The organism is Pseudomonas sp. HMSC057H01, assembly GCF_001836405.1.
Classification (GTDB): domain Bacteria; phylum Pseudomonadota; class Gammaproteobacteria; order Pseudomonadales; family Pseudomonadaceae; genus Pseudomonas; species Pseudomonas aeruginosa.
The window spans coordinates 1-56,099 of record NZ_KV828490.1 but is presented as its reverse complement, the minus strand read 5'-3'; the positions used below and the strand labels follow the sequence as shown (position 1 = coordinate 56,099).

Sequence of the window (56,099 nt, the reverse complement as noted above, 5' to 3'; positions counted from 1 at the left end):
GCGGATAACCCTTAGAAGCTGTCAGTGGAGGTGAACAGGCCGACGCGGAGGCCTTCGGCACTGTAGATTTCGCGGCCATCGACGCTGACGGTGCCGTCGGCGATGGCCAGGACCAGCGAACGATTGATCGTGCGCTTGATATGAATGTTATACGTGACCTTCTTCGCTGTCGGCAGAACCTGACCGAAGAACTTCACTTCGCCCGAACCCAGGGCGCGGCCGCGGCCGGGGTTGCCCTGCCAGCCGAGGTAGAAACCGACCAACTGCCACATGGCATCCAGGCCCAGGCAACCGGGCATGACCGGATCGCCTTCGAAGTGACAGGCGAAGAACCACAGGTCCGGGTTGATATCCAGCTCGGCGACCAGCTCGCCCTTGCCATACTTGCCGCCGACATCGCTGATGTGAACGATGCGATCGATCATCAGCATGTTGGGGGCGGGAAGTTGCGCGTTACCCGGGCCGAACAGCTCGCCGCGACTGCAGCGCAGCAGGTCTTCTCGGGTGAAGGCGTGTTGTTTGGTCATGCGAGCTCCTCAAAAATCCCTGAACTGCAGGGTTGTGGCGGTTCGTCCAGCGGCCGTCGCGCCGGGTTATTGTATCGGCGTCGCAGCGGCAGCCTAGTCATAGACTGTTGCGTTGCGGTGAAAGTCACAGTGTCCGGCGAACAGATGTTCACTTTATTCCCGCGTCCGCTTGCCGCCCTTGTCGTAGATCATTCCGGCTCCCCTCGTCCGGTTTCGTTCGACGTCACGGGGCGTTCCGGCTGCGAGCCGATCCAGCGTTGCAGTATGCGTTGCAATTCCGCCCGTTTGAATGGCTTGGCCAGGTAATCGTTCATTCCCGCCTGCAGGCAGTTCTCCCGATCGCCCTGCAGGGCGTTGGCGGTCAGGGCGATGATCGGTACCCGCCGGCCGTTCTCCTGGGCCCTGATTTCCCGTGTCGCCGAGTAGCCGTCGAGCACCGGCAGGCGGCAGTCCATCAGGATCGCGTCGTAGCGCTGGCGCTCGGCGCTGCGTACCGCCTGGATACCGTCGGCGACCAGGGTGACGCGATAGCCGAGGCTGCGCAACATGGCTTCTATGACTGTCTGGTTCACCGGATTGTCCTCGACCAGGAGGATTTCCTGACCGGCGGCAATCGGGGCGGCGTCGCCAGCGGCCTGCTGCCGGTGCGCCGGCGACTGCTGGAAGGGCAGCGGAATCTCCAGGGTGAAGGTCGATCCCGAGCCTTCCTTGCTCTCTGCCTGCAGGGTGCCGCCCATCCGTTCCGCCAGGGTCCTGGCGATCGCCAGGCCGAGCCCGGTGCCGCCGTAGCGCCGGGAAATCGACGAATCCGCCTGCTGGAAGGCGTCGAACATATGTTCCAGGCGTTCCGGCGAGATGCCGATGCCGCTGTCGTGCACCGCGCAGGTCAGCCACAGTACGTCGTGATCGAGCGCCTGCCACTCCAGGCTGAGATGGATGGCGCCTTCCTCGGTGAATTTCAGCGCATTACCCAGCAGATTCACCAGGATCTGTCGGATACGCGTCGGATCGCCGCAGACCTCGATATTCTCCAGGCCGGCCTGGATCTGCAATTCCAGCGCCAGTCCGCGTTGCTGGGCGCTGTGCTGGAACACCAGGGCGGAGCCTTGCACCAGTTCCAGCAGGTTGAAGGGAATGCACTCCAGTTCCAGCGCGCCGCGTTCGATCCTTGAGAAATCGAGAATGTCGTTGATGACCTTCAGCAGGTGTTCGGTGGACTCGGTGGCCAGCGCCGTGTACTCGGCCTGTTCGCGGGTCTGCTCGGTGGTTTCCAGCAGTTGCAGCATGCCCAGCACGCCGTTCATCGGGGTGCGAAGCTCGTGGCTCATCATCGCCAGGAAGTCGGACTTCGCCCGGTTCGCCTGCTCCGCTTCCTCGCGGGCGCTGATCAATTGGCCGATCGCCTGTTCCTGTTCCCGGCTCGCGCGGTCCAGCCCGCTGGCGAGATTGTTGATGTGACGGGCCAGGTCGCCGATCTCGCCGTCGTCGAGGATCGGCAGGCTGGTCTTGTAGTCGCCGCTCTGGATCGCCTCGACCGCCTGGCCCATGGTACTGATCGGCGCCGACAGGCGCTGCGCCAGGCGGCGCGCGACGAGGAAGGTGAGGATCAGGGCGAAGGCGGCCAGCAGGGCGGCCTTCAGGAGGATTTCCTGTTGCCGCTGGCTGAAGGCGTCGTTGGACATGCCGACCACCACCCGGCCGAGGTAGTCCTCGCCGGACTGGCCGTCGCCTTCGCTGGCGCCGTCCAGCAGCGGGTCGCTGGCCAGGGCGATGCGCTGGCGCTGGATGGTGGAGTGGAAGATGTCGATCGGCGCGGCGTTCTGCAACGCGCCGGACAACTGTTCGACGTACACCAGGATATTGTCGTTGCGGTCGCGTACCTCGATGAAGCGCACATGCGGGGTGTCGAGGGTGGCCTGCAGCAGCTTCTGCAGCACGGGCGTGTTGCCGGCGATCACGCCGTATTCGGCGGCCGGCGCCAACTGGTCGGCGATCAACTGGCCGGTATGGGTCAGTTCCTGGCGCAGGTCCTGCAGGCGCGAGTAGGTGAAGTAGGCGGTGAGCAACAGGGTCAGCAGCAGCGCCGGGCCCAGGCTAATCGCCAGCATGCGGGTACGGATGTCCCAGCCGTGGCGCTGGCTCATGGTTCTTCTCCTTCGGCGAGGCGCCGGCCGAGGTCGGCGTCGCTGGCCAGGTCGATACCCAGGGAACGGGCTACCTGCCGATTGCCGAGCACCTTGAAATGCCCTGGATAGAGGCTGAGGGGCCAGTGCCTGGGCGCCTGGCCGAGCAGTTCGTCGAGGGTGTCCAGCCAGTCCTCCTGGTCGCTGTAGCTGCTCGCCAGGCTGCCGGCCTTGACGAAGGCTGCGGTGGGTCCGAGCAGCGCGCGGTTCTTGGCGTAGCTGCCGAGCAGCAGGCTCTTGATGCTCTGCGAGTTGTACAGCTGTTTGTCGTCGATGCCGAGCAGCAGGTCACTATTGCCGAGCAGGAACTGCAGCGGGCGCGGGTCGTCGTTGCCGCTGCTGCTGGCGACGAACAGCTCGAGCCCCTGGCTGCGGGCCTCGCGGCGAAGCTCGTCGAGGAGGAATTCGCTGTCCTTGCCGTAGAGCACGCCGATGCGCTGGATGCCCGGCAGGATCAGGCGCGCCAGGCGGAGCTGGCGGGCCGCCGGCGGGTCGCTCCAGAGTACGCAGAGCCCTCCGACGCCGTGTCCGCCATGCCCGTTGGCGCCTGGCAGCAGGCGCTGGCCATCGACCCGGTTGAGCAGCAGCGCCAGGGTCGGTGGCGCCCGGTGCTGGCGCAGGCGCCAGGCCAGGGCCTCGGGGCCGAGCAGGAGCAGGCGGGTGTCGTCGGTGAAGACCATCCCCTCCGCCAGGGCCGCGGGCGTGCGCAGTTCCACCTGGTCCTGCGGCCGTCGCTGCGACAGGGCGTCGCGAAAGGCGTTCACCGCGGCCCCCTGGTTGGCGCTGACCAGGACCAGTTGCGCGGCCTCGCCGACATGCGCGAGACAGCAGACGACCAGCGCGAGCAGCGCCTGGAAAGCCCGACGGGCGGGGCGCAAGCGACGCATCTAGAACGTCACCTCGGCGCTGAAGTAGAGCAGGTGGCGGCTGTCGTAGCGGTTGTCGGGAAAAGTCAGCGGTTGGTCGTCGAGACGCTGTTGGAGCACGCCGGCCAATTCCAGGGCGGCCTTGCCCAGGGGAATGCGCTTGGCCAGGCGCAGGTCGACGCGTTCGAAACGATGTCCATTGAGCGAATCGTCGCCGTAATAGAAGAGGGCGCTGGACCAGCCTTGGCCCCAGTCGCGCATCCAGCCGGCCGAGCCGCCGTGGCGGGCGGTCAGGCGCCGGTCGTAGCGACTGGTGGCGTCGTAGTCGAGATAGGCGTAGGTGGCGCGCAGGCGGTCGCGCAGGCCCAGGCGCCAGTCGAGCTGGCCTTCCGCGCCGGAGAAGCGGATGCGATCGCCGTTGTCCGGGCTGAAGTCGACGACGCTGAGCGGATCGCTGATCAGTCCGGTGATTTCCTCGTGGAACAGGCGCACATCCATGGCCAGCCCGGTCTCGCGGAAAAAACCGTTGTAGCCGATCTCGCGCGAACGGGTGTGTTCCTTGCCCAGGTCGCCGGGGCCGTGGGCGCTGGCGAAGTAGTAGGCTTCGCTCTGCCCGTAGGGCGCCGGTGTCAGGTGGCGGACCCGGTAGCGCCAGTCGACGTCGTTTTCGTACATGCCCGGCGACCGCACCGCCTCCGAATAGACCGCGCGCAGACTGTGCTGGGGGTTGAACAGGTAGTTCACCGCCAGCCGCGGGCTGAACGAGCTGCCGGAGCCCTCGACGTCTTCGAGCATCCCGCCGCCCTGCAGCAGCCAGTGTTCGCCGGCATGCCACTCCAACTGGCTGAACAGCCGCCAGATCTGGCTGCTGACCCTGCCGCCGTAGAAGGTCTCGGAGTTTGCCTGGTCGTAGCGGTAGCTCAGGCCGTTCAGCAGGCGCAGGTTGTCGCCCAGGCTGAGGGTGTCCTGCATCTCCAGGTCGTAGCGGCTTTCCCGGATGTTGCGGTCGACCCGTCCGCAGACCGGGCGCAGTCCGCCGTTGCGTAGCTGGTCGAGGACCTGGGTCGCCAGTTGCAGCTCCTGGGCGCTGCCGGGCGGCAGCCGGGTAGGGTCGTCGGCGAACCTGCGCAGGTAGTCCGGGTTCAGTTCCCAGAGTTGCGCCAGTTGCGGGCTGAAGGCGATGCCCGCCTCGCAGGCGTTCCATTCCTGCCGGCGCTCCCAGTGCTGCGCGTAGCCTTGTATATAGAAGCTGTGGCGTGGGTCGAGGTCGACGTTCCAGCGCAGCGAACCGGCATAGTCGTGGGCGAGCGTATCGGAGTTGTCGACGTCGTCGGGAACCTGGGGAAACGGCGAGCGGTAGGCGTAGGGGTGCTGGTTCGAGCCTTCCTTGGCCGCCAGTTGCCACTCCAGGCTCTGGTTCGGCGCCAGGCTGTGGCTGGCGTTGAGGTTGAAGCGGCTGAGCCGGCGGCCGTCGCGCAGGGCGTGACCGTCGAGGTCGTGGTCGAAGCCGTCGTCTTCCTGGCCGGACAGCGACAGGCGGAAGTCGCTGTCTTCCAGGGCGATGCTCTGGCTGGCGTACCAGTCGCGGATGCCGCGCTGGCCTGCGGTGTATTTCAGGCGCGTGCCGGGCGACTCGCCGGGGGCCCGGGTGATGATGTTGATCACCCCCATCAATGCGTTGGCGCCGTAGCTGACGGTATTCGGACCGCGGAACACTTCGATCCGCTCGACATCCTCGAGGGCCAGCGGCAGGTCGCTCCAGTCGACGCTGGCGAGGCCCGGGCGGTACACCGAGCGACCGTCGATCAGTACTTGCAGGCGCCGCGCCCCCGACATGCTGGTGCCGTGGTAGTTGACCGTGGGCTGGTTGCCGGACAGGTAGCCGACCATCATGCCCGGGACCAGGCGCATCAGTTCGGGAATGTCGCGGGCGCCGCTGGCGACGATCAGCTCGCGGTCGAGCACGCTGATGCTGCCGGGAACTTCCGCCGGGGATTGTTTCAGGCGTGTCGCGGTCAATACTTCGGGAACGCCGCTGGGATCGTTGAACAGGTCGGCGGCCGCGAGCTTGCTGCCGAACAGCAGGGCCAGCAGGGCCAGCAGGGTCAGGGAGACGGGAGCACGCGAAGCGATGGGCACGGAACGACCTTGTTCTCGATAGGTATTGTCTGGCCCGGGCATGGTAAACGAGGCGCGGGCTTTTGCCAGCGCCGGCGTCAAGACTGGTCGGCCGGCTGGCCGACCGTATAATGGCGTGATTGCCGCGTGGCGGCCAGAAATGGATGAATCATGACAGAGCAGCAACCGATTGCCGTGCTCGGCGGCGGCAGTTTCGGCACCGCCATCGCCAACCTGCTGGCCGAGAACGGCCAGGCGGTCCGCCAGTGGATGCGCGACCCGGAACAGGCCGAGGCGATCCGCACACGACGCGAGAACCCGCGCTACCTGAAAGGGGTCAAGGTGCATCCCGGAGTCGACCCGGTCACCGACCTGGAGCGCACCCTGGCCGATTGCCAACTGATCTTCGTCGCCTTGCCCTCCAGCGCCCTGCGCAAGGTGCTGCAACCACACCAGGCGGCATTGACGGACAAGCTGCTGGTGAGCCTGACCAAGGGCATCGAGGCGCACACCTTCAAGCTGATGAGTGAGATCCTCGAGGAAATCGCCCCGCAAGCCCGCATCGGGGTGATTTCCGGCCCGAACCTGGCGCGCGAGATCGCAGAGCACGAGCTGACCGCCACGGTGGTCGCCAGCGAGGACGACGAGCTGTGCGCCCGCGTCCAGGCGGCCCTGCACGGCCGCACCTTCCGCGTCTACGCCAGCCGCGACCGCTTCGGCGTGGAACTCGGCGGTGCGCTGAAGAACGTCTACGCGATCATGGCCGGCCTGGCCGCGGCGATGGACATGGGCGAGAACACCCGCAGCATGCTGATCACCCGCGCGCTGGCGGAAATGACCCGGTTCGCCGTCAAGCTCGGTGCCAACCCGATGACCTTTCTCGGCCTCGCCGGCGTCGGCGACCTGATCGTCACCTGTTCCTCGCCGAAGAGCCGCAACTACCAGGTCGGCCACGCCCTCGGCGAGGGGCTCAGCCTGGAGGAGGCGGTATCGCGCATGGGCGAGACCGCGGAGGGTGTGAACACTCTCAAGGTACTCAAGGAAAAGTCCGACGAGATGCAGGTGTACATGCCGCTGGTCGCCGGTCTCCATGCGATCCTCTTCGAAGGCCGCACCCTGGCGCAGGTCATCCAGCTGCTGATGCGCGGCGAGCCGAAGACCGACGTCGATTTCATTCCCACCACCGGCTTCTGACGAGGAGACCGCCATGTCCGCAGACCCGCAAGCACGCGAATCGATCGCCATCCGCATCCTCTGGATGCTGCTGTTCGTCCTGGTCTGGCAGGTCGCCGAACTGCTCCTCGGGGCGGTGGTGGTGATCCAGCTGGTCTACCGACTGATCTACGGCGCGCCGAACGGCAGCCTGATGGCTTTCGGCGATAGCCTCAGCCAATACCTGGCGCAGATCGGCCGTTTTGGTACCTTCCACAGCGACGAGAAACCCTGGCCGTTCGCCGACTGGCCGAGCGCCCGCGCCGCCGAGGGCGAGGCCGCCCACAGCGTGCCGCCCGCCGCGCACCCGGCGCGCGACGAAGAGCCGAAGTTGTGAAGCTCTGGCTGTTGCGCCACGGCGAGGCCGAACCGCACGCCAGCCGGGACTCCGAGCGGCGCCTGACCGCCCATGGACGCAAGGAAGTGCTGCAGAGCGCCGCGCGGCTGGCCGGGTTGCCGCTGGACGGGATTCTCGCCAGCCCCTACGTGCGCGCCCAGCAGACCGCCGAGCTGGTGCGCGAGGCACTGGGCCTGGTCGAGCCGGTCGGCACCGCCCCCTGGTTGACCCCCGACGACGATCCGCGCGAGGTGCTCGGTTTCCTCGACGAGCGCAGCGAGCGCAATCTCCTGCTGGTCAGCCACCAGCCCCTGGTCGGAGCGCTGGGCGGTCTGCTGGTGCATGGCAACCGGCGTGATCCGTTGCCGATGAGCACTGCCTCGCTGGCCGAGCTGGAAGGCGACTTCGCCGCCGCCGGGCTGATGACCCTGGTCTCGCTGCATCACCCGCGGCACGGCTAGGAAGCGCCTGGCGCAATGACTACAAACCGAAACATTTCCCGGCTTGCCTGCGGTTGGCTGTGATGGAATATTCGACCAAGCAAGTGCTTGGTCGATCTCCCAGAACAACAACAACGGAGGCGGTACGTGGTCACTGCAAATCGTCTGCCGCTCGAAGTCTTCTTCGAGCGCGAAAAGCGTCATCCGCAACGGCGTTACCTGGTGCAGCCCATCGGTGGCGGCCGGGTCGAGGAGCTGAGCTGGGGCGAGGTGGGCGACCAGGCGCGGCGTGCAGCCGCCTGGTTGCGCAGCCTGGATCTCCCCGCCGGCAGCCGTATCGCGATCATCTCGAAGAACTGTGCGCACTGGATCGTCACTGACCTGGCGATCTGGATGGCCGGGCACGTTTCCGTCCCCCTCTATCCCAATCTCACCGCCGAGTCGGCGCGCCAGGTGCTGGAGCATTCCGAGTCGGCGGTGGTCTTCGTCGGCAAGCTCGACGACTGGCCGGCGATGGCGCCCGGAGTCCCCGAGGGCATACCGACCGTGGCCATGCCGTTGCACCCGGAAGGGCGTTTCGACCGCCAGTGGAGCGACCTGCAGGCCTGCGCGCCGCTCGAAGGCGACACGCCGACCGCCGCCGAGCAACTCGCCACCCTGATCTACACCTCTGGAACCACCGGCGTGCCCAAGGGGGTGATGCACAACTTCAGCAGTTTCGCCTTCGCCGCCAGCCGCGGCGTGGAACTGTTCGGCACTCGCGAAGACGACCGGATGCTCTCCTACCTGCCGCTGTGCCACGTGGCGGAGCGGATGTTCGTCGAGATGGGGTCGCTCTACGGGGGAACCACGGTGTTCTTCGCCGAAAGCCTGGACACCTTCCTCGAGGACATGAAGCGTGCGCGGCCGACCCTGCTGTTCGGCGTGCCGCGCATCTGGACCAAGTTCCAGATGGGGGTGTATTCGAAGATGCCGGCGCAGAAGCTCGACCGCCTGCTGAAGCTGCCGATCCTCGGCCGCATCGTCGGTCGCAAGGTGCTCGCCGGGCTAGGCCTGGACGCGGTGCGCTACGCGCTCTGCGGCGCGGCGCCGGTACCCGAGGCGCTGCTGCTCTGGTATCGCCGCCTGGGCCTGGACGTGCTCGAGGTCTACGGGATGACCGAGAACAGCGGCTACTCCCACGTCTGCCGGCCCGGCCGGCAGAAGACCGGCTGGATCGGCCAGAACAGCCCCGGCGTCGAGGTACGCATCAGCGACGAGGGCGAGGTGCAGGTGCGTAGCGGCGCAACCATGGTCGGCTACTACAAGGAGCCGGAGAAGACCGCCGAGGTGCTCACCTCCGACGGTTTCCTGCGCACCGGCGACAAGGGCGAGCAGGACGCCGACGGCAACCTGCGCCTGACCGGGCGGATGAAGGAAATCTTCAAGACCAGCAAGGGCAAGTACGTGGCGCCGGCGCCGATCGAGAATCGCCTGGCGGTGCACGATCGCATCGAGCAGGTCTGCGTGGTCGGCGAGGGCCTCAGCGCGCCGCTGGGGCTCTGCGTGCTCTCCGAGGTCGGTCGCCGGGAGGCCCTCAACGGTACCCGCGGGGCGCTGGAAAGCAGCCTGCGGGCGCACCTGGAACAGGTCAACGGTGCGCTCGACAAGCACGAGCGCCTGGTCGGCCTGGTTCTGGTGCAGGAAACCTGGGCGGTGGACAACGGTTTCCTCACGCCGACCTTGAAGATCAAGCGCAATATGGTGGAAGGTGCCTATGGCTCGCGCTTCCACGAATGGGTGGAACGCCGCGAGGCCGTGCTCTGGCACGAATGACTCCCACCGACGGGAAGCCCTTCCGGGCTTCCCCCTTGCGCAAGGAATTCCCATGAGCCTCTGGCGACAAACGCCCGACCTGGAGCAACTGAACGCCTCGCAGAAGAACAGCATCGGCGACCTGCTTGGCATCCGCTTCGAAGCCTTCGACGACGAGTCGCTGACCGCCAGCATGCCGGTCGACTCGCGTACCCACCAGCCGTTCGGCCTGCTGCACGGCGGCGCCTCGGTGGTCCTCGCGGAAAGCCTGGGCTCGATGGCCAGCTACCTGTGCGTCGACACCAGCCAGTACTACTGCGTCGGCCTGGAAGTGAACGCCAACCACCTGCGCGGCCTGCGCAGCGGCCGGGTCACTGCGGTGGCCAGGGCGATCCACCTGGGGCGTACCACCCATGTCTGGGACATCCGCCTCAGTGGCGACGACGGCAAGCCGAGCTGCATCGCCCGCCTGACCATGGCGGTGGTGCCGCTGGCGGGCAGGGCGGGCTGAGCGCGGTCCGCAATTTTGTCCAAGATCGTTCCGTCCCGCTGGCGGTAGAGTAGCGGGATGGAGCAGATCACCCATCTCAGCAGCGGGATTCCCGGCGTACGCCTGATCGACGCCGAGCACAACCGCTTTTCCTTTCCCCGGCACTTCCACCTGGAGTACCACATCGGCTTGCTGCTGCAGGGCCGGCATCGCTATGCCGCCGGCGGCGAACGGCGCCTGGCCGGGGCCGGCGACGCGTTGCTGATGGCGCCGGAAAGCATCCACGACGGCAGCAGCGCCGGCGAGGAGGGCTACCGTATCCGCGTCCTGGCGCTCGATGCCGACTGGCTGGAGCGCGCCAGCCGCGACTTCAGCGACGGCCGCCGGGGGGCGCCGCGCCTGACCAGCAGCCTGGTCCGCGACGAGCGTCTGCAGCAGCGCCTGCGTCAGTTGCACCTGGGCATGCTCGGCGGAGCGGCGGCGCTGGAGAACCGTCTGGCCCTGGAAGAGCACCTCTGGCAGGCGCTGGCCTGCCTGCTCAGCCTGGGCAGCAGCCTGCGCCTGGAGGAGGGCGACCGGGAAGGCTTCGGCCAGCGCGACTGGACGCGGCTGCGCGACTGGCTGGAGTCGCGCCTGGAGTACCCGCCGAACCTGGAGGAACTGGCCGCCTTCTGCGGCCTGAGCCCCTGGCAGGCGCTGCGGCGCTTCCGCCGTCACTGTGGCCTGCCGCCCCACCAGTGGCTGACCCAACTGCGTCTGGAGCGCGCCTTGCCGCTGGTACTGCGCGGCGAGCAGCCGTTGAGCCAGGTGGCCCAGCAGTTCGGTTTCTACGACCAGGCGCACTTCAGCCGTCTGTTCCGTCGCACCTACGGGTTACCGCCGGCGCGCCTGCGCCAGCGCTGAATCGCGTTTTCCTTTCCGATCCCTTTTTCGTGGAGTAGCCATGCAGGAATTGTCTGTCTTGCTGACCCTGGCGGCGGTGTTCGCCGTCGCCCTGGTCAGCCCCGGTCCCGATGTCGCCCTGGTGGTGCGCACGTCCCTGCACCAGGGGCGGCGGGCCGGCCTGGCCAGCGCGCTGGGGCTGGCCTGCGGGATTCTCCTGCATACCACCCTGGTGCTGACCGGCGTGTCGCTGCTGCTCAGCCGTACGCCTGTGCTGTTCGCCATCCTGCAGGCGCTCGGCGCGCTGTACCTGGCCTGGCTCGGCGTCGGCGCGCTGCGCGCCTGGCTGCGGCGCGGCGACGGCCAGCCGGGCCGGCTCGACGGGGCGCTGCCGCCGTCGCCCCTGGGGCCCTGGCTGCGTGGGGTGGCGACCAATCTGTTCAATCCCAAGGCGCTGGTGTTCTTCATCGCCTTGCTCGGCAGCCTGATTCCTGCGCAGATGTCGCTCGGCGGCAAGCTGGCGGTGGCGGCGCTGCTGTTCGGCATGGGCGCCTGCTGGTTCGGCCTGCTCAGCCTGACCCTTACCCGCCCGGCCCTGCAGGCCCGCCTGTTGCGCGCGGTGCCCTGGCTGGACGCGGCCTGCGGGGTGGTGTTCCTGCTGGTGGCGGCGGCGATCCTCGAGCATCTCGTCCGCTCTGCCTGAGGTTTTGGCCGCTTCGCCGTGCAAGGCAGCCGGCAAAGCCATTGCCGCCTCGGCGAGGCTGCCGGAGAATCCCTGGCATCAGCCCTGTCGAGACGTCGCGCATGTCGCAATCGGTTTTCTTCGCCCACGCCAACGGCTTCCCGTCGGCTACCTACGCCAAGCTGTTCGAGGCGTTGGCGCCGGAGTACCGGGTGGATCACCTGGAAATGCACGGGCACGACCCGCGTTTCCCGGTGAACGACAACTGGGACAACCTGGTGGACGAACTGCTGCACCATCTCGCCAGCCTGGAACAGCCGGTCTGGGGCGTCGGCCATTCCCTCGGCGGCGTGCTGCACTACCACGCGGCGCTGCGCCGGCCGGAACTCTACCGCGGCGTGGTGATGCTCGATTCGCCGGTGCTGACCCTCGCCGACCGCCTGGTGATCCGTGCCGCCAAGCGCTTCGGCTTCATCGACCGGATCACTCCGGCCGGGCGCACCCTGGGGCGTCGCGAGGCGTTCCCCGACCTGGAAGAGGCGCGGGCCTACTTCTCCGGCAAGGCGCTGTTCCGCCGTTTCGACCCCGATTGCCTGGAGGCCTACGTACGCCACGGGCTGGCCGACAGCGGCGGCGGTTCCGGCCTGCGCCTGCGCTTCGATCCGGCCACCGAGATCAGCATCTACCGCAGCGTGCCGCACAGCAGTCCGGGGCGTGCGCGGCAGTTGCAGGTGCCGCTGGCGATGGTGCGCGGGCGGCACAGCAAGGTGGTGTTGCCGCACCACACCCGGCTGATCCGGGCGATGCCGCGCGGCGAGTTCATGTCGCTGCCCGGCGGCCACATGTTCCCGCTGGAGCGCCCGCGGGAAACCGCCGAACTGCTGAAAGGCGTGTTCGATCGCTGGTCGCGGGCGACCGAGGAGCGTTCGGCATGAGCCTGCAGGTCGAGGAAGTACGCATCAGCCTGCCGCACATCGAACTGGCCGCGCATCTGTTCGGTCCGCCGGACGGCAAGCCGGTGATCGCCCTGCATGGCTGGCTGGACAACGCCATGAGCTTCTCGCGCCTGGCGCCGAAGCTCGCTGGGCTGCGTATCGTCGCCCTCGACTTCGCCGGCCACGGGCATTCTGCGCATCGTGCCGAGGGTGCCAGCTACCTGCTCTGGGACTACGCGCTGGACGTGCTGATGGTGGCCGAGCAACTGGGCTGGGAGCGGTTTTCCCTGTTGGGGCACTCGATGGGCGCCATCGTCTCGGTGCTGCTCGCCGGGGCCTTGCCCGAGCGCATCGAGCGGCTGGCGTTGATCGATGGCCTGATTCCCTACACTGGCGAAGCCGACAAGGCGCCGCAGAAGCTCGGCGAAGCGCTGAAGGCGCAACTGGCGCTACGCCACAAGCGCAAGCCGGTCTATGCCGAGCTGGAAAAAGCCGTGGAAGCGCGGATGCGCGGGGTCGGCGAGATCTCCCGGGAGGCCGCCGAACTGCTCGCCCAGCGCGGCCTGGAACCGGTGCCCGGTGGCTATACCTGGCGCACCGACGCGCGCCTGACCCTACCGTCGCCGCTGCGCCTGACCCAGGCCCACGCGCTGAACTTCGTGCGCAGCGTGGAATGCCCGGTCAGCCTGGTACTGGCCGAACAGGGCATGCTGGCGGTGGAGCCGCGCATGCGGGCGCTGCTGGAGACCCTGCCGTTCGAGCGGCACCACCTGCCGGGCGGGCATCACCTGCATCTGGACGATGAGGCCGGGGCGCAGGCGGTGGCCAGAGTCTTCGCGGCCTTCTTCGCGCGCTGAAACACCGGCTTGCCGTTGTTTCCTTGACTATTCCGGGTCCAGCCGTAAGGCTGGACGGATCGTTACGGAGAGTCACCGCATGATCGATCTCTACACCGCCGCCACGCCGAACGGCCACAAGGTTTCCATCGCCCTCGAGGAAATGGGCCTGCCCTACAGGGTGCACGCGCTGTCGTTCGACAAGAAGGAGCAGAAGGCTCCGGAATTCCTCAGGATCAATCCCAACGGCCGCATCCCGGCCATCGTCGACCGCGACAACGACGACTTCGCCGTCTTCGAGTCGGGCGCGATCCTCATCTACCTCGCCGAGAAGACCGGGCAACTGATGCCCGCCGACGTCAAGGGTCGCTCGCGGGTGATCCAGTGGCTGATGTTCCAGATGGGTGGGGTCGGCCCGATGCAGGGGCAGGCCAACGTGTTCTTCCGTTATTTCCCGGAGAAGTTGCAGGGCGCCATCGACCGCTACCAGCATGAGACCCGGCGCCTCTACGAAGTTCTCGACGGTCGCCTGGGCGAGGCCGAGTACCTCGCCGGCGACTACAGCATTGCCGATATCGCCACCTATCCCTGGGTGCGCATCCACGACTGGTCCGGTGTCGCCGTCGACGGGCTGGACAACCTGCAACGCTGGATCGCCGCCATCGAGGCGCGTCCCGCGGTGCAGCGCGGACTGCTGGTGCCGCGGCGGGAGAAGGAGGGCGACGACGCCATCCGTACCGCCCAGTCGATGCTGACCCGTTGAGGGCCGGTATGCGAGGGTTCCTGTTGCTATCCCTGGGCGTTTTCAGCTTTTCGGCGCTGGCCGCCGACCTTCCCGGCAGCCATGACCTGGACGTCCTGCCGCGCTTCCCGCGCGCCGAGATCGTCGACTTCCGCCAGGCGCCGAGCGAGGAGCGGATCTACCCGCTAGGGGCGATCAGCCGCATCAGCGGTCGCCTGCGCATGGAGGGCGAGGTGCGCGCCGAAGGCGAGCTGACCGCGCTGACCTACCGCTTGCCGCCCGAGCACAGCAGTCAGGAGGCGTTCGCCGCGGCGCGCACTGCGCTGCTCAAGGCCGACGCCACGCCGTTGTTCTGGTGCGAGCGGCGCGACTGCGGCTCCAGCAGCCTGCTGGCCAACGCCGTGTTCGGCAATGCCAAGCTGTACGGCCCGGACGAGCAGCAGGCCTACCTGCTGGTGCGCCTGGCGGCGCCACAGGAGAACAGCCTGGTGGCGGTCTACTCGATCACCCGCGGCAATCGCCGCGCCTACCTGCAGGCCGAGGAACTCAAGGCCGATGCGCCGCTGGGGGAACTGCTGCCGAGCCCGGCGACCCTGCTGCGCCTGCTCAAGGCCAACGGCGAACTGACCCTCAGCCATGTGCCGGCGGAGCCGGCCGGCTCCTGGCTGGAGTTGCTGGTGCGGACCCTGCGCCTGGATACCGGTGTGCGGGTCGAGCTGTCCGGCAAGCACGCCCAGGAGTGGCGCGACGCCCTGCGCGGGCAGGGCGTGCTGAACAGCCGCATGGAGCTGGGCCAGTCGGAGGTCGAGGGCCTGCACCTCAACTGGCTGCGTTGAACGCGTTCGCCCGGGCCTGCGGGCCCGGGCGATGGCGAAAATGCCTTCGGCAAGGCCGCCCGCCAGAGTAGACTGCCTTTCCCCCGCGCCCCACGCTCCGGCTGGAAACGGCGCACGCCGAGCGCTGTCTATCGGTGTATCCCCCTTTGAGGAAGGCCTGCCTTGATGTTCGATAACGATCGGCTGTTGCTTCGCGTGCTGTTGTTCGGCCTGCTCGGTGCCAGTCTCTGGGTGCTGGCGCCATTCTGGTCGGCGCTGTTCTGGGCCGCGGTGCTGGCTTTCGCCAGTTGGCCGCTGATGCGTATGCTCACGCGCCTGCTCGGTGGCCGCGAGTCGCTGGCGGCGGGCCTGCTGACCCTGGGCTGGATCGTCCTGGTGGCGTTGCCGCTGATCTGGCTCGGCTTCGGCCTGGCGGACAACGTTCGTTCGCTGATGGAGCTATTGAAGAATCTCCAGGTCGAGGGCCTGCCGCCGCCGCCTTCGTGGATGGCCGGCGTTCCGCTGATCGGCGACCGCCTGATCGGCTGGTGGAACTCCATCGACCAACAGGGCGTGGCGTTCTTCTACGTGCTCAAGCCCTATGTCGGCGAGGTCGGCAACTGGCTGCTGGCGCGCAGCGCGAAGATCGGTGGAGGGATCCTGGAACTGGTCCTCAGTCTGATCCTGATCTTCTTCTTCTACCGCGACGGGCCGCGCCTGGAGTCCATCGTCCACCGTGCCCTGGAACGCCTGATCGGCAACCGCGCGGAGCACTATCGCGACCTTGTCGCCGGCACCGTACAGCGGGTGGTCAACGGGGTGATCGGCACCGCCGCGGCGCAAGCCCTGCTGGCCTGGATCGGCTTCACGATCGCCGGCGTACCGGGAGCCATGCTGCTCGGCCTGCTGACCTTCGCCTGCAGCCTGCTGATGGTCCCGCCGCTGGTCTGGGGCCCGGCCACCGCCTGGCTGTTCTTCAAGGGCGACTATGGCCACGGGGTGTTCCTCGGCCTGTGGGGCTTCTTCATCATCAGCGGGGTGGACAACATCCTCAAACCCTACCTGATCAGCCGTGGCGGCAACCTGCCGCTGGTGGTGGTGCTGCTCGGGGTGTTCGGCGGCCTGCTGGCGTTCGGCTTCATGGGCCTGTTCCTCGGCCCGATCCTGCTGGCAGTGGCCTACAACCTGCTCAGCGACTGGATCGCCAGCACGCCGCGGACGCCGCCCGGCGAAGGGCGCGGCCCGGATGCCTGAGTGACGAAGGAGAAAAAGCCCCGCGATGCGGGGCTTTTTGCGTCTGCGGGGCTACAGGTGTTCGCTGCGGGCCCCCACGTACTGGCTGCGCCCGGCGCCGAGGCCGAACAGGGTGGCGGCGATGGCGACGCCGATGAAGATATAGCCGACCGCGTTCCAGCCGCCGGTCAGGTCGTGGACCACGCCGACCATGAACGGCCCCATGGCCGCCAGGGTGTAGCCGACGCCCTGGGCCATGCCCGACAGATGCGAGGCGACGTGGGCGTCGCGCGAGCGCAGGACGATCAGCGCCAGGGCGATGCTGAAGGTGCCGCCCTGGCCGAGGCCGAGCAGGACCGCCCAGCCCCAGATGGTCGGCAGCGGTGCATAGAGGAAGCCGAGCAGGCCGGCGAGGGTGGTAGCCATCACCAGCACCACCGCCAGGCGCTGGTCCCTGGCGCGAGCGGCGAGCCAGGGCGCGAGCAGGGCGGTGATCAGTTGCAGCATCACCGAGCCGGACAGCACCAGGCCGGCTTCCACCGCAGTCATGCCGCGGTCGATCAGGATCGACGGCAGCCAACCGAAGACGATGTAGGCCAGGGACGACTGCAGGCCCATGTACAGCGTGACCTGCCAGGCCAGCGGGTCGCGCCACAGGCCGACGACACGGAAGGCCTGGCGATGGGCGTGCTGGCCCTGGCGGGTCTGCGGCAGCCAGAAGGCGGCGGCGAGGATCGCCGGCAGCGACCAGAACGCCAGCGCCAGTTCCCAGTTGCCGAAGAGCTTCTCCAGCGGCGCGGTGGCGCCGGCGGCGAGCGCTGCGCCCAGGCACAGGGCCATGGTGTAGACCCCGGTCATCACCCCGGCCTGGCGCGGGAAGTCGCGTTTGACGATGCCCGGCAGGAGCACGCCGATGATGCCGATGCTGGCGCCGGCCAGGACGCTGCCGGCGAACAGGCCGAACACCGGGAACAGGCTGCGCAGGACGATGCCGCCGGCCAGGCAGAAGAGGATCAGCAGCACGCTGCGTTCGGCGCCGATACGCCGGGCCAGGCGCGGCGCGAGCGGCGCGAACAACCCCAGGCAGAGTACCGGCGCGGTGGTCAGCAGGCCGGCGGCGGCGGCCGAGAGGCCGGTATCGTCGCGTACCTGGTTGAGCAGGGGGGCGAGGCTGGACAGCGCCGGGCGCAGGTTCAGCGCCACCAGCACCAGGCCCAGCAGGAGCAGCCAGGGGCGTAGCGGCGGCGCCGGCGGGGCTGGTTCGTCGTCGACTTCGGCATCGATCAGCAGTTCTTCCGGAGGATGGCCGGGGTGCGCTCCCGGCCGGGCATTCAAGGCGTGAGTCATGGGTCTGTCCCGGGTTCAGATCAGCAGTGCGCGGTTGGCCGCGGCGGCAGCGTCCGGGTCTCCGCGTTCTATGGCATCGAGCAGTTGCTGGTGCAGCTCGAAGCAGGGCTGGGCCCTTTGTGGGTCGGCCATGGTGCGTTCCAGCGAGGTCCGGATGACCTGCGAGAAGTAGCGGTAGAGTTCGCTGAGCACCGGATTGTGGGCGGCATCGACCATCCGTTGGTGGAAGCGGACGTCGTGCTCGATGTAGTCCTGCAGGTCGTCGCTGCCGTAGCGCTGGCGCGAAGCGTCGAGATGCTCGCGCAATGCGCTCAGGTCGCTGTCGTCGCGGCGAACGGCAGCCAGGCGCGCCGCCTCGATCTCGATCATCCCGCGTGCCTCCAGGGAGTGCTGCACCGCGCTGCGCGCCAGCACCAGCATGGTTTCCAGCGGATCGGCGCAGGCGCGCACGTAGGTGCCGTCGCCCTGGCGGACTTCCAGCACGCCGGAGAAGGTCAGCACGCGCACCGCTTCGCGCACGGTGTTGCGGCTCATGCCGAGCAGCTCGGCGAGTTCCGGCTCCGGCGGCAGGCGTTGGCCGAGCGGCCAATGGCCGGCGTCGATGCGCTGGCGGATCTGCTCCAGGGCGATGTCCACCAGGGAGCGCTTGAGGGGAATGGTCACGGAAGAAACATCCAATCATCGGATGAATTTGCGCGCAGGATACCTCGGCAACTGCAAGCCCGGAAAGCGTCGCTCGGGGAAAAAGCGTTGGCCTGGCGGCGAGACGCATGGCGCTGCGCCGCCAGGTCGCCGATGCGTCAGCCTACGGCGGCGGTTTCGCCGGCGCGCAGGGACATGCCCAGTTGTGCTCGTCGGCGCAGCCATGGACTGGGCCGGTAGCGCGGGTCACCGGTAAGCGCCTGCAGGCGCTGGAGAATGCTCAGCAGGCGCCGCGGGCCGAGGCGGTCGCCCCATTCCAGCGGGCCGTGGGGATAGCCGAGGCCGAGGTGCACCGCCTGGTCGATATCCTCGACGCTGGCAATGCCCTGCTGGGCGATGTCGCAGGCGAGGTTGACGATCATCGCCAGTACCCGCTGGACGACGAAGCCGGGACTGTCGCGCAGCACCGTGACCCCGACGCCGTCGCCAGCCAGTAGCGCGTGTGCCGCGTCGCGCATGGCCGGGGCGGTCAGCGGCGAGAGCATCAGGCAGCGCCGGCGCTCGAGGTCGCAGAGCAGGTCGATGCCGACGCTGCGCTCGGCGGGACAGGCGAAGCGCTGCACGGCGCTGCTCAGGTCCTCGCCCCAGGCGGCCAGCAGGCAGAGTGCTGCGGCGGAAGGGCGTTCGCCGGTTTCCGGCTCGACGCCGAGGCGATGCAGCAGTTCGGCGAGCGTGCGGCGGTCGTCCTCGTTTTCGCAGCCCAGCCACACCGGGGGCCGGATGGCGGCCTGCGGCACCGGTTGCGGACCGGGCTTGTCCTGCGGCTGGCCGTCGACGTAGCGATAGAAGCCCTGGCCGCTCTTGCGCCCGAGACGGCCGGCGGCGAGCAACTGGCGGGTCAGCGGGTGCGGGCGGTAGCGCGGTTCCTGGTAGTACTGCTGGTAGATCGATTCCATTACCGGGTGCGACACGTCGAGGCCGGTGAGATCGAGCAGTTCGAACGGCCCCATGCGGAAGCCGGCGCACTCGCGCAGCACACGGTCGATCTCGGCGCATTCGGCGACGCCTTCGCCGAGGATGCGCAGGGCCTCGGTGCCATAGGCGCGGCCGGCATGGTTGACGATGAAGCCGGGGCTGTCCTTGGTCCGTACACCGCGGTGGCCCAGGCGCGCGGCGAGGGCGAGCAGGGCGTCGCCGACTTCCGGAGCGCTGGCCAGGCCGTCGACCACCTCGACCACGCGCATCAGCGGCACCGGGTTGAAGAAGTGAAAGCCGGCGATCCGCTGCGGCCGCTCGCAGGCGGCGGCGATGGCGGTGATCGACAACGACGAGGTATTGCTGGCGAGGATGGTCTCCGGCGCGACTATGGCTTCCAGCCGGCGCAGCAATTCCTGCTTGGCCTCCAGGCGCTCGACGATGGCCTCCACCACCAGTTCGCAGTCGCCCAGTTGTTCCAGGCGTTCCGCCACCCGCAGCCGGTTTTGCGCGGCCTCGGCGTCGGCGGCGCTCAGCTTGCCTTTGCCGCATAGACTCTCGAAGGTCTGCCGCAGGCGCTGGCGTGCCTCGGCGGCGGCCTCGGCGCGGCTGTCGAACAGCCACACGGTCAGGCCGGCCTGGGCGGCGATCTGGGCGATCCCGGTGCCCATCGCACCGGTACCGACCACGGCGATACAACGAATATCGGGCATCGTCTATTTCCCCTGGTAGTTCGGCGGGCGTTTCTCCAGGAAGGCGTGCATGCCTTCCTTCTGGTCCTGCGAGTCGAACAGCAACTGGAACGCCTTGCGTTCCAGGGCCAGGGCACTGTCCAGCGGCAGGTCGGCACCGGCCAGGACCACCTCCTTGATCTGCGCCAGCGCCAGAGGGGGCAGGCGGGCGATCTCCGTGGCCAGTTCCAGGGCGCGCGCCAGCGTCGACTCGTCCGCCACCACTTCGCTGACCAGGCCCATGGCCAGCGCTTGCGGAGCCTTCACCAGGCAGCCGGTGAACAGCATGCGCAGCGCCTGGAACTTGCCCACCGCCCGTACCAGGCGCTGGGTGCCGCCGGCACCCGGCATCACCCCGACCTTGATCTCCGGCTGGGCGAACTGTGCCGACTCGCCGGCGACGATCAGGTCGCAATGCATCGCCAGTTCGCAGCCGCCGCCCAGGGCGAAGCCGTTGACCGCGGCGATCACCGGCTTCGGGCAGCGCGCGATGGCTTCCCAGTAGCGCTCGCTGTGGCGGCCGTACAGGCCGATCGCCGTGCTCGTCGAGAGATCGCGGAGATCGGCGCCAGCTGCAAAGCAGCGCGAGTCGCCGGTGAGCACGATGACGCGGATCGCCGGATCCGCGCCGAGCGTCTGGAAGTGGCTGGCGAGGCGCTGGCGCACTTCGTCGTTCAGCGCGTTCCTGGCTTGCGGACGATTGAGGCGAAGCAGGGCGATATCGGCTGCGGGAAATTCGAGCAGAACCACGGGCGAAGGATCGGCGGACATGGAAGCTCCGATGAATTGATATTTCGCTATGCGAAATATAGTTTCATGATTTATCGAAAATAATCAGCGCCAGCCGGGGCGTTGTAAATACTCGCGTCGGATTTCGGACGATCTACTTATACAATTTACTGTTTTAAAAGGATTTTATTTTCGTTGTTGAAAGTGCATGGATTCTTCTATTAGTTTCGCTATGCGAAATATAATTTTGTTTTATTGATTTTTTGAAAAAGAGGTCCCTACTATGCGCGGCAACGACGAGCGCCGGAGTCCGGCGGAAGGTGCCAGTACGGAAGCGGAAGTGTCCGCCTTCGAAGCTGTGCTGATCGACCCGATGCAGGAGAAAGACGAGGAACTCAAGGACCGCCAGTTCGTCACCGCGCTGGCCCGCGGGTTGGAATTGCTGCGCTGTTTCACACCACGGGAAAGCCTGCTGGGCAACCAGGAACTGGCGAAGAAGACCGGCCTGCCGAAGCCGACGGTGTCGCGTCTGACCCACACCCTGACCCGGCTGGGCTATCTGCGTCACCTGCCGCATAGCGGCAAGTACCAGTTGGAAGTGGGCGTGATGTCGTTCGGCTACGCGATGCTCTCGAACCTGTCGATTCGCGCGCTCGCTCGCCCTTTGATGGAAGAGATGGCCGGCTACGCCAAGGCCGCGGTGGCCATGGCGGCCCGTGACCGGCTGAGCATGGTCTACCTCGACGTGGTGCATGGCGAGGCCAACCTGACCATGCGTCGCCAGGTCGGCAGCCACCTCTCGCTGCACCGCAGCGCGATCGGTCGGGCCTGCCTGGCGGCGATGCCGGAGGACGAGCGGGAGTTCATCCTCGGGCACATCCGCAAGCGCCACCCGGAAGACTGGCCGGAAGTGCGCAAGGGGCTGGAGCGGGCCTTCCGCGACTATGCCGACTACGGCTTCTGCCTGTCGCTCGGCGAGTGGCAACGCGACGTCAACGCGGTGGGCGTGGCCTTGCACCACGAGAGCCATGGGCTGCTGGCGTTCAACTGCGGCGGGCCGAGTTTCCACCTCAAGCGCGAGAAACTGGAGGACGACATCGGCCCGCGCCTGCTGCACATGGTCCACAACATCGAGGCCGCCACCCGCTGACCGAGGCCGGTGACGGAATCATGGCAACCGGCCTAAGGGCCTATTGGAGTGAGCATGATTCGTGATCCGGAAACCCTGAACCTGCTGCTGGACAGCATCCGCCAGTTCGTCCGCGAAAGCCTGGTGCCTCATGAGCAGGAGGTGGCGGAAACCGACCGCATCCCCGAGGCGATCATCGCCCGCATGCGCGAGATGGGCCTGTTCGGCCTGTCGATCCCGGAGGCCTACGGCGGCCTCGGGGTGACCATGGAGGAAGAGGTGAGCATCGCCTTCGAACTGGGGCGGACCTCGCCGGCGTTCCGTTCGCTGCTGGGCACCAACAATGGCATCGGCTCCCAGGGCATCGTCATCGACGGCACCGAAGAACAGAAGCGGCGCTACCTGCCGCGCCTGGCGTCGGGCGAACTGCTCAGTTCGTTCTGCCTCACCGAACCGGACTCCGGTTCCGACGCCGCCTCGCTGAAGACCACGGCGGTGCGTGACGGCCAGCACTACGTGCTCAACGGTACCAAGCGCTTCATCACCAACGCCCCGCAGGCCGGCATCTACACCGTGATGGCACGCACCGACCCGGCGATCCGTGGCGCCGGCGGAATCTCCGCTTTCGTCGTCGAGCGCGGTACGCCCGGGCTGTCCCTGGGCAAGCCGGATCGCAAGATGGGACAGAAGGGCGCGCATACCTGTGACGTGATCTTCGACGACTGCCGGGTGCCTGCCAGCCAGTTGATCGGCGGGGTCGAGGGCGTCGGCTTCAAGACCGCGATGAAGGTGCTCGACAAGGGCCGCCTGCACATCGCCGCGGTCTGCGTGGGGGTCGCCGAGCGGATGCTCGAGGATGCGTTGCGCTATGCTCTGGAACGCAAGCAGTTCGGCCAGCCGATCGCCGAGTTCCAGTTGATCCAGGCAATGCTCGCCGACAGCAAGGCCGAGGCCTACGCGGCGCGCTGCATGGTCATCGACGCCGCGCGGCAGCGCGACGAAGGCCGCGATGTCGGTACCGAGGCGTCCTGCGCCAAGCTGTTCGCCTCGGAAATGTGCGGCCGCGTCGCCGACCGCGCGGTGCAGATCTTCGGCGGCGCCGGCTATATCGGCGACTATGGGATCGAGCGCTTCTATCGCGACGTGCGACTGTTCCGCATCTACGAGGGCACCACGCAGATCCAGCAACTACTGATCGCCCGCAACATGATCCGCGCCGCCCAGGGCTAGCGTCGATCCTTCGCCTTGTCACCGGCCGTGGCGCAGTCCCCGGCCGGTTGCTCTCCCAGGCGCTGTCCGCGCCACTCTTTACGCTTTCTTTATGCCGTCCGGCGCGGCCCGGAATCGCTTCTTTACGCCCCCTTTGCGGAGACTTTCCCTCAAGCGGCAGAGGCCGTTCGAAGGAGAGATCGCACACATGACCGTTCTGGATTGGTTGTCCCTGGCCCTGGCCACGGGACTGTTCGTCTATTTGCTGGTGGCGCTGCTACGCGCCGACCGTGCCTAGGGGAGGGCACATGAACAGCCACGAGATTCTCTTGATCCTGGCCTTTTTCGCCCTGGTCCTGGTGCCTGCACCGTTCCTCGGGCGCTACTGCTTCAAGGTGATGGAAGGCCAACGCAATCTCCTCAGCGCGCCGCTGGCGCCACTGGAGCGCGTCTGCTATCGCCTGTTCGGCGTCGATCCGGCGAGCGAGCAGGACTGGAAGACCTACACCCTGGCGCTGCTGGCATTCAACCTGGCCGGCCTGGTCCTGCTGTTCTCGATCCTCATGCTGCAGGGCAGCCTGCCGCTGAACCCGCAGCACCTGCCGGGCCTGGAATGGACCCTGGCGTTCAACACCGCGGTCAGTTTCGTCACCAACACCAACTGGCAGGCCTACAGCGGCGAGGCCTCGCTGAGCTACTTCAGCCAGATGGTCGGCCTCACGGTGCAGAACTTCGTCAGCGCGGCGGTCGGCCTCTGCGTGCTGGTGGCCCTGGCGCGCGGCATCAGCCGCCGCTCCACACGACAGCTGGGCAACTTCTGGGTCGACCTGACCCGCGGCACCCTCTACGTGCTGCTGCCGCTGTGCCTGCTGCTGGCGCTGCTGCTGGTCTGGCAGGGCGTGCCGCAGACCTTCTTCGACTACGTCCATGCCACCACCTTGCAAGGCGCCGAGCAGACCATCCCGCTCGGCCCGGCGGCCAGCCAGATCGCCATCAAGCAACTGGGCACCAACGGCGGCGGCTTCTTCGGCGTCAACTCGACTCATCCGTTCGAGAACCCGAGTGCCTGGAGCAACCTGTTCGAAGTGGCCTCGATCATCCTGATCCCGGCGGCGCTGGTATTCACCTTCGGCCATTACGTGAAGGACCTGCGCCAGAGCCGCGCGATCCTCGGCTGCATGCTGCTGCTGTTCTGCCTCGGCCTGAGCCTGTCGCTGTGGGCCGAATACCAGCCGAACCCGGCGCTGGCGCAGTTGCCGGTCGAGCAGGGCGCACCGATGGAGGGCAAGGAGAGTCGCTTCGGCACCGCCGCCAGCATGCTCTGGGCGATCACCACCACCGCCGCCTCGAACGGCTCGGTGAACGCCATGCACGACAGCCTGAGCCCCCTGGGCGGCATGCTGCCGCTGCTGAACATGATGCTCGGCGAGGTGATCTTCGGCGGCGTCGGCGCCGGCCTCTACGGCATGCTGCTGTTCGTCCTGATCGCGGTGTTCCTCGCCGGCCTGATGGTCGGGCGGACGCCGGAGTACCTGGGCAAGAAGCTCGAGGCGAAGGAGGTCCGCCTGCTGGTCTTCACCCTGCTGGTGATGCCTGTCGGCGTGCTGGTGCTCGGCGCCATTGCCGCCAGCCTGCCGGGACCGGCCTCGGCGGTGACCAACCCCGGCCCGCACGGCTTCAGCCAACTGCTCTACGCCTACACCTCGGGGAGCGCCAACAACGGCTCGGCGTTTGCCGGTTTCGGTGCCAACACGCCGTTCCACAACCTGATGATCGGCCTGGCCATGCTCATTGGCCGCTTCGGCTACATCCTGCCGATCCTCGCCATCGCCGGCAGCCTGGCGGCGAAGAAGGCCAGCCCGGTGGGGCCGAACAGTTTCCCGACCCATGGTCCGCTGTTCGTCAGCCTGCTCACCGTGACCATCCTGCTGGTCGGCGGCCTGACCTTCCTGCCGACCCTGGCCCTCGGCCCGATCGCTGAACAACTGAGCCTCGGCTTCTGAAGGAATCGCACATGAACGCTCAGACCCAGGCGTCCAAGAACGCCTTGCACAAATCGCTCGAACGTCGCCACAACGCGTCCACCAGCCTCGCCGCCTTGTGGCGGCCGGCGCTGCTGCAAGCCTTCGTCAAGCTCGACCCGCGCCAGTTGCTGCGCTCGCCGGTGATGCTGGTGGTCGAACTGACCGCCGTGCTCACCACCTTGCTGTGCTTCATCCCCGACCAGGCGGTGCCGACCTCGGTGGCGCTGCAGATCGCCCTCTGGCTGTGGTTCACCGTGCTCTTCGCCAACTTCGCCGAAGCGCTCGCCGAGGGGCGTGGCAAGGCCCGCGCGGACAGTCTCAAGGCCGGCAGCCAGGGCCTCTCCGCCAATAAGCGGCGCGCCGACGGCAGTTTCGAGAGCGTCGCTGCCAGCAGCCTGCGCAAGGGCGACGTGGTACGGGTCCAGGCCGGCGAGATGATTCCCGGCGACGGCGAAGTCATCGAAGGCGTGGCGGCGGTCAACGAGGCCGCCATCACCGGCGAATCGGCGCCGGTGATCCGCGAGTCCGGCGGCGACCGCTCGGCGGTGACCGGCAACACCCAGGTGGTGTCCGACTGGCTGCTGGTACGGATCGGCGCCAACCCGGGCGAGTCGACCCTGGACCGGATGATCGCCCTGGTGGAAGGCGCCAAGCGGCAGAAGACCCCCAACGAAGTAGCGCTGGACATCCTGCTGATCGGCCTGACCCTGATCTTCCTGCTGGTGGTGGTGACCCTCAAGCCGTTCGCCCTGTTCGCCGGCGGCAACCTGCCGCTGGTGTTCCTGGTGGCGCTGCTGGTGACGCTGATCCCGACCACCATCGGCGGCCTGCTCTCGGCCATCGGCATCGCCGGTATGGACCGCCTGGTGCGCCTGAACGTGATCGCCAAGTCCGGTCGCGCGGTGGAGGCGGCCGGCGACGTCCACGTGCTGCTGCTCGACAAGACCGGCACCATCACCTTCGGCAACCGCCGCTGCAGCGCGCTGTACGCCGCGCCGGGGGTGAGCGGCAAGGAACTGGCCGAGGGCGCGTTGCTGGCCTCGCTGGCCGATGACACGCCGGAAGGCAAGTCGATCGTCGAATACCTGCGCATCCTGCATCCGATCGAGGAGCCGCGCCGCGAGGAGCTGACGCCGATCGCCTTCAGCGCGGAAACCCGCCTGTCCGGGGTCGACTGGAACGGCCAGGTGTACCGCAAGGGGGCGGTGGATGCGGCGCTGCGCTTCATCGACCTGCCGCGGGAGAAGATGCCCGAGGTGCTTTCGCGGGAGGTGGACAAGATCGCCCAGAGCGGCGGCACCCCGCTGCTGGTGGTAGCCAACGGCCGGCTGCTCGGCGCCATTCACCTGAAGGACGTGGTCAAGCCGGGCATTCGCGAGCGCTTCGCCGAACTGCGCCGGCTGGGCATCCGCACTGTGATGGTGACCGGCGACAACCCGCTGACCGCCGCTGCCATCGCCGCCGAGGCTGGGGTCGACGACGTGATCGCCGAGGCTACCCCGGAGAAGAAACTGGCGCGGATTCGCCAGGAGCAGGGCGAAGGTCGCCTGGTGGCGATGTGCGGCGACGGTGCCAACGACGCCCCGGCGCTGGCCCAGGCCGACGTCGGCATGGCCATGAACGACGGCACCCAGGCCGCCCGCGAGGCGGCCAACCTGGTCGACCTGGACAGCGACCCGACCAAGCTGCTCGACGTGGTCCAGGTGGGCAAGGAGTTGCTGGTCACCCGCGGCGCGCTGACCACCTTCTCCATCGCCAACGACGTGGCCAAGTACTTCGCCATCCTGCCGGCGCTGTTCGTCGGCATCTACCCGCAGCTCGACGTGCTCAACGTGATGCGCCTGCAAAGCCCGCAGAGCGCGATCCTGTCGGCCATCGTGTTCAACGCGCTGATCATCGTCGCGTTGATCCCACTGGCCTTGCGCGGCGTGCGGGTGCAGGCGGCGGACGCTTCGCAACTGCTGCAGCGCAACCTGCTGATCTATGGCGTCGGCGGCCTGGTGGCGCCGTTCCTCGGGATCAAGGCGATCGACCTGCTGCTGACCGCCGTCGGCCTGGCATGAACAACGGCCCTCGCCGTCGGGTGAGGGCCTGGGACTGAAGAGAGGATCTGCACATGTTCAAGCAACTCCGTCCGGCACTGGCGTCACTGCTGGTGCTGAGCCTGGTCACCGGCGTGGCCTATCCGCTGCTGGTCACCGGTATCGCCCAACTGGCGTTCCCCGAGCAGGCCAATGGCAGCCTGCTGCGCGACGCCGAGGGCAAGGTGCTCGGCTCGCGGCTGATCGCGCAGAAGTTCGACGGCGAGGAGTGGTTCCATTCGCGGCCTTCGGCGGGCGACTACGCCACCGTTTCCAGTGCCGCGAGCAACCTGGCGCCGAGCAACCCGGCACTGGCCGAGCGCATCGCCAGGGACGCCGCCCAGGAGCGTATCGCCGACCAGGGGCCGGTGCCGCTGGCGCTGGTCACTACCTCCGGTAGCGGACTCGATCCGCAGCTGCCGCCGCAGGCCGCGCGTTACCAGGCGCTGCGGGTGGCCACGGCGCGCGGGCTGCCGCTGCGGCTGGTGGAAGACCTGGTGGAAAGCCACACCGAGCGGCCGCTGGTGGGGCCGGCGGTGGTCAACGTGCTGGCGCTGAACATGGCGCTGACGGGGTTGAAGCGCTAGGTTTCCCCAGAGACCCACGCAAGGGCTTGCAATATCGCCGCATCGGCGGATGATCGCCGGCGATCGTCCGCCCCGCGCGGCGCAGAGCAACGGAGTACGACCGATCCATGACCGACACCGCACGCGCCGACGCGCTGCTGGCCGACCTGCCCGCTGACGGGCGCGGCCGCCTGAAAGTCTTTCTCGGCGCGGCGCCGGGGGTGGGCAAGACCTTCGCCATGCTGCAGGCCGCCCAGGCCCAGTTGCGCCAGGGCGTGAAACTGCGCGCCGGGGTGGTCGAGACCCACTCGCGGGCGGAAACCGAGTCCCTCCTCGCAGGCGTGCCGCAGCAGCCGCTGCGCAGCCTCGAGTATCGAGGGATGAAACTGCAGGAAATGGACCTCGACGGTCTCCTCGCCGACCCGCCGGCGCTGGCCCTGGTCGACGAACTGGCCCACAGCAACGTTCCCGGCAGCCGCCACGCCAAGCGCTGGCAGGACATCCAGGAGTTGCTGGCGGCGGGAATCGACGTCTACACAACGGTCAACGTCCAGCACCTGGAGAGCCTCAACGACCAGGTCCGCGACATCACCGGCGTGCAGGTCCGCGAGACGGTGCCGGACTGGGTGTTGCAGGAGGCCTACGAGATCGTCCTCATCGACCTGCCGCCGCGCGAGCTGCTGGAGCGCCTGCGCGAGGGCAAGGTCTACGTGCCGGAACAGGCGCGGGCGGCGATCGATGCGTTCTTCTCGCAGACCAACCTCACCGCGCTGCGTGAACTGGCGATGCAGACCGCCGCCGCGCGGGTCGACGCCGACCTCAACCACCGCTACCGCCAGCGCGGCGAGGAGGCGCCGGCGTTGCGCGGGCGGCTGCTGGTGGGCATCGACGGTGACGAACAGGCCGAACGCCTGGTGCGCCACGCCTGCCGGGTCGCCGAACGTCGGCACCTGCCCTGGAGCGTGGTACACGTCGATACCGGCGGCTTGCGCGGCGAGCAGGCGCGGATGCGCCTGCAGGGTGCGCAGCAACTGGCCGAGCGGCTCGGCGGCGAGATCGTCGTGCTGCGCGCCGGCGAGGTGGCGCGGACCCTCCTGCAACATGCCCGCGAGCGCCGCGCCAGCCTGGTCCTGGTTGGCCAGTCGCGGCGCCGCTGGTACCGCCGGGCCTTCGGCGGTGGTCTCGCCGGGCGCCTGCTGCGCGACGGCCAGGGCCTGGAGATCAGTGCCCTGGACAGCGAGGCCGACCTGCGCCCGGCGGAACCGCGGCCACGCTATCCGGTGGTGTGGAACGACTATCTGCTGGCGCTGCTGGCGACCGCCCTGGCCAGCGGCCTGGCCTGGGTCGTGGCGCACCTGCTGGAACTGCCGAACATCTCCCTGGTGTTCCTGATGGCGGTGCTGCTGGTGGCAGTGCGCAGCAGCCTGATGCCGGCACTGCTGTGCGCGGTGGCGTCGTTCCTGGCCTATGACTTCCTGTTCATCCCACCGCATTTTTCCTTCGCCATCCATCGCCATGAAGACCTGCTGAGCCTGGCGTTCTTCCTGTTCATGGCCGGCCTCACCGGCAACCTGGCGGCACGCCAGCGGCGCCAGCTGGAGGCGCTGCGTGATACCCAGGAGGAAACCAGCCTGCTGCTGGAGCTGTCGCGCAAGCTCACCGCCGCCACCGACCGCCAGGCGGTGCTGGCCGCCGCCGCCCAGCAGTTCGACGACTGGAAGGACGTCGAGGTCTGCCTGCTCGGTCAGGTCAATGGCGAGTGGAAGACCGAGGCCGGCGTGCAGCGGCAACTCGCCGACCAGGAACGGGTCGCCGCCGACTGGGCCTGGGCCCACGACCAGCCGGCCGGCCTCGGTACTGGCACGCTGCCCGGAGGACGCTGGTGGTGGTGGCCGCTGTCGGCGGAAGAGGGGCCGCTGGCACTGCTCGGCGTCGCGCCGCTGGACGGCCAGCCGCTGAGTCCGCAGCGCCGGCGCCTGCTCGCCGCCCTCGGCCAGCCCCTGGCCCAGGCCCTGGCCCGTGCGCGCCTGGCCGAGGACCTGGAGGCCGCGCGCCTGCACGGCGAGACCGAGCAACTGCGCAGCGCCTTGCTCGCCTCGGTGTCCCACGACCTGCGCACGCCGCTGACGGCCATGCGCGGTTCCATCGACAGCCTGCTGGCGCTGGGCGAGGCGATCCCGCCGGCGGATCGTCGCGAACTGCTGGAAAGCACCCGCGACGAGGCCGAGCGACTGGACCGCTATATCCAGAACCTGCTCGACATGACCCGTCTTGGCCACGGTGGCCTGAAGCTGGCGCGCGACTGGGTGGCGCCGGGCGACATCGTCGGCAGCGCGCTGAACCGCCTGCGCGCGGTGCTGGCGCCGTACCGGGTGCAGGCGATCGTGGCCAACGACCTGCCGTTGCTCTACGTGCATGCGGCGCTGATCGAACAGGCGCTGATCAACGTGCTGGAAAATGCCGCGCGCTTCTCGCCGAGCCACGGCCGGTTGCGCATCGAGGTCAGCCAGGATGCCGCCGAGCTGCGTTTCGCGGTGAGCGACGAGGGGCCGGGGATTCCCGAGGCCGAGCGGGAGAAGATCTTCGACATGTTCTACACCGCTGCCCGTGGCGACCGCGGTGGCCAGGGCACCGGCCTGGGCCTGGCGATCTGCCAGGGCATGATCGGCGCCCACGGCGGGCGCATCAGCGTCGGCGAAGGCCTCGACGGTCGCGGCACCACGCTGGTCCTGCACCTGCCGCTGCATCCGCAGCCGGACCTCGGGCAACTGGAGGGCGACGAATGAGCCCGGCGCACTTGCCTGGCGCCCGCGCTCGCGCTATTCCTGCCGTTTCCGCGACGCCGCCGCTGGCTCGTCGCCGTGTTCACCTGCCGTGCCGAGTGCCATGACCCAATTGCAGAACAGCATCCTGCTGATCGACGACGAACCGCAGATCCGCAAGTTCCTCCGTATCAGCCTCAATGCCCAGGGCTACCGGGTACTCGAGGCCGGCACCGGCGAAGAGGGGCTGGCCCAGGCCGCGCTGAACCGGCCGGACCTGGTGGTGCTCGACCTCGGCCTGCCGGACCGCGACGGCCAGGACATCCTCCGCGACCTGCGCGAATGGTCGCAGGTGCCGGTGCTGGTGCTGTCGGTGCGCGCCAGCGAGGGCGAGAAGGTGCTGGCCCTGGACGGTGGCGCCAACGACTACGTGACCAAGCCGTTCGGCATCCAGGAGTTCCTCGCCCGCGTGCGCGTCCTGCTGCGCCAGGCGGCGCAGGGCGAAAGCCCGGAGGCGGCGGTGGCGGTCGGCCCGTTGCAGGTGGACTTCGCCTATCGCCGGGTCACCCTGGAGGGTGCGGAAGTGGCGCTGACGCGTAAGGAGTACGCGGTGCTCGCCGCGCTGGCACGCCATCTCGGACGGGTAGTGACCCAGCAGCAACTGCTCAAGGATATCTGGGGCCCGACCCACGTCGAAGACACCCATTACCTGCGGGTCGTGGTCGGCCACCTGCGGCAGAAACTCGGCGACGATCCGGCCAGCCCGCGCTTCCTGGTGACCGAGGCGGGCGTCGGCTATCGCCTGCGCGACAGCTGACGCGCAGCGCAATTCTGCGCGAGGGGCATGCCTCCCGCGCGTTCATCGCCTATGATGCCGCGCATTCGCGCTGGCCCGGATGCGCCGGGTCGGCGCCCCGGTGTCACGACGAAGGTCATCATGCAGCAACTGTTGAACGAGATTCTCGATGAAGTCCGCCCGCTGATCGGGCGCGGCAAGGTCGCCGACTACATTCCCGCGCTCGCCGGCGTCGAGCCGAACCAACTGGGGATCGCCGTGTACAGCCGCGACGGCGAGCTGTTCCATGCCGGCGACGCCCTGCGGCCGTTTTCCATCCAGAGCATTTCCAAGGTGTTCAGCCTGGTCCAGGCGATCCAGCATTCCGGCGAGGACATCTGGCAACGCCTCGGCCACGAGCCCTCCGGCCAGCCTTTCAACTCCCTGGTGCAGCTGGAGTTCGAGCGCGGCAAGCCGCGCAATCCGTTCATCAATGCCGGCGCCCTGGTGATCTGCGACATCAACCAGTCGCGTTTCGCCGCGCCGGCGCAATCGATGCGCGATTTCGTCCGGCGCCTGTGCGGCAACCCGGAAGTGGTGTCGGACTCGGTGGTGGCGCGCTCGGAGTACCAGCACCGCTCGCGCAACGCGGCGGCGGCCTACCTGATGAAATCGTTCGGCAACTTCCACAACGACGTCGAGGCGGTGCTGCTCAGCTATTTCCATCATTGCGCGTTGCGCATGAGCTGCGTCGACCTGGCGCGGGCGTTCTGCTTCCTCGCCGACAAGGGCTTCTGCAAGCACAGCGGCGAGCAGGTGCTCAACGAGCGGCAGACCAAGCAGGTCAACGCGATCATGGCCACCAGCGGGCTCTACGACGAGGCCGGCAACTTTGCCTACCGGGTCGGCCTGCCGGGCAAGAGCGGCGTCGGCGGCGGCATCATCGCGGTGGTGCCGGGGCGCTTCACGGTCTGCGTCTGGTCGCCGGAGCTGAACGCCGCGGGCAATTCGCTGGCGGGTATCGCCGCGCTGGAAAAGCTCAGCGAGCGGATCGGCTGGTCGATCTTCTGAAACCGCCGCCCGTCGTGGTGGCGCTCGAATTCCCGGCGCCGCTGCGCTATGTTCTGCGGCTACCGCTTGCCGGCGCCGGATGCGCCGGTCCACTCGCCAGGATGGTCGCCATGTCCCGCCCGATTCCCGTTTCCCGTGTCTTCGCCTGCCTCACCGTTCTCGCCGCCTGCGCGCACGCCGGCGCCGCCGAGCCGGACTGGCGTGGCTATACCAGCGACCAGCAGCAGCGCAGCGTGCTGGCCGTCGAGCAGGACGCCGAGGCCATCAACAAGCGCTACTACGACAGTGCCTTCGAGGAATTCCTGCCGGAACTGGAGCAACTGGAACTCAGCCTGGCGCAGCCCGTCGTCGCCGTCGACGAGAAAGGCCTGCTGGGCGACTGGAAGTGCCGCTCGACCCAGGCCGACCAGTACGGCATCTATCGCTATCCGAACTTCCAGTGCCGCATCCGGCGTACCGACCGCGGCCTGTTCCTGGAGAAGACCAGCGGTTCGCAGCGGGTCAGCGGCTACCTGTTCCGCGAAGGCACGCAGCGCTACGTGTTCCTCGGCGGCGCCACGGTCAACGACGAGCCCCAGGTGGCCTTCAGTGGCCTGGCCCACGGCGCGCCGGCTGAGTCCGACGTGGTCGCGCTGCTGCGCCCGCACGCCGGCGGCTTCCTCCTGCTGTTCCCGGAACGGCGCGGCGGCTACGAGGTCCTCGAGTTCAGCCGCTGAGGCTCAGGCGTTGTCTTCCTCGTAGCGGTCCAGGGTGTCGCTGGCGATCTGCCGGCCGAGGGCGATCAGCTCCGGCGCCTTGTAGAACTCGAAGAAGCGGCAGACCCGCTTCGGCACGTTGATCAGGATGTCCGGCGGGTAGCCGGCGATCTTGTACTGCGCCAACGAGGTCTGCATCACCTCGAAGCTCTGGTTGACCAGTTCCAGCAGCGATGCCGGACCGCTGCTTTCCACCACCGTGGTGCCGCTGGCCGACTTCGGCGAGTCCTTGCCTTGCGGCGCCGCGGCCGGCTGTTGCAGTTGCGGCTCGGCGGGCTCCTCGGATTCCGCCGGAACCGGATGGAGCAGGGCGTCGGCGCTCAGCTCCGGCGGGGTATTGTCGTCGCCGTGGCGGCGGAAGAACGAGAGTTTGTGGCCGAGGCTCTCGATCATGCTGTCGAAGCGCCCCTTGAGCGCGGCCGGACGCTCGATCACCGGCAGGTGGTATTGCTTCTGGTTGGTGGCGTTGAGGTTGACCGCGATGATCAGGTCGCTGTGGGCCGACACCACCGGCACGATCGGCAACGGGTTGAGCAGGCCGCCGTCGACCAGCATGCGGCTGCCCTGCATGACCGGGGTGAACAGGCTGGGGATCGCCGCCGAGGCGCGCATGGCCTGGTGCAGGCAGCCTTCCTGGAACCAGATTTCCTGCTGGTTGGTGAGGTCGGTGGCAACCGCCGTGTAGGGGATCGACAGGTCCTCGATGTTCACCTCCCCGAGGATCTCGTGGATCTTGCCGAACACCCGCTCGCCGCGGATCGCGCCGAGGCGGAAGCTGACGTCGAGCAGGCGCAGCACGTCGAGGTAATCCAGGCTTTCCACCCACTCGCGGTACTCGCGCAGCTTGCCGGCGGCGTAGATGCCGCCGATCACCGAGCCCATGGAACAACCGGCGATGCAGGTGATCTCATAGCCGCGCGCCTCGAGTTCCTCGATCACGCCGATGTGCGCGTAGCCGCGCGCACCGCCGGAGCCCAATACCAGGGCGACCTGTTTGCTCATCTGCAACCCCTTGCCAATACTGCGTGACGAAGCGAAAACGATACGCGTGTCGCCCGGCCGCCGCCAAGTGCGTCGCGGCGATGCGCGGCCCTTTCCCTGTCCGGAGATCGTTCGATGAAAACCTGGATCGTTCTGCCCGTCCTTGCCCTGACCCTGGCCGGCTGCGCCGGCAAGACCGCCTACCGGGAGAACTGTGCCGACCAGCTGGACGCGGCCTGGAAGGAACTCGACCTGGCCAAGGCCGAAGGCTTCGCCGGCACCGTCAGCTACTCGAAGGCCCTGACCCTGCTCACCGGGGCCAAGACCCAGCAGCAGTTCGAAGCCTACGAGGGCTGCACCAGCAAGGCCGAGAAGGCGCGCTTCTATATCCGCGAGTCGCGCGCCGGGCGCTGAGCCGGGCGCGGCGATCGGCCCTCTGGCGGCGGCGCCGGCTTTGCTAGAATGGGCACTTTTCCGACATCCACGGGAGTACACCGATGAGCGAGGCGATCCGCCTGACCCAGTACAGCCACGGCGCCGGCTGCGGCTGCAAGATTTCGCCCAAGGTACTGGAGGTGATCCTCGCCGGCAGCGGCGCGCAGAACCTCGATCCGAAGCTCTGGGTCGGCAACGCCTCGCGCGACGACGCGGCTGTCTACGCCCTCGACGAGGAGCGCGGGGTGGTCTCCACCACCGATTTCTTCATGCCGATCGTCGACGACCCCTTCGATTTCGGCCGTATCGCCGCGACCAACGCCATCAGCGACATCTACGCCATGGGTGGCGACCCGCTGATGGCCATCGCCATCCTCGGCTGGCCGGTCAACGTGCTGGCCGCGGAAGTCGCCCGCGAGGTGATCGCCGGCGGCCGCAAGGTCTGCGAGGAAGCCGGCATCCCGCTGGCCGGCGGACACTCCATCGACGCCCCCGAGCCGATCTTCGGCCTGGCCGTGACCGGCGTGGTGGAGAAGCGTTTCATGAAACGCAACGACACCGCCGAGGCCGGCTGCAGGCTGTACCTGACCAAGCCGCTGGGCATCGGCATCCTCACCACTGCCGAGAAGAAGGCCAGGCTGCGCGCCGAGGACGTCGGCGTGGCGCGCGACTGGATGTGCACCCTGAACAGGCCCGGCGCGCGCTTCGGTCGATTGGCCGGGGTCAAGGCGATGACCGACGTCACCGGTTTCGGCCTGCTCGGCCACCTGGTGGAAATGGCCGACGGCAGCAAGCTCACCGCGCGCGTTGAGTACGCCGCGGTGCCGCGCCTGGCCAGTGCCGAATATTACCTGGAGCAGGGCTGCGTGCCCGGCGGCACCCTGCGCAACTTCGACAGCTATGGCGAGCGCATCGCGCCACTGCCGGAGGTGCAGAAGCTGTTGCTTTGCGATCCGCAGACCAGCGGCGGCCTGCTGGTGGCGGTGGCTCCGGAAGGCGAGGCGGAGTTCCTCGCCGTGGCGGCGGAACTCGGCCTGCAACTGGCGCCGATCGGCGAACTGGTCGAGCGACAGAGTCTCGCGGTACAGGTGCTGTAATGCGCGACAACACCCAGCACTACCGCGAGCTGTTTCTCGACGATATCCCCCTGATGGATGTGCGCGCCCCGGTGGAGTACCACAAGGGCGCCTTTCCCAACACGGTCAACCGGCCGCTGATGAACGACATCGAGCGGCAGAAGGTGGGCACCAGCTATAAGCAGCACGGCCAGCAGGCCGCCATCGCCCTTGGTCACGAACTGGTCTGCGGGGCGCTCAAGGCCGAACGGCTGGCGGCCTGGAAAGCCTTCGCCGAAGCCAACCCGAACGGCTACCTGTATTGCTTCCGCGGCGGCCTGCGCTCGCAGATCGTCCAGCAGTGGCTGAAGCAGGACGCCGGCATCGACTACCCACGGGTGATCGGCGGCTACAAGGCGTTGCGCAACTTCCTTTTCGAAACCACCCGCGCGGCGGTCGACGAGTGCGATTTCGTGCTGGTCGGCGGCCTCACCGGTTGCGGCAAGACCGAGGTGATCGCGGCGCTGGACAACAGCCTCGATCTCGAAGGCCACGCCAACCACCGCGGCTCCAGCTTTGGCCGGCGAGCCACGCCGCAGCCGGCGCAGATCGACTTCGAGAACCGCCTGGCCATCGACATCCTGAAGAAGCGTCATCGTGGCGTCGGCCAGTTCGTCCTCGAGGACGAGGGGCGGATCGTCGGCAGCTGCTCCTTGCCGCTGGAGCTGTACCAGGGCATGCAGGGCTACCCGCTGGTCTGGCTGGAGGATGCCTTCGAGCAGCGTGTCGAGCGTATCCTCAGGGACTACGTGATCGACCTGCGCAGCGAGTTCGAGCGCGTGGTGGGCGTGGAGGAGGGCTTCGCCGCCTTCTCCGCCTACCTGCAGAAGAGCCTCGCCGGCATCGTCAAGCGCCTCGGCGGCGAGCGCTACCAGCGGCTGGCGGCGATCCTCGTGCAGGCGCTGGAAGAGCAGGGCCGCGACGGCTCGGTGGATACCCATCGCGGCTGGATCGAGGGGCTGCTCAAGGAGTACTACGACCCGATGTACGCCTTCCAGCGGCAGAGCAAGGAAGACCGCGTCGAGTTCCGTGGCAACCAGGCCGAGGTGATCGGCTACCTGCGCCAGCGTCAGGCGTTGCGGCCATCGTAGTGCTGTACCGGGAGCGCGTTGGCGTCGATGTCCTCCAGGCAGCGCGCGTTGACCGCGGCCATCGCCTGGCCGTCCGGGCCTATGCCTTCGCTGAACGGCGCGCAGCCGCAGGTGGGGCAGAAGTGATGCTGCAGGCGATGGGTGTTGAAGGTGTAGGTGTGCATCGCGCTGGCCGGCGTCTTCAGCGCCAGACGGTCGCGCGGGACGAACCACAGCAGCCAGCCGCGCCGGCTGCACAGTGAACAGTTGCACTGGATCACCTGGTCGAGGTCGCCTTCGACTTCGTAGGCGATGGTTCCGCAGTGGCAGCTTCCTCGATAGTTCATGGCAGGGCTCCTGGGTGAGGGTAGGGCAAGTCTAGCCGCTGCCTCCAGGTGGCGCAGGGCCGCGGCGCAGACGGTCGCGAGAGCTGCGGGGCTGCGGCATAATCGGCGTCCCCTCCGTCGATTTCCGCGAGACCGCCATGCAACTGGACTTCACCACCATCGCTCCCGCCGAGGCCTATCGCTGGTTGGCTTCCACCGTCACCCCGCGACCGATTGCCTGGGTCTCGACCCTGTCCGCCGAGGGCGCCAGCAACCTGGCCCCGTTCAGCTTCTTCCAGGTGATCAGCGACGAGCCGCCGACCCTGATGGTCAACGTCAGCCTGCGCGACGACGGCAGCCTCAAGGACACCCTGCGCAACGTCCAGGCCACCGGGCAGTTGGTGATCCACCTGGTCGGCGCCGCCCAGGCAGAGACCATGAACGCCACCTCCGCCTGGCTGCCCCATGGCGTGAGCGAGATCGAGACGGTCGGCATCCCTACCGTGTCCAGCGTACGCGTGGCGCCGCCGCGGATCGCCGCGGCGGCGGTGGCCTTCGAGTGCGAGGTGGCGGAGATCAAGCCGTATCCGGCGGAGAACCCCAATTGCCACCTGATCTTCGCCCGCGTGCTGCTGGCCCATGTCGACGATGCCGTGCTGGCCGACGAGCGCCATGTGGATAGCGACAGGCTCGACCTGGTCGGTCGCCTGGGCGGCAGCCACTACAGCTATACCCGCGACACGTTCAGCATGATCCGGCCCAGGTAGTCGGGCTCAGTCCGGCGCCCGCAGGCACTCGTCGACCGTGCGCCGGCACACCGGCGCCTGGCCCGCGGCCTGGCGTTCCTGCCACTGGCGATAGGCGAACTGGTAGCTTTCCGGATACACCCCGCCGCGTTTCAGCGGCGCCACGATACTCGCGCGCAGCGCCTGTTCGGTCAGCGCCAGGTGCGCGGCCAGGCGCTGGAACTGCCAGGGCTGCTGGCCCTGGCGGCGCTCCAGGACCTCGACGTGGTACAGGCCGTCGGCCGCCGCGCTCGACAGGTTGTGCACGATCAGCCAGCGCGACAGGCCCGGCGCCGCCGGCAACGACCAGAGCGGCTGCTCGATCGGGCCGCTCCAGTCGGCCAGGGCGGGGGCGCACAGACTCAGCGACAGCAACAGCGGCAATACGGGACGCATGGCAAGCTCCTTTTTCCATGGGGCGCCCAGTATGGCTCCGCGCCCGCCCGACGTCAGCCCGGATATCCTGGAAACGACCTGCGCATATCTCTCCTGGCCATTATCGTGCTACTACCTTGCCCGGCCGCTCAGGTTCGGCGAAAAACGCGCGACACAGCGGGAAATGCGCACGCAGACGGCGCGTCACGGGGGAGGGGAGTCATGCTGGGGTTGCTGCGCAGGCGTCTGGCCGATCTCGGCACGGCGAAGAAACTGGCCATCGGTTTTACCCTGGTCCTGCTATTGACCGCGCTGGTGGCCGCGCTCGCGGTGCTCTCGCTGCATGCGCTGGGGCAGCGCTTCGCGCGCCTGCAGGAGATGAGCGCGATCAATCGCGACGTGCTGGAGGTTCGCCAGGCCGAGAAGGACTTTGCCCTGCACGGGGAAAAGAGCGACGCCGAGCGCTTGCGCCAGCGCCTGGCCGCGACCCTTGAACGGGTGGGCCGGCTCAAGGCCGACGGCGACGCCGATCAGGCGCTTGGCATGGCCGAGGTGGAGCAGGTGCTGGCGGCATACCTCGAAGCGTTCGGCCGCTTCGAGCAGTCCATCCAGGGACGCCAGTTGGCTTGGGAAAGCGCCAGCTGGTCGCTGAACGGCGCCGCCAACAGCCTCGATATCCTCCAGTCCAGCCTGGCCGAGGATGGCGCCTATGCGCTGAAGGAGAGCCAGGGGCACGACGGCGAGCCGCTGTTGCAGCAGGCGGCCCAGGTCGCCCAGGTCAATCGCCTGGTCCTTCAGGGGCTGGACGAGGCCCGCTCGCGTCTCGAAGCGCGCGCCGCGGATGCGCAGGAGGGGCCGCCGAAATCGCTGCGCGAGGCGCTGGAGCTGGCAGCCCTGCTGGAGCAGGCGATCACCGACGATGCCTACGTGTCGGTGGTCAAGGACGTGCTGACCAATATCCGCGGTTTCGCCGACAAGCTCGCCGAGTATCGCGCCAGCCAGCGCCAGGAGCGGCAGATGTACGCCGCCATGGGCGAGCGCGCCGGGCAGGTGATGGCGCGTGTCGACCGTAGCTGGGAGGCGCAGCAGCAGGCCATGCTCCACAGCCTGCGGACAAACTCCCTGCTGATCGTCGGCGCCGCCGTGCTGGCGCTGCTGGTGGGCCTGGGCGCGGCCTTCGGCATCAGCCTGCTGATCGTCCGTCCGCTGCGCCAGGCGATGGGTGTGGCGCAGCGGATCGCCGAAGGCGACCTGGCGGTACGGGTCGACAGCGAGCGGCGCGACGAGGTTGGCCAACTGATGGCCGCGATGCGCGCCATGACCGGCAGCCTGCGCGGTATCGTCAGCCAGTTGCAGGACGGCGTCGGGCGGATTGCCGGCGCTTCCGAGGCGCTGTCCGGCGTTACCACGCGCACCCGCCTGGGAATCGACAGCCAGCGGGCGGAAACCGAACAGGTGGCCACGGCGATGAACCAGATGGCCGCCACCGTCCATGAAGTGGCGCACAACGCCGAGGAAGCCGCGGGGGCGGCGGAAAGCGCCGACGGCAAGGTCAGCGTCGGCCAGGAGGTGGTACGCCAGACCCTGGAGCGGATCGAGCGACTGGCCGAGGCGGTGCGCGCGGCCACCGCCAGCGTCGAGGCGCTGAGCGCCGACAGCCAGCGCATCGGCAGCATGCTGGACGTGATCAAGAGCGTGGCCGAGCAGACCAACCTGCTGGCGCTGAACGCCGCCATCGAGGCGGCGCGGGCCGGCGACCAGGGTCGAGGCTTCGCCGTGGTCGCCGACGAGGTGCGGGCGCTGGCGCGGCGCACCCAACAGTCCACGGCCGAGATCGAGACCCTGATCGGTGCCTTGCAGAATGGCACGCAGCAGGCGGTGCAGCGTATGCAGCGCAGCCACCAGTTGGTGGACCAGAGCGTCGACGACGCGTTGCAGACCGAGGCGGCGCTGGGCAACATCGCTACGGCGGTGGCGCTGATCCAGCAGATGAACCAGCAGATCGCCGCGGCCTCCGAGCAGCAGAGCGCGGTCGCCGAGGAGATCAACCGCAGCGTCACGGCGATCCGCGAGGTGGCCGATCAGTCGGCCCAGGCCATGCAGTCGACGGCTTCGTCCAGCGAACAACTGGCGGAGCTGGGGCGCGAACTACAGGGCATGGTCAGGCATTTCCGCTTGTAGCCGCGGCCTGGGCGGCGAGTCTTTCCTGCTGGCGCAGCCAGTAGCGATAAGCACTGACCCCCGAGCGCACCGAGCTGAACACCAGCGGCGGCTTGATCTCGCCGAGCATGCTCGAGCGTTGCAGCAGGTCCAGCGTCTGCCCGGTCACCCGCGCCAGCGACAGGTGCACGCCCTGGGCCTTGAGGATCTGTTGCACCTCGTGGAGGGTGGCCAGGCCGCTGATGTCGAGGTTGGTCATGGCTTCGGCGTTGAGCAGCACCGCATTCGGCCGCTCGCTGCCGTCCACCACGGCAAGCACCCGCTGCTTGAAGTAGTCGGCGTTGAAGAACAACAGGGGGGCGTCGAAGCGGTAGATCACCAGGCCGGGAAGAGTGGTGGCCTGCGGGTACTTGGCCAGCTCGACCTGGCCGTCGATGCCGTGCATCCAGCCGAGCACCGCGTCGCTCGGGCGATAGGTGTAGTAGAGCAGGCGCAGTACGGCGATGCTGACGGCGACGAAGATTCCCGGCAGCACGCCGACGCTGAGCACGCCGACGGTGGTCAGCAGGCAGAGGCTGAACTCGAAGCGGCTGAGCTTCCAGAAGCCCTTCAGCGCCTGCACGTCGATCAGGCCCCAGCCGGCCAGCAACAGGACCGCGCCGAGCGCCGGCATCGGCACCCAGCCCAGGGGCTTGTTCAGCAGCAACAGGGTGGCGGCGATCACCAGTGCGGCGATCACGCCGACCAGTTGGGTCTTGCCGCCGACCATGTCGTTCACCGCGGTGCGTGAGTCGGCGCCGCTGATGGCGAAGCCCTGGGAGACCCCGGCGCCGATGTTGGCCAGGCCGAGGGCGACGAATTCGTGGTTGGCGTTGATGCTGTAGCCGTGACGGGCGGCGAAGCTGCGCGCGGTGAGCATGGCGCTGCAGAAGCTGACCACGGTAATGCCGGTGGCGTCGCGCAGCAGGCTTTTCAGTTCCTCCAGGCTGGTCTGCGGCCAGCTCAGTTGCGGCAGCCCGGCCGGTACCTCGCCAAGCAGTTCCACGCCGTAGCGATCCAGGCCCAGCAGCGCCGCGGCGAGACTGGCCAGGAGGACGCCGCAGAGCGCCCCGGGCAACTGCGGGAAGCGCCGCGGCAGCAGCACCATCAGCAAGAGCGAGAGGCTGCCGAGGATCAGCGTCGGCCAATGGATGTGCAGCAGGTTCTCCAGCAGCGCGAGGATGCCGGCGACGAAGCCGCTGGTCGCCGCCTCGTAGCCGAACAGCTTGCCCAGTTGCCCGACCAGCAGGCTCAGGCCGATGCCGTTGAGGTAGCCGACCAGGATCGGTCGCGAGAGGAAGCTGGCGATGAATCCGGCGCGGGCCAGGCCGGCGACGATGGAGAACAGCCCGACCATGATCGCGACGATCATCGACAGGTCCACCAGGCGCTGCGGGTCGCCCGCCGCCAGCGGGGTGATGGCGGCGGCGACCATCGCCGCGGTCGCCGCGTCGGGGCCGACCATCAACTGGCGCGAGCTGCCGATCAGGGCGTAGATCAGCATCGGCAGGATGCATGCATAGAGGCCTACCTGGGGCGGGAAGCCGGCGATCTGGGCGTAGGCGATGGCGGTGGGGATCTGGATCGCCGCCACCGACAGCCCGGCCTGGACATCCGGACGGAACCAGGCGCGGCGGTAGTGGAGCAGGCTATCGAGTCCGGGTACCCAGCGGGCGAGCGGCATGCGGCTGATTCCTTGCAGGCGCGGATGCCGCAGCTTAGCCCGAAGGACAGGCGGCAGGATTGCCGGGAATCATTATTTCTTCAGTGCACACGCTCTTCGAGGCGAGGCGCAGGGCGGATAGCGCAAGGCGCTATCCGCCGCTTCTTCGCGCCGGCGGCGGACCTCAGACCTTCAACACCAACTTGCCGAAGTTTTCCCCGCTGAACAGCTTGAGCAGCGTTTCGGGGAAGGTCTCCAGGCCTTCGACGATGTCCTCGCGCGATTGCAGCTTGCCTTCCGCCAGCCAGGTGGCCATCTCCTTCAGGCCTTCTGGGAAGCGCTGGGCATAGTCCATCACCACCATGCCTTCCATGCGCGCCCGATTGACCAGCAGCGACAGGTAGTTGGCCGGGCCGCGCACCGCTTCCTTGTTGTTGTACTGGCTGATCGCCCCGCAGAGGACGATGCGTGCCTTGAAGGCGATACGGGTGAGCACCGTGTCGAGGATTTCGCCGCCGACGTTGTCGAAGAACACATCGATACCCTTCGGGCATTCGCGCTTGAGTCCGGCGGCGAGGTCTTCGTTCTTGTAGTCGATGGCGCCGTCGAAGCCCAGTTCTTCGACCAGGAAGCGACATTTCTCGGCGCCGCCGGCGATGCCCACCACCCGGCAGCCCTTGAGCCTGGCGATCTGCCCGGCAACGCTGCCCACCGCACCGGCGGCGCCGGAGATCACCACGGTCTCGCCGTTCTTCGGCTGGCCGACGTCGAGCAACGCGAAGTAGGCGGTCATGCCGGTCATGCCCAGCGCCGAGAGATAGCGTGGCAGCGGCGCGCGGGACGGGTCGACCTTGTAGAAACCCTTGGGCTCGCCGACGAAATAGTCCTGCACGCCGAGGGCGCCGTTGACGTAGTCGCCGGCCTGGAAGCCGGGGTGCTTCGAAACCAGCACCTTGCCGACGCCGAGCGCGCGCATCACCTCGCCGATCCCCACCGGCGGGATGTAGGAGCGGGCGTCGTTCATCCAGCCGCGCATCGCCGGGTCCAGCGACAGGTACTCGTTCTTCACCAGGATCTGGCCCTCGGCCGGCTCGCCGAGCGGGGTCTCGACGAAACTGAAGGTGTCGCGGCCGGGCAGCCCGCTGGGACGCTGGGCCAACTGGTATTGCCGATTGATCTGGGAGGTCATGGCAGGGTACTCGAATGTCGGGAAACAGGCCCCTAGGGATAGCCGGCGCCGGCGCCGGCGGCAAGCGAAGGCGAGCGCGGAAATGACCGGTCATCTATGTCGATGATTCGCCGCCATCAGTCTTATCAGCGGGCTGGATGGCCCATCCTCCAGTCCCCTGATAGTGCTATGCCTTGCGCCGGCCCTGGCTAGACTGGCGCGGCCCGATTCCGTCGCGGTTGGCGGAAGGCGATTTTCCGAGGAGCAGCAGATGAGCAAACTTCTTTCCGGCCAGGTCGCACTGGTCACTGGCGGTGCGGCGGGCATCGGCCGCGCTACCGCGCTGGCCTTCGCCGCCGCCGGGGTCAAGGTGGTGGTCGCCGACCTGGACAGCGCCGGCGGCGAGGGCACGGTCGAAGCGATCCGCCAGGCGGGAGGCGAAGCCCTCTTCATTCGCTGCGACGTCACCCGCGACGCCGAGGTCAAGGCGCTGGTAGAGGGTTGCGCGGCGGCCTACGGCCATCTCGACTACGCCTTCAACAACGCCGGCATCGAGATCGAGCAGGGCAAGCTGGCCGACGGCAACGAAGCCGAGTTCGACGCCATCATGGCTGTCAACGTGAAGGGCGTCTGGTTGTGCATGAAGCACCAGATCCCGCTGATGCTGGCCCAGGGCGGCGGCGCGATCGTCAACACCGCCTCGGTCGCCGGGCTCGGCGCGGCGCCGAAGATGAGCATCTACGCTGCTTCCAAGCACGCGGTGATCGGCCTGACCAAATCGGCGGCGATCGAGTACGCGAAGAAGGGCATCCGCGTCAACGCCGTGTGTCCGGCGGTGATCGACACCGACATGTTCCGCCGCGCCTACGAGGCCGATCCGCGCAAGGCCGAGTTCGCCGCCGCGATGCATCCGCTGGGTCGGGTCGGACGGGTCGAGGAAATCGCCGCCGCGGTGCTCTACCTGTGCAGCGACCACGCGGGCTTCACCACCGGTATCGCCTTGCCAGTGGACGGCGGGGCGACGGCGATCTGAGCGGGCGGCGATACAATCGGGATGCCCCGGCGCGGGGCATTCGCATTCTGTTACAGGTCGGCGCGCGGTTTGGCGCGCCAGGCCACTGCCGGGGGACTAACCTGGGTCGAGAATCCGGGGCCTGAGCCCGTCTCCATCGCATCGGAGCAATAACAATAATGACCGCCGATCCCATCCTGACCCTGTTCCTCCCCATCGCCCTGGGCATCATCATGCTCGGTCTCGGACTGTCCCTGACCCCGGCCGACTTCCTCCGCGTGGTGCGCTACCCGAAGCCGGTGCTGGTCGGCCTGGTGTGCCAGATCGTCCTGCTGCCCCTGGCCTGTTTCCTGATCGTCCAGGGCTTCGCCCTCGAGGCGGCCCTGGCGGTCGGCATGATGTTGCTGGCGGCCTCGCCCGGCGGCACCACCGCCAACCTCTACAGCCACCTGGCGCATGGCGACGTGGCACTGAACATCACCCTGACCGCGGTGAACTCGGTGATCGCCATCCTCACCATGCCGCTGATCGTCAATCTGTCGCTGCAATACTTCATGGGCGACGGGCAGGCGATTCCCCTGCAGTTCGGCAAGGTCATGCAGGTGTTCGTCATCGTCCTCGGCCCGGTGGCCATCGGCATGCTGGTGCGCAACCGCCTGCCGGCCGTGGCGGATCGGCTGCAGAAGCCGGTGAAGATCCTTTCCGCGCTGCTGTTGCTGGTGATCATCCTGCTGGCGCTGGCCAAGGACTGGCAGACCTTCGTCACCTACGCGCCGGTGGTCGGGCTGGCCGCGCTGGCCTTCAACCTGCTGAGCCTGGCGGTGGGCTACTGGGTACCGCGCCTGCTGCGCCTGCCGAAGGCCCAGGCGGTGGCCATCGGCATGGAGATCGGCATCCACAACGGCACCCTGGCGATCGCCCTGGCGCTGAGTCCGAGCCTGCTGAACAACAGCACCATGGCGATTCCGCCGGCGATCTACGGGGTGTTGATGTTCTTCACCGCGGCGGCCTTCGGCTGGTGGGTCAGCCGTGGCCACCAGGCCGCGCCGGCGCCCGTGACGGCGCCGGACTGAGGTCGGTCAGCCGCGCCGCCAGTTGAGCACGAACTGAGTCAGCAGGCCGGCCACCAGGCCCCAGAACGCCGAGCCGATGGACAGCAGGGTGAAGCCGGAGGCGGTGACCATGAAGGTCACCAGCGCGGCCTCGCGCTGGCGCTCGTCGGCCATCGAATTGGCCAGGCCGTTCATGATCGAGCCGAGCAGGGCGATAGCGGCGATGGACAGCACCAGTGCCTTGGGGAACGCCGCGAACAACGCTGCCAGGGTGGCGCCGAAGGTTCCCGCGACGCAGTTGAAGAAGCCGCACCAGAGCGCCGCGGTATAGCGCTTGTGCGGGTCCTCGTGGGCCGAGGGACCGGTGCAGATCGCCGCGCTGATCGCCGCCAGGTTGATCCCGTGGGAGCCGAACGGCGCCAGCAGGATCGAGGCGATGCCGGTGCTCGAGATCAGCGGCGAGGCCGGCACCTGGTAGCCGTCGGCGCGCAGCACGGCGATGCCGGGCATGTTCTGCGACGCCATGGCGACGATGAACAACGGGATGCCGATGCTGATGGTGGCGGCCAGGGAGAAGCTCGGCATGGTCCACTCCGGTACCGCCAGTTCCAGGCGGAACCTGCTGAAGTCCAGTTGGCCCAGTATCCCGGCCAGCAGCACCCCCACCAGTAGCGCAGCGAACACCGCATAGCGCGGCGAGAAGCGTTTGCACAGCAGATAGCTGAAGAACATCGCCAGCACCAGCAGGGTCTGTTGCTCGGCGGCGTTGCAGATCTCGATGCCGATGCGGAACAGCACCCCGGCCAGCAGCGCCGAGGCCAGCGAGGAGGGAACCTGGCGCATCAGGCGTTCGAAGCTGCCGGTGACGCCGCACAGGGTGATCAGGAGGGCGCAGACGATGAAGGCGCCGATCGCCTCGCTGTACGGCACTCCGGGCAGGCTGCTGATCAGCAGCGCCGCGCCGGGGGTGGACCAGGCGATCACGATCGGCACCCGGTAGCGCAGGGTCAGGCCGATGGTCGCCAGGCCCATGCCGATCGACAGGGCCCAGATCCACGAGGAAATCTGCGCGCTGCTGAGGCCGGCGTTCTGCCCGGCCTGGAACATCAGTACCAGCGAGCTGGTGTAGCCGGTGAGCATGGCGACGAAGCCGGCCACCACGGCGGCGGGAGAGGAGTCGGCGAACGGACGCAGACGAGGCTGGGGCTGGGGCTGGGTGGTTTCGGTCATGCCGGGTACTTCCATGGAGTGTGCGGGACGACCGGGCACGGCGGTGGGCGGAGCCACGGGGCAGGTTGCGCGAGGCGCGGAGTGCCGATCATCTTTTTCTGTTTTGCGCAGCCTAAACAGCCGGCCAGGGGCTGTCCCGGTACAGCCGCGGACATAGTTGGCCATACAGTCGCAGCTGCCGGAAGCTGGCGGAGCTGGTAACTTCCCGGCATTTGCCGAGGAGCTTCGCCATGGATGCAAACCCCTACGCCACGCCGCGTGTCGAATTGGTCGAGCAGGGCATACCGGATGCTTTCCGCCGGCGCTGGACGCCCGCGCAACTGCGCATCCTCGCCTGGCTCTGCCTGGCCTCGATAGCCGGCGGCGTGGTGCTGATGGTGCTCAGCCTGCTGGAGGCATTCGGCGATGGCGCCGCGTTCGGGGTCTACGCCGACTGGCTGGGCCTGCTCCTCAGCCTGCTCGGCGCCTACCTGCTGCTGCGGCTCAAGCACCTGGTCGAGTCGCGCTTTCGCGGCCCCTCGCTGGCCTGGCCGGTATGGTTGTCGATTCTCCTGACCCTGCTGGGCGAGGGCTGGAGCCTGCTGGCGGTTACCGACGATGCGCTGCAGGGTTGGAACTGGCAGGCGCTGGTGTACTTCGCGCTGCTTGCGCTGATCGGCGCTACCACCCTCTGGCTGGGCCTGCGTCTGCTCAAGCAGGAAAACCTCTATCCGTCGCTGCGGATCATGGCCTGGCTGGACATCGCCGGCGGCGCGATGCTGGCTTCGGTGCTGTTGCTGGTGCTGGCGGTACTGCCGCTGCTGGCCGCCACCCTGGCCATGGCGCTGGCCTGCTGGCGCGCGGCGCGGGAGCTGGAGCGGGGCTAGCGGGCAGCCGGTCGGCTTGCCGAGCGTCCAGGCGCCAGGCCCATGGGCGTCAGTCGGCGGCCTCCGTCGCCGCTTCGCCGCGGCTGCCTGCATGCGCCCGAGCCAGGGTGCGATTGACCGCCAGCCAGCCGGAGACCGCTTCGCCGCCGGCTTCCTCGAAGCAGCGTTGGAGCAGCCGCGACTGCTCGCGACGCAGCGCCTTTTCCAACCGCACGCCCTCGGCGGTGAGGCCGAGGAGGCGTTTGCGCTTGTCGTCGTCGGCGGTGGCGCTGCCGATCAGGTTCATCTCCAGCAACTGGCGCAGCGGGATGTTCAGCGCCTGCTTGGTCACGCCGAGCAGGGCCAGCAGTTCCTTCACGCTGAGGCCCGGATAGCGGGCGATGAAGAACAGCACGCGGTGGTGCACGCGACCCAGGCCGCGGCGGGCGAGCATCTCGTCAGGCTTGGTGGTGAAGGCCTGGTACGCGAAGAAGAAGGCTTCCATCATGGCCTGCTGCTGGACGGCGTGGTTTTTCAGGTCAGGCATATTGACGCTTCCGGGCGCGGCATCGTAGTTTCGGTCAAGCAGTTTGACTCATTTTTTCCCGCCTACGCTACCGGTGATCCCATGGCCTTCTCTGAACGCATCTCCCGCCTGAAAAGCTCCTTGATCCGCGAAATCCTTGCCGCGGCGCAGCGTCCGGAGGTGATGTCGTTCGCCGGCGGGCTGCCGGCCGAGCCGATGCTGCCGAAGGTGCAGTGGGAGCAGATGCCGGCCTCCATGGGCCAGTACGGCATGAGCGAAGGCGAGCCTGCCCTGCGCGAAGCCATCGCCGCCGAAGCGCGCGCCCTCGGCGTCCCCTGCGAGGCGAGCCAGGTGCTGATCGTCAGCGGTTCGCAGCAGACCCTCGACCTGGCCAGCAAGCTGTTCATCGATCCGGGCACCGAGGTGCTGCTCGAGGCGCCGACCTACCTCGCCGCGCTACAGGCCTTCCAATTGTTCGGCGCCGATTGCGTGACCGTGCCGCTGGGTGCCGAGGGCCCCGACCTGGTTGCCCTGCGGCAGCGCCTGGAGCGACACAAGCCGGCTTTCGCCTACCTGATCCCGACTTTCCAGAATCCGTCCGGCGTGCGCTACAGCGAGGGACGCCGCGACGCGGTGGCGGCGCTGCTCGACGAATTCGGCGTGACCCTGATCGAAGACGAACCCTATCGCGAACTGGTGTTCGACGAGGGCCGCGCAACCCCGCTGGTCAGCCGCCTGCGCAAGTCCAGCTGGATCTATACCGGCACGGTGTCGAAAACCCTGCTGCCGGGCCTGCGCGTCGGTTTCCTGATCGCCACCCCGGACCTGTTCCCGCACCTGCTGCGGCTGAAACAGTCGGCCGACCTGCATACCAACCGGGTAGGGCAGTGGCAGGCGCTGCAATGGTTCGGCAGCGAGGCCTATCGCCAGCACCTGGCCGAACTGCGCGAGTTCTACCGGGTCCGCCGCGACGCCATGCAGGAGGCCCTGCTGGAGCACTTCGGCGAGCTGGCCGAATGGAATATCCCGGAGGGCGGGCTGTTCTTCTGGCTGACTCTCAGGCAGCCGCTGGATACCCGCACCCTGCTCCAGCCGGCGCTGGCCGCCGATGTCGCATTCATGCCCGGCGAACCTTTCTTCGCCGAGCCGGAGCAGAACCTCGGGCGTCTGCGGCTGAACTTCAGCCACGTCGCCCCGGAGCGCCTGCACGAAGGCCTGCGGCGCCTGGCCAAGGTCGTCCGCGATGCCCAGGCCGCCGAAGCGGCCTGAACCCTCATCGGCGCTCCTCCCGGGGCGCCGGCCATCCGATCCGAGGAGCGACACGATGTACAAGGTCTACGGTGATTACCGTTCGGGCAACTGCTACAAGATCAAGCTGGCCATGTCGCTGCTCGGCATCGACTACCAGTGGGTACCGGTGGACATTCTCAAGGGCGAGACCCAGACCCCGGAGTTCCTGGCGAAGAACCCCAACGGCAAGATACCGGTGCTGGAGCTGGAGGACGGCAGTTGCCTGTGGGAGTCCAACGCCATCCTCAACTTCCTCGCCGACGGCAGCGCCCTGTTGCCCAGCGAACCGCGCCTGCGCACCCAGGTGCTGCAATGGCAATTCTTCGAGCAATACAGCCATGAGCCCTATGTGGCCGTGGCGCGCTTCATCAAGCTCTACCTCGGCCTCCCGGAAGCCCGCCGCGCCGAGTTCGAAGAGAAGAAGATCGGCGGCTACAAGGCCCTCGACGTCATGGAGAAACAGCTGTCGCGCACGCCATTCCTGGTCGGCGAACAGTTCTCCATCGCCGATATCACCCTCTACGCCTACACCCATGTCGCCCATGAAGGCGGCTTCGACCTGACGGCCTACCCGGCGATCCGCGCGTGGATCAAGCGAGTGGGGGAGGTGCCGGGGTATGTGGGGATGCTGGATTGAGGGGAGCTTCGATCAGCGGTTGGCGAGGCAGTGATTTCTGTCATGAGCGGGAGTTTCGGGTAGAGCGAAATTTCCACTCATTGGGCAAGATGCGTGAACTTCCTGAGCCAGGGAAAATTCCCGGCAGTGTTGGGCCAGGTCATGAGTAAGTGTGCGTTATCTCAGCTGGATTCATACTTGCTCATGGTGCTTTGCTAGCGTTTCGTCGGAGCGATCCTGGTTCGCTGGCATCCTCCAGCTTTTCTGTTTATTCGAGAAAAGAACATGTCAACTTTCCGATGTATGATTCCCATGGATAGGGGGTTTTCATTTGCTTCTGTCTTTTGGTTTTTTATATAACCTTCCCTAAGGCTGATTTTCAGTTATTCGGATATTAATATCTCAACAACTATTTTTGAATAGTCGATGTCTCCATTTGGTTTGGGCTTTTTTAGTGGGTCGAAAGCATATTTTATGGTGATTTTTTTTCCTGCTTCGTAATGCTTTCTGTCGGTATTCTTGTTTGTGTAAGTGCCCTCCGTGCAGAGGGTTTTGTTTTCTGTTTCTATATCTATCGTGTTGAAATCTTCGGTATTGTCTTGCCCCGTTAAATATACTTTCTTTATGGTTCCGGAAATTTCTTTTTGTGGAATTGATCCGTTTTCAAGATTGTCCCACCATTCCTTTGAGCCCAGTAGTCCATAAGTCCCTTTAAGGCCAGCTTTAGGCTTCGTTGTATTCAAAGTGAGTTCATGGGCTTTTCGAATGTACTCGGGGTCTTCTTTGATACGCTGTTTGAAGTTATAAATGGTTTTCATGAGTTTTCTCTAGTCTATTACTTCGAAGTCTATTAGGTTCTTGTTGAAAATCTCTAGGGCTTTTCCATCCCCAAGGCCAGTGTTGATAACGCCGCCTCCTTCATTTATCGTTGGCTTTTTTAGTGCTTCGAGTTTGAATAGTGCGTTGTTCTGTTTCCAGCCCTTTCGGGCGGGAGGGAGATCTGGAAGCAATAGGCCGGTTCCGGAATTTGCAGTTACTCCAATTTTAGACAGCTCATTCATGGTGCCTGGACTGGCTGTAAGTCTTACTAATTTCCCATCATACTCTTGGGAGTAGGATTGTAGCGGGGAGATGAAGGTCTCACTCGTCGGAGGTACTTCAAAGTTGTTCCTCAGTATCTCAAGGTGCTGCTCGCTTAGTGTTCGGTAGTAAATCTCGTTTCCCTGCGCATCCAGCTCTACGATTGGTCCTGCCGGCTTTTTGCTGCCGGATGTGGAGTTAATCCCTTTGCGGGGATTATTGTCTAATGCTTCGGGACAGCGAGTTTTATTTGAGGCCAGCCCCAACGGGTCCACCCACCCCGTCGGATTCGGCACGTACCGGTAGCTGTTCAACCCACCTGCCAGCCTGATCGGATCGGGGGTCAGGTAGCGTCCCGTGCTTGGATTGTAGTAGCGATGGCGGTTGTAGTGCAGCCCGGTCTCGGCGTCGAAATACTGGCCCTGGAAGCGCAGTGGGTTATCCACTTCGGCGATGTCCAGCTTGAGCACATTGCCGTAAGCCCGGTAGCGCGCCGACCAGCAGAGGCGGCCATCGGCGCGGGTCAGTTCCTGCGGGGTACCGAGGTGGTCGAGTTGGTAGTAGCAGGGTTCGACCTGTTCCGGGCCTTCGCCGTCGAGCAGGGCCAGCGGGCGGAAGCTGTCGGGTTCGTAGAGATAGGTGCGGTAGTGCCGGTCGCCGCTCTCGGCGAGCAGGCGTTCGCCGAGCCAGAGGAACTCGGTATTGCGCCCGTCGACCTGCTTGGCAATGCGTCGGCCGAAGGCGTCGTAGCGGTAGACGACCTGGCGCCCGTCCGGCAGGCTGACGCCGATCAGGCGGTGTTGGCAGTCGTAGCTGTATTCGGTGACCAGCTTCTGCCCGGTGCCGCGGCGTTCGCGAACGAGATTGCCGTGGGCGTCGTAGTCGAAATGCCGGTCGCCCTGCGTCAGCAGGCGATTTCCGCGAACCTCCATCTGTCGCGCGTCGAATTGCCCGCCCTGGGCGAGCAGGTTGCCGGCCGGGTCGTGCACGAAGCTTTCCGGGGTTTCACCGCGTACGCCGAGCAGGCGGTCCAGCGGGTCGTAGTGGAAGCTGCGAATGCCCTTGCGGCTGTCCTCGATGGCGGCCAGGTTGCCGCTAGCGTCATAGCGGTACTGGCGCTGGTAGAGATGGCGCTGCCGCTGACTGACCTGGTGGGCCAGCAGGCGGCCCTGCTCATCGTAGTGGTATTGGCTGAGCAGTTCGCCCTGCTGGCGCTGGCGTTCGCGACCGCTACCGAACTGGTGCCGGGTCAGGGACTGGCCGTTGAGATCGATTGCCGAGAGGGTGCCGCCGGTCTGGTAGCGGTAGTCGACGCGGTTGCCGTCGGGCAGTCGGCAGTGGATCAACTGGCCGAGGGCGTCGTAGGCGTAGTGAAGGGTGGCCCAGCCCTGGTGCTCGCGGACCAGGCGGTCCCGTAGGTCGTATTCGTAGGCCAGCGGCCAGGTGCCGTCGTCGACGGCGACCAGGCGTCCGAGCGTATCGTAGCGGTAGTCGACCCGATTGCCGTCGGGCAGTGTCTTCGCCAGCAGGCGCCCGGTACTGTCGCGCTGGTAGGTGGTGCGCAGTTCGCTGCCGTCGTCGCCGTACTCGGTTTTCTCCAGAAGCTGGCCTTTGAGGTCGTAGCGATAGGCGGTGCGGCGGCCGTCGAAGCCGGTTTCCTGGCTGATCAGGCCGTTGCCGTGGTAATCGAGGCGATAGCGTTCGCCGCGTTCGTTCTCGATCTCGCTGAGCAGTAGCCGGGCGTTTTCGTAGCGGTAGCGCAGCTGACTGCCGTCCGGGTTGATCCGCCGGCTGACCAGGTGCAGGTCGTCAAGATATTCGTAGCGGGTCATCCGGCCCTGTTCGTCGCACTCGCTGGTGACCTTGCCGTAAGCGTTGTAGCGGTACATGCGGCTGGCGCCACCGGGCAGGGTGATCTGGCTCAGGCGGCCTGCTGCATCCCACTGGAACCGGGTGATGGCGCCGCTTTCGTCCTGGCGGGTGATCTGTCTACCCAGTGTGTCGTAGCGATAGCGGCGCACGCTACCGTCCGGAAGCTGTTCTTCTATCAACTGGCCGAGCGGATTCCAGGTCAACTGGTGCAGGCTGCCGTCGGCATGGGTGATTTCCACCAGGCAGCCGCGGTGGTCGTAGGCGTAGTGGGTGACGTTGCCTTCGGGATCGGTCTGGCGGGTGATGTCGCCCTGAGTGTTGCGCTCGTACTTCCACTGCGCCTCGCCGCGGCGCACGCTGCGCACGAAGCCGTCGAAGTAGCTATAGCAGGTTGGCTCGCCTTCGGCCGGGAGCAGTGCCTCCAAGCGTCCGGCCTGGTCGTAGCGGTACTCGGTGATCGTTCCCAACGGATCGCGTTCGGCGACCAGTTGGCCCTTCTCGTCGTAGTGCCTGAGGGTTTCGCCTCCGTCGGGATCGACCTGGCGTACCAGGCGCGCGTTGTCGTCGTGGACATAGACTTCCTCGCTGCCGTCGGCGTTGATCGCGGTAACGCTGCCGTCTTCGTTCCAGACGTAGCGCGAGTCCATCTGCGGGAAGCTGGCCCAGTGATGGACCGCGCGGGCCTGCTTGCCTTCGCCTTCCCATTCCCAGAAGAACGAGGCGCCGCCGGCCAACTGGCGCTCGAGGATGACATTGCGCGCGTCGTAGCGATAGCGTTCGGCCTCGTAGAGTGCGTTTCCGGCTTCGATCAACTGGCCACGTTCGTTGCAGCGGTAGCGGGCGAGTACCTGGGTGGTGTGCCAGCAGGCCTCCAGGTTATCGGCGGGCTGGTACACCTGGTACTCGACGCGCTCGATGTGCCTGCCCTGGTAGCACAGCAGTAGCGCGCGCCCGGCCTTGTGGCTGAGGCGGCGCGGCCGGCCGAGGCGGTCGCGACTCAGTTCCAGGCGGTTGCCGTAGGCGTCGCTGATGGCGATCAGGTAAGCGCCGTCCGGGTCTTTGCGGAAGTGGTAGAAGCGCGGCTTTTCGCCGGCCTGGGCAAGGATCAGTTCGGATGGGTCGCCGCCGAGGTAGATGGCGGCGCGCGACAGTCGGTTGGTGATCGCCGGGCGCTGGGCGTCAGGGATCGGGAAGCGGGTCCGGCGGTTCTCGTGATCGGTCCATACCAGCTCGTCGCCGTCGCGATCGAGGCGATGGGAGAGGGCATGGCTCCAGCCGAAGCCCAGACCATTGTCGATTTCCGCCGCGCTGGTGCGGTACAGGCGCGTCCAGGCGAAACGCAGCGGACCGTCCAGCTCGCAGTCGGTCAGGGTCAGCAGCTCCTCGCCGGTGACCATCGAAACGGGACAGTCCTTGACGCAGGTCTGGGCGGCCTGGTCGGCGGGTTTGCCGGCGGGCGTCCTGCCGGGTGCGGAGGCATCGGGCGTCGCCTGACTGCTGGAGAGCGAGGTGTTCGCGCGCTTTCCTCGGCTCAGCGGCAGGGTGTCGTGCTCGGTGCGGGCGATGCCTTGGGCGGTGCTCTGGATCTGTGCGGTGATCTTGTTGGAGCTGTTGGCCATCACTTCACCGCGGACGGCCAGAGGTTTCAGCTTTTCCGCGTGCAACTGGAGGGAATGCCGACAGCTGGTATCGATCAGCACCTGCATGGCTTTGCGCAGCAGCATCGCACCTTCGGAGGCCTTGATTGCTTTCGAGCCCTTGACGGCCAGGCGAACGGCGAGACCGGCTCCGCCGGTCAGGATGATGCCGAGCAGAATATCGAGGAGCAGGCCGGTGGAGAGTTCCGCGACCATTTCCGCGGCAGTCGTGGGCGGCAGCAACTGGGTCCAGCACACGATGGCGCTGGCATAGATGAACAGAAGCGGTTCGTCGCTGGCGATCAGCAAGGCGGTACCGAGGAGTTCCTTGGCCTGAGCCTTGAGCTTTTCGAAATCCGCTTCGTTGATGAACTCAAGGAGTTTCGCCGCGTGCTCGTCGAGGTTCGCGAGGATGCCGAACAGCTCGACCACATCATCCCAGAGATTGACCAGCGCTTTGCCCATGCCGTCCAGATAGGCGTCGTTTATCTGCTCCATCCGCCTACGGTCGCCAACCGGCGCGAGCCTTTTCCATTCGGCGGAAAGCGGGCCGTTCCATTGCTCCAGAAGCCACTCGTTCAGCTTGGCGATTACGTCGTCGTAGGAGCGGTAGAGCGCGTCGATCTCCTGGATGCTTACCTCTGGGTAGAACTTGACCTGGTACAGCGTATTGGGAGCGCAGCCGCTTATGCTCGCCATCCCATCTGCATCCAGTACGCCCTTGAACTGCGGTGTCCTGCTGCCTATCCGAGTGATTTCGTAAGGCGTGTTGCCGATGGGCACGAAACTGGTCGATTCGAAAGTATGCAGCAGTTTCAGTTGACCGTTGACCGGACATGAGGCGACGTCTTCGAGGATGTTGGCGTCCTTGTCGGCTTTCAGCCTGGTCAACTCGTTGCCGTTCCCATCGGAAAGGGCGATGGTCTGCTGGACGTCGAGTGCCCAGCCCCAGAGCCAACTGTTCGCATATTCCTCATAGCGGTTGAGCACCCCGGAGCTGAATTCGCCGATCAACTGGCTGGCATCCGGCTGCTTCGCGTTCACTCCGCGCAGCATGAACATGGCGTAGAACGACGAGATCATGGGGTCAGGTCCTTTTCCAACTGGTTCAACAACAGGCCGCCGATCTCATCCATGGCGACGGCTTTCGCGATGAGGCGTCTGGCGCGCAATTGCAGACTTCGCTCGGGATAGGCGAAGTACAGATCTGCGTGGTTCTCGCGCAGCCACTGCAGCAGGTTGTCGATAGCGGTAGTCGGGTCGTCGGCATGCAGCGTGTCGACCAGTGCCCGCGGAACCTCCCACCAGGGGTAGGGACGGGCGGCATGGGGATGGCCCTGGCCGGTTTCGAGTGCTTTGCCATTGATCAGGTAACGGCCGAACATCGGCAGTACTTCGTGCGCTTTCTCGCCGAGGTGGGCGAGTATCGGTAGCAGGTGACGGCCGTCCCAGAAACGGAAGAACACTTCGCTGCCATCCGGCATGCGTACCTGGGTGAGGCTGCGTAGGTGCTCTAGGATTGCGTCTGTCGACCAGGTGGAAACTGCCAGCCAACCCCAGTCGCGAGACTTTTCGCTGGCAGCCCAATCGAGGAATACGCTGCTGGGGGACAGCTTCGCGAGGTAGGGCATCACCGGTTGCCAGTCGGCATATGGCGTACCGTTCCAGAGAGGGAGCGGTAGGGGTGGGCTGTCTTTCCGGTAGTAGGCTTGCAGGGGCGCGGCATCGCTGGCGCTGCCGAAGATCGCGTACAGGCATTCGCCTGCCTGCAGCGGATGTCGGGCCAGCCAGGTTCGCGGGGAGAGGGCGTCAGAGGTCACAGGCACCGTCCTTGCACTTCTCGCACTCTTCGCAGAAGGGCGCGTTGCGCTTCAGGGTATTGATCTGGGCCGGGGTGAGGAGGGCGCCGGCCTTGTCGCTGTCGGCCTGCCGCA

The 56,099-nt window shown here is 67.0% G+C and carries 50 protein-coding genes and 1 pseudogene; 32 read left to right on the top strand and 19 right to left on the bottom strand.

What is annotated here, in order from left to right:
* Positions 1-11 precede the first annotated feature (11 nt).
* The 4 genes from fabA to HMPREF2581_RS18760 all read right to left on the bottom strand — a co-directional run bounded on the left by fabA (position 12) and on the right by HMPREF2581_RS18760 (position 5,715).
* Positions 12-527, bottom strand: a complete 516-nt coding sequence (gene fabA / locus HMPREF2581_RS18775) for a 3-hydroxyacyl-[acyl-carrier-protein] dehydratase FabA (protein ID WP_003087475.1) — start codon at positions 525-527, stop codon at positions 12-14.
* A gap of 188 nt (positions 528-715) precedes the next feature.
* On the bottom strand, positions 716-2,671 hold the full coding sequence (locus HMPREF2581_RS18770; protein ID WP_003140146.1) for an ATP-binding protein: 1,956 nt from the start codon (positions 2,669-2,671) through the stop codon (positions 716-718).
* On the bottom strand, positions 2,668-3,426 hold the full coding sequence (locus tag HMPREF2581_RS18765) for a hypothetical protein (RefSeq protein WP_003140145.1): 759 nt from the start codon (positions 3,424-3,426) through the stop codon (positions 2,668-2,670). Before HMPREF2581_RS18765 ends, HMPREF2581_RS18770 begins: the two co-directional genes overlap by 4 nt.
* Positions 3,427-3,597: 171 nt before the next feature.
* Entirely contained in the window at positions 3,598-5,715 is a 2,118-nt protein-coding gene (locus HMPREF2581_RS18760; protein WP_003140144.1) for a TonB-dependent receptor plug domain-containing protein, read from the bottom strand.
* Positions 5,716-5,865: 150 nt separating this feature from the next.
* Between HMPREF2581_RS18760 and HMPREF2581_RS18755 the strand changes: the two genes are divergently transcribed.
* From HMPREF2581_RS18755 to HMPREF2581_RS18700, 12 genes are all read left to right on the top strand, one after another.
* On the top strand, positions 5,866-6,888 hold the full coding sequence (locus HMPREF2581_RS18755; RefSeq protein ID WP_003109958.1) for an NAD(P)H-dependent glycerol-3-phosphate dehydrogenase: 1,023 nt from the start codon (positions 5,866-5,868) through the stop codon (positions 6,886-6,888).
* 13 nt (positions 6,889-6,901) lie between these two features.
* Complete coding sequence (locus tag HMPREF2581_RS18750; protein WP_003097882.1) at positions 6,902-7,243, top strand: DUF4389 domain-containing protein; 342 nt, start codon at positions 6,902-6,904, stop codon at positions 7,241-7,243.
* Positions 7,240-7,704, top strand: coding sequence for a phosphohistidine phosphatase SixA (gene sixA / locus HMPREF2581_RS18745; RefSeq protein WP_003117751.1), 465 nt, complete (start codon positions 7,240-7,242; stop codon positions 7,702-7,704). The genes HMPREF2581_RS18750 and sixA overlap by 4 nt, the downstream gene beginning before the upstream one ends.
* Positions 7,705-7,830: 126 nt before the next feature.
* On the top strand, positions 7,831-9,498 hold the full coding sequence (locus HMPREF2581_RS18740; RefSeq protein ID WP_003140141.1) for an AMP-binding protein: 1,668 nt from the start codon (positions 7,831-7,833) through the stop codon (positions 9,496-9,498).
* 52 nt (positions 9,499-9,550) lie between these two features.
* Positions 9,551-9,988 carry a hotdog fold thioesterase gene (locus HMPREF2581_RS18735; protein ID WP_003087490.1) on the top strand — a complete coding sequence of 146 codons (438 nt, stop codon included), beginning with the start codon at positions 9,551-9,553 and terminating at the stop codon, positions 9,986-9,988.
* A 57-nt stretch (positions 9,989-10,045) separates the two neighbouring features.
* Complete coding sequence (locus HMPREF2581_RS18730; protein WP_003140138.1) at positions 10,046-10,870, top strand: AraC family transcriptional regulator; 825 nt, start codon at positions 10,046-10,048, stop codon at positions 10,868-10,870.
* Positions 10,871-10,910: 40 nt separating this feature from the next.
* Positions 10,911-11,552 carry a LysE family translocator gene (locus HMPREF2581_RS18725; protein WP_003120430.1) on the top strand — a complete coding sequence of 214 codons (642 nt, stop codon included), beginning with the start codon at positions 10,911-10,913 and terminating at the stop codon, positions 11,550-11,552.
* Between the two features lie 101 nt (positions 11,553-11,653).
* The gene (locus tag HMPREF2581_RS18720; protein WP_003087496.1) at positions 11,654-12,466 is read left to right on the top strand and encodes an alpha/beta fold hydrolase; all 813 of its coding nucleotides are present in this window, start codon (positions 11,654-11,656) and stop codon (positions 12,464-12,466) included.
* Complete coding sequence (locus HMPREF2581_RS18715; protein ID WP_003097867.1) at positions 12,463-13,323, top strand: alpha/beta fold hydrolase; 861 nt, start codon at positions 12,463-12,465, stop codon at positions 13,321-13,323. The genes HMPREF2581_RS18720 and HMPREF2581_RS18715 overlap by 4 nt, the downstream gene beginning before the upstream one ends.
* 79 nt (positions 13,324-13,402) lie before the next feature.
* Positions 13,403-14,065 (top strand): glutathione S-transferase family protein, encoded by a 663-nt coding sequence (locus tag HMPREF2581_RS18710; protein ID WP_003087500.1) that lies wholly within the window; start codon positions 13,403-13,405, stop codon positions 14,063-14,065.
* Between the two features lie 8 nt (positions 14,066-14,073).
* Positions 14,074-14,880, top strand: coding sequence for a DUF4892 domain-containing protein (locus tag HMPREF2581_RS18705; RefSeq protein WP_003087504.1), 807 nt, complete (start codon positions 14,074-14,076; stop codon positions 14,878-14,880).
* 165 nt (positions 14,881-15,045) lie between these two features.
* Entirely contained in the window at positions 15,046-16,113 is a 1,068-nt protein-coding gene (locus HMPREF2581_RS18700; protein WP_003087507.1) for an AI-2E family transporter, read from the top strand.
* Between the two features lie 51 nt (positions 16,114-16,164).
* Here HMPREF2581_RS18700 and HMPREF2581_RS18695 read toward each other — a convergent pair whose 3' ends face one another.
* The 4 genes from HMPREF2581_RS18695 to HMPREF2581_RS18680 form a co-directional block, all read right to left on the bottom strand.
* On the bottom strand, positions 16,165-17,439 hold the full coding sequence (locus HMPREF2581_RS18695) for a CynX/NimT family MFS transporter (protein WP_003140135.1): 1,275 nt from the start codon (positions 17,437-17,439) through the stop codon (positions 16,165-16,167).
* A gap of 15 nt (positions 17,440-17,454) precedes the next feature.
* Positions 17,455-18,102, bottom strand: a complete 648-nt coding sequence (locus HMPREF2581_RS18690) for a FadR/GntR family transcriptional regulator (RefSeq protein WP_003122888.1) — start codon at positions 18,100-18,102, stop codon at positions 17,455-17,457.
* A gap of 137 nt (positions 18,103-18,239) precedes the next feature.
* Positions 18,240-19,769, bottom strand: a complete 1,530-nt coding sequence (locus HMPREF2581_RS18685; RefSeq protein WP_003140132.1) for a 3-hydroxyacyl-CoA dehydrogenase — start codon at positions 19,767-19,769, stop codon at positions 18,240-18,242.
* Positions 19,770-19,772: 3 nt separating this feature from the next.
* Positions 19,773-20,558: an enoyl-CoA hydratase gene (locus HMPREF2581_RS18680; protein WP_003087516.1), complete on the bottom strand. Its 786-nt coding sequence runs from the start codon at positions 20,556-20,558 to the stop codon at positions 19,773-19,775.
* A 241-nt stretch (positions 20,559-20,799) separates the two neighbouring features.
* On the opposite strand from HMPREF2581_RS18680, the gene HMPREF2581_RS18675 reads away from it, so the two are divergent.
* From HMPREF2581_RS18675 to HMPREF2581_RS18630, 10 genes are all read left to right on the top strand, one after another.
* A complete protein-coding gene (locus HMPREF2581_RS18675) occupies positions 20,800-21,666 on the top strand; it encodes an IclR family transcriptional regulator (RefSeq protein ID WP_003097851.1) in 867 nt (288 codons plus the stop codon).
* Positions 21,667-21,720: 54 nt separating this feature from the next.
* The gene (locus HMPREF2581_RS18670) at positions 21,721-22,875 is read left to right on the top strand and encodes an acyl-CoA dehydrogenase family protein (RefSeq protein WP_003109952.1); all 1,155 of its coding nucleotides are present in this window, start codon (positions 21,721-21,723) and stop codon (positions 22,873-22,875) included.
* Between the two features lie 187 nt (positions 22,876-23,062).
* Positions 23,063-23,152, top strand: a complete 90-nt coding sequence (locus tag HMPREF2581_RS18665; protein WP_003097848.1) for a K(+)-transporting ATPase subunit F — start codon at positions 23,063-23,065, stop codon at positions 23,150-23,152.
* Positions 23,153-23,162: 10 nt separating this feature from the next.
* Positions 23,163-24,857, top strand: a complete 1,695-nt coding sequence (kdpA, locus tag HMPREF2581_RS18660) for a potassium-transporting ATPase subunit KdpA (RefSeq protein WP_003140129.1) — start codon at positions 23,163-23,165, stop codon at positions 24,855-24,857.
* Positions 24,858-24,868: 11 nt separating this feature from the next.
* Positions 24,869-26,941 (top strand): potassium-transporting ATPase subunit KdpB, encoded by a 2,073-nt coding sequence (gene kdpB, locus HMPREF2581_RS18655; protein WP_003140127.1) that lies wholly within the window; start codon positions 24,869-24,871, stop codon positions 26,939-26,941.
* Between the two features lie 53 nt (positions 26,942-26,994).
* Positions 26,995-27,546, top strand: a complete 552-nt coding sequence (gene kdpC, locus HMPREF2581_RS18650) for a potassium-transporting ATPase subunit KdpC (protein WP_003136152.1) — start codon at positions 26,995-26,997, stop codon at positions 27,544-27,546.
* A 107-nt stretch (positions 27,547-27,653) separates the two neighbouring features.
* A complete protein-coding gene (locus HMPREF2581_RS18645) occupies positions 27,654-30,311 on the top strand; it encodes a sensor histidine kinase (protein WP_003140123.1) in 2,658 nt (885 codons plus the stop codon).
* Between the two features lie 100 nt (positions 30,312-30,411).
* Positions 30,412-31,104 carry a response regulator gene (locus HMPREF2581_RS18640; RefSeq protein WP_003087534.1) on the top strand — a complete coding sequence of 231 codons (693 nt, stop codon included), beginning with the start codon at positions 30,412-30,414 and terminating at the stop codon, positions 31,102-31,104.
* A 120-nt stretch (positions 31,105-31,224) separates the two neighbouring features.
* Complete coding sequence (gene glsB / locus HMPREF2581_RS18635; RefSeq protein ID WP_003087537.1) at positions 31,225-32,133, top strand: glutaminase B; 909 nt, start codon at positions 31,225-31,227, stop codon at positions 32,131-32,133.
* A gap of 110 nt (positions 32,134-32,243) precedes the next feature.
* A complete protein-coding gene (locus tag HMPREF2581_RS18630; protein ID WP_003110632.1) occupies positions 32,244-32,849 on the top strand; it encodes a DUF4893 domain-containing protein in 606 nt (201 codons plus the stop codon).
* Positions 32,850-32,852: 3 nt separating this feature from the next.
* Here the strand turns inward: HMPREF2581_RS18630 and HMPREF2581_RS18625 are convergent, their stop codons facing one another.
* On the bottom strand, positions 32,853-33,890 hold the full coding sequence (locus tag HMPREF2581_RS18625; RefSeq protein WP_003087542.1) for a patatin-like phospholipase family protein: 1,038 nt from the start codon (positions 33,888-33,890) through the stop codon (positions 32,853-32,855).
* 114 nt (positions 33,891-34,004) lie between these two features.
* Between HMPREF2581_RS18625 and HMPREF2581_RS18620 the strand changes: the two genes are divergently transcribed.
* From HMPREF2581_RS18620 to mnmH, 3 genes are all read left to right on the top strand, one after another.
* Complete coding sequence (locus HMPREF2581_RS18620) at positions 34,005-34,283, top strand: hypothetical protein (protein WP_003097836.1); 279 nt, start codon at positions 34,005-34,007, stop codon at positions 34,281-34,283.
* A gap of 83 nt (positions 34,284-34,366) precedes the next feature.
* Positions 34,367-35,401 carry a selenide, water dikinase SelD gene (gene selD, locus HMPREF2581_RS18615; RefSeq protein ID WP_003087546.1) on the top strand — a complete coding sequence of 345 codons (1,035 nt, stop codon included), beginning with the start codon at positions 34,367-34,369 and terminating at the stop codon, positions 35,399-35,401.
* On the top strand, positions 35,401-36,510 hold the full coding sequence (mnmH, locus tag HMPREF2581_RS18610; protein WP_003087548.1) for a tRNA 2-selenouridine(34) synthase MnmH: 1,110 nt from the start codon (positions 35,401-35,403) through the stop codon (positions 36,508-36,510). Before selD ends, mnmH begins: the two co-directional genes overlap by 1 nt.
* On the opposite strand, the gene HMPREF2581_RS18605 is transcribed toward mnmH, so the two are convergent.
* Positions 36,489-36,836, bottom strand: coding sequence for a GFA family protein (locus tag HMPREF2581_RS18605; protein WP_003114600.1), 348 nt, complete (start codon positions 36,834-36,836; stop codon positions 36,489-36,491). The two genes, mnmH and HMPREF2581_RS18605, sit on opposite strands and share 22 nt — an antisense overlap.
* Before the next feature lie 137 nt (positions 36,837-36,973).
* On the opposite strand from HMPREF2581_RS18605, the gene HMPREF2581_RS18600 reads away from it, so the two are divergent.
* Positions 36,974-37,582 carry a flavin reductase family protein gene (locus HMPREF2581_RS18600; RefSeq protein WP_003087553.1) on the top strand — a complete coding sequence of 203 codons (609 nt, stop codon included), beginning with the start codon at positions 36,974-36,976 and terminating at the stop codon, positions 37,580-37,582.
* Positions 37,583-37,588: 6 nt separating this feature from the next.
* On the opposite strand, the gene HMPREF2581_RS18595 is transcribed toward HMPREF2581_RS18600, so the two are convergent.
* Positions 37,589-37,996: a DUF5086 domain-containing protein gene (locus HMPREF2581_RS18595; RefSeq protein ID WP_003087555.1), complete on the bottom strand. Its 408-nt coding sequence runs from the start codon at positions 37,994-37,996 to the stop codon at positions 37,589-37,591.
* Between the two features lie 201 nt (positions 37,997-38,197).
* Between HMPREF2581_RS18595 and HMPREF2581_RS18590 the strand changes: the two genes are divergently transcribed.
* Positions 38,198-40,156 (top strand): methyl-accepting chemotaxis protein, encoded by a 1,959-nt coding sequence (locus tag HMPREF2581_RS18590; RefSeq protein WP_003140119.1) that lies wholly within the window; start codon positions 38,198-38,200, stop codon positions 40,154-40,156.
* On the opposite strand, the gene HMPREF2581_RS18585 is transcribed toward HMPREF2581_RS18590, so the two are convergent.
* Together HMPREF2581_RS18585 and HMPREF2581_RS18580 are read right to left on the bottom strand one after the other, a co-directional pair.
* On the bottom strand, positions 40,137-41,858 hold the full coding sequence (locus tag HMPREF2581_RS18585; RefSeq protein WP_003140117.1) for a SulP family inorganic anion transporter: 1,722 nt from the start codon (positions 41,856-41,858) through the stop codon (positions 40,137-40,139). The two genes, HMPREF2581_RS18590 and HMPREF2581_RS18585, sit on opposite strands and share 20 nt — an antisense overlap.
* A 163-nt stretch (positions 41,859-42,021) precedes the next feature.
* Positions 42,022-43,026: an NADP-dependent oxidoreductase gene (locus HMPREF2581_RS18580; protein ID WP_003120416.1), complete on the bottom strand. Its 1,005-nt coding sequence runs from the start codon at positions 43,024-43,026 to the stop codon at positions 42,022-42,024.
* A 250-nt stretch (positions 43,027-43,276) separates the two neighbouring features.
* Here HMPREF2581_RS18580 and HMPREF2581_RS18575 point away from each other — a divergent pair, with 250 nt between their 5' ends.
* Positions 43,277-44,038 (top strand): SDR family oxidoreductase, encoded by a 762-nt coding sequence (locus tag HMPREF2581_RS18575; RefSeq protein ID WP_003140115.1) that lies wholly within the window; start codon positions 43,277-43,279, stop codon positions 44,036-44,038.
* 158 nt (positions 44,039-44,196) lie between these two features.
* Positions 44,197-45,090, top strand: coding sequence for a bile acid:sodium symporter family protein (locus tag HMPREF2581_RS18570; RefSeq protein WP_003097823.1), 894 nt, complete (start codon positions 44,197-44,199; stop codon positions 45,088-45,090).
* A 6-nt stretch (positions 45,091-45,096) separates the two neighbouring features.
* On the opposite strand, the gene HMPREF2581_RS18565 is transcribed toward HMPREF2581_RS18570, so the two are convergent.
* A complete protein-coding gene (locus HMPREF2581_RS18565) occupies positions 45,097-46,299 on the bottom strand; it encodes a benzoate/H(+) symporter BenE family transporter (protein WP_003140113.1) in 1,203 nt (400 codons plus the stop codon).
* A gap of 230 nt (positions 46,300-46,529) precedes the next feature.
* On the opposite strand from HMPREF2581_RS18565, the gene HMPREF2581_RS18560 reads away from it, so the two are divergent.
* Positions 46,530-47,165 (top strand): hypothetical protein, encoded by a 636-nt coding sequence (locus tag HMPREF2581_RS18560; protein ID WP_003087573.1) that lies wholly within the window; start codon positions 46,530-46,532, stop codon positions 47,163-47,165.
* A gap of 49 nt (positions 47,166-47,214) precedes the next feature.
* On the opposite strand, the gene HMPREF2581_RS18555 is transcribed toward HMPREF2581_RS18560, so the two are convergent.
* Entirely contained in the window at positions 47,215-47,691 is a 477-nt protein-coding gene (locus HMPREF2581_RS18555) for a MarR family winged helix-turn-helix transcriptional regulator (RefSeq protein ID WP_003097819.1), read from the bottom strand.
* A gap of 81 nt (positions 47,692-47,772) precedes the next feature.
* On the opposite strand from HMPREF2581_RS18555, the gene HMPREF2581_RS18550 reads away from it, so the two are divergent.
* Both HMPREF2581_RS18550 and HMPREF2581_RS18545 read left to right on the top strand, forming a co-directional pair.
* On the top strand, positions 47,773-48,939 hold the full coding sequence (locus HMPREF2581_RS18550; protein WP_003140110.1) for an aminotransferase-like domain-containing protein: 1,167 nt from the start codon (positions 47,773-47,775) through the stop codon (positions 48,937-48,939).
* A gap of 55 nt (positions 48,940-48,994) precedes the next feature.
* A complete protein-coding gene (locus HMPREF2581_RS18545) occupies positions 48,995-49,597 on the top strand; it encodes a glutathione S-transferase family protein (RefSeq protein ID WP_003097816.1) in 603 nt (200 codons plus the stop codon).
* A gap of 362 nt (positions 49,598-49,959) precedes the next feature.
* Here the strand turns inward: HMPREF2581_RS18545 and HMPREF2581_RS32310 are convergent, their stop codons facing one another.
* The 4 genes and pseudogenes from HMPREF2581_RS32310 to HMPREF2581_RS32305 all read right to left on the bottom strand — a co-directional run.
* Positions 49,960-50,394 (bottom strand): hypothetical protein, encoded by a 435-nt coding sequence (locus HMPREF2581_RS32310; RefSeq protein WP_016254153.1) that lies wholly within the window; start codon positions 50,392-50,394, stop codon positions 49,960-49,962.
* Positions 50,395-50,403: 9 nt separating this feature from the next.
* On the bottom strand, positions 50,404-55,248 hold the full coding sequence (locus HMPREF2581_RS18540; protein ID WP_003140107.1) for an RHS repeat-associated core domain-containing protein: 4,845 nt from the start codon (positions 55,246-55,248) through the stop codon (positions 50,404-50,406).
* Positions 55,245-55,985 carry a DUF4123 domain-containing protein gene (locus HMPREF2581_RS18535; RefSeq protein WP_003140105.1) on the bottom strand — a complete coding sequence of 247 codons (741 nt, stop codon included), beginning with the start codon at positions 55,983-55,985 and terminating at the stop codon, positions 55,245-55,247. Before HMPREF2581_RS18535 ends, HMPREF2581_RS18540 begins: the two co-directional genes overlap by 4 nt.
* A pseudogene (locus tag HMPREF2581_RS32305) lies at positions 55,975-56,099 on the bottom strand (Rhs element Vgr protein); the annotation flags it as partial. The pseudogene HMPREF2581_RS32305 and the gene HMPREF2581_RS18535, both read right to left, overlap by 11 nt.

Coding starts and splice junctions, on each gene's coding strand:
- fabA (WP_003087475.1), bottom strand. CDS start 527: ATGACCAAACAACACGCCTTCACCCGAGAAGACCTGCTGCGCTGCAGT.
- HMPREF2581_RS18770 (WP_003140146.1), bottom strand. CDS start 2,671: ATGAGCCAGCGCCACGGCTGGGACATCCGTACCCGCATGCTGGCGATT.
- HMPREF2581_RS18755 (WP_003109958.1), top strand. CDS start 5,866: ATGACAGAGCAGCAACCGATTGCCGTGCTCGGCGGCGGCAGTTTCGGC.
- HMPREF2581_RS18750 (WP_003097882.1), top strand. CDS start 6,902: ATGTCCGCAGACCCGCAAGCACGCGAATCGATCGCCATCCGCATCCTC.
- HMPREF2581_RS18735 (WP_003087490.1), top strand. CDS start 9,551: ATGAGCCTCTGGCGACAAACGCCCGACCTGGAGCAACTGAACGCCTCG.
- HMPREF2581_RS18730 (WP_003140138.1), top strand. CDS start 10,046: ATGGAGCAGATCACCCATCTCAGCAGCGGGATTCCCGGCGTACGCCTG.
- HMPREF2581_RS18725 (WP_003120430.1), top strand. CDS start 10,911: ATGCAGGAATTGTCTGTCTTGCTGACCCTGGCGGCGGTGTTCGCCGTC.
- HMPREF2581_RS18720 (WP_003087496.1), top strand. CDS start 11,654: ATGTCGCAATCGGTTTTCTTCGCCCACGCCAACGGCTTCCCGTCGGCT.
- HMPREF2581_RS18715 (WP_003097867.1), top strand. CDS start 12,463: ATGAGCCTGCAGGTCGAGGAAGTACGCATCAGCCTGCCGCACATCGAA.
- HMPREF2581_RS18710 (WP_003087500.1), top strand. CDS start 13,403: ATGATCGATCTCTACACCGCCGCCACGCCGAACGGCCACAAGGTTTCC.
- HMPREF2581_RS18705 (WP_003087504.1), top strand. CDS start 14,074: ATGCGAGGGTTCCTGTTGCTATCCCTGGGCGTTTTCAGCTTTTCGGCG.
- HMPREF2581_RS18700 (WP_003087507.1), top strand. CDS start 15,046: ATGTTCGATAACGATCGGCTGTTGCTTCGCGTGCTGTTGTTCGGCCTG.
- HMPREF2581_RS18695 (WP_003140135.1), bottom strand. CDS start 17,439: ATGACTCACGCCTTGAATGCCCGGCCGGGAGCGCACCCCGGCCATCCT.
- HMPREF2581_RS18685 (WP_003140132.1), bottom strand. CDS start 19,769: ATGCCCGATATTCGTTGTATCGCCGTGGTCGGTACCGGTGCGATGGGC.
- HMPREF2581_RS18680 (WP_003087516.1), bottom strand. CDS start 20,558: ATGTCCGCCGATCCTTCGCCCGTGGTTCTGCTCGAATTTCCCGCAGCC.
- HMPREF2581_RS18675 (WP_003097851.1), top strand. CDS start 20,800: ATGCGCGGCAACGACGAGCGCCGGAGTCCGGCGGAAGGTGCCAGTACG.
- HMPREF2581_RS18670 (WP_003109952.1), top strand. CDS start 21,721: ATGATTCGTGATCCGGAAACCCTGAACCTGCTGCTGGACAGCATCCGC.
- HMPREF2581_RS18665 (WP_003097848.1), top strand. CDS start 23,063: ATGACCGTTCTGGATTGGTTGTCCCTGGCCCTGGCCACGGGACTGTTC.
- kdpA (WP_003140129.1), top strand. CDS start 23,163: ATGAACAGCCACGAGATTCTCTTGATCCTGGCCTTTTTCGCCCTGGTC.
- kdpB (WP_003140127.1), top strand. CDS start 24,869: ATGAACGCTCAGACCCAGGCGTCCAAGAACGCCTTGCACAAATCGCTC.
- kdpC (WP_003136152.1), top strand. CDS start 26,995: ATGTTCAAGCAACTCCGTCCGGCACTGGCGTCACTGCTGGTGCTGAGC.
- HMPREF2581_RS18645 (WP_003140123.1), top strand. CDS start 27,654: ATGACCGACACCGCACGCGCCGACGCGCTGCTGGCCGACCTGCCCGCT.
- HMPREF2581_RS18640 (WP_003087534.1), top strand. CDS start 30,412: ATGACCCAATTGCAGAACAGCATCCTGCTGATCGACGACGAACCGCAG.
- glsB (WP_003087537.1), top strand. CDS start 31,225: ATGCAGCAACTGTTGAACGAGATTCTCGATGAAGTCCGCCCGCTGATC.
- HMPREF2581_RS18630 (WP_003110632.1), top strand. CDS start 32,244: ATGTCCCGCCCGATTCCCGTTTCCCGTGTCTTCGCCTGCCTCACCGTT.
- HMPREF2581_RS18625 (WP_003087542.1), bottom strand. CDS start 33,890: ATGAGCAAACAGGTCGCCCTGGTATTGGGCTCCGGCGGTGCGCGCGGC.
- HMPREF2581_RS18620 (WP_003097836.1), top strand. CDS start 34,005: ATGAAAACCTGGATCGTTCTGCCCGTCCTTGCCCTGACCCTGGCCGGC.
- selD (WP_003087546.1), top strand. CDS start 34,367: ATGAGCGAGGCGATCCGCCTGACCCAGTACAGCCACGGCGCCGGCTGC.
- mnmH (WP_003087548.1), top strand. CDS start 35,401: ATGCGCGACAACACCCAGCACTACCGCGAGCTGTTTCTCGACGATATC.
- HMPREF2581_RS18605 (WP_003114600.1), bottom strand. CDS start 36,836: ATGAACTATCGAGGAAGCTGCCACTGCGGAACCATCGCCTACGAAGTC.
- HMPREF2581_RS18600 (WP_003087553.1), top strand. CDS start 36,974: ATGCAACTGGACTTCACCACCATCGCTCCCGCCGAGGCCTATCGCTGG.
- HMPREF2581_RS18595 (WP_003087555.1), bottom strand. CDS start 37,996: ATGCGTCCCGTATTGCCGCTGTTGCTGTCGCTGAGTCTGTGCGCCCCC.
- HMPREF2581_RS18590 (WP_003140119.1), top strand. CDS start 38,198: ATGCTGGGGTTGCTGCGCAGGCGTCTGGCCGATCTCGGCACGGCGAAG.
- HMPREF2581_RS18585 (WP_003140117.1), bottom strand. CDS start 41,858: ATGCCGCTCGCCCGCTGGGTACCCGGACTCGATAGCCTGCTCCACTAC.
- HMPREF2581_RS18580 (WP_003120416.1), bottom strand. CDS start 43,026: ATGACCTCCCAGATCAATCGGCAATACCAGTTGGCCCAGCGTCCCAGC.
- HMPREF2581_RS18575 (WP_003140115.1), top strand. CDS start 43,277: ATGAGCAAACTTCTTTCCGGCCAGGTCGCACTGGTCACTGGCGGTGCG.
- HMPREF2581_RS18570 (WP_003097823.1), top strand. CDS start 44,197: ATGACCGCCGATCCCATCCTGACCCTGTTCCTCCCCATCGCCCTGGGC.
- HMPREF2581_RS18565 (WP_003140113.1), bottom strand. CDS start 46,299: ATGACCGAAACCACCCAGCCCCAGCCCCAGCCTCGTCTGCGTCCGTTC.
- HMPREF2581_RS18560 (WP_003087573.1), top strand. CDS start 46,530: ATGGATGCAAACCCCTACGCCACGCCGCGTGTCGAATTGGTCGAGCAG.
- HMPREF2581_RS18555 (WP_003097819.1), bottom strand. CDS start 47,691: ATGCCTGACCTGAAAAACCACGCCGTCCAGCAGCAGGCCATGATGGAA.
- HMPREF2581_RS18550 (WP_003140110.1), top strand. CDS start 47,773: ATGGCCTTCTCTGAACGCATCTCCCGCCTGAAAAGCTCCTTGATCCGC.
- HMPREF2581_RS18545 (WP_003097816.1), top strand. CDS start 48,995: ATGTACAAGGTCTACGGTGATTACCGTTCGGGCAACTGCTACAAGATC.
- HMPREF2581_RS32310 (WP_016254153.1), bottom strand. CDS start 50,394: ATGAAAACCATTTATAACTTCAAACAGCGTATCAAAGAAGACCCCGAG.
- HMPREF2581_RS18540 (WP_003140107.1), bottom strand. CDS start 55,248: ATGATCTCGTCGTTCTACGCCATGTTCATGCTGCGCGGAGTGAACGCG.